This window comes from Stenotrophomonas sp. CFBP8980 (genome assembly GCF_034046095.1).
GTDB lineage: Bacteria > Pseudomonadota > Gammaproteobacteria > Xanthomonadales > Xanthomonadaceae > Stenotrophomonas > Stenotrophomonas lacuserhaii.
Window position 1 is genome coordinate 56580 of the sequence record NZ_JAXCXF010000001.1, and the last position, 56823, is coordinate 113402.

A 56823-nucleotide genomic window follows, 5' to 3' on the forward strand; every position below is an offset into this window, starting at 1 on the left:
GGAGCGCACTTCGACATCCCGCTCGGGCGCCTCGATGGCATCGCCACGGCGGGCCTTCACATACAGCGGCTCCCCACCCTGCTTGAGCGCGGAATAGATCGGGGCGCGCTGACGGATGTGGCCGGTCAGCGCCGCAAGCGCGGCCTGAAGGGCATCGGCACTGATCTCCGGCACCGGACGCTGCAGCAGCACCTGGCCTTCGGCATCATCGGTATCGGTGGTCTGGCCGAGCACGACTTCCGCGTCGTAGGCCTTGGCCGAGCCGAGCAGCAGCCCGGCGATCTTGGTGGCCTCGCCGAAGCACAGCGGCAGCAGGCCGGTGGCCAGCGGGTCCAGGCTACCGGTGTGGCCGCCCTTCTCGGCACGGAACAGGCGCCGGGCGACCTGCAGGGCCGCGTTGGAACTCATGCCGCTGGACTTGTCGAGCAGCAGGATGCCGTCCAGGCGACGGAATTGGATACGTGTCATGGATATTCATCGTAGCGCCGAGCAGTCCCCGGCGGGCAGGATCCGTGATGCAGGCAATCGCCGGGCTTCATCCGGCGCCAGCGGATCCTTACTCTTCGTTGCCTTCGCGCTTCTTCTCCGCCGCGACGGTGTCGGGCAGTTCACGCAGCAGGTTGTCGATGCGCTCACCGCGATCGACCGAATCGTCGTAATGGAAATGCAGCTCGGGCACGTGGCGCAGCTTCATCGCACGCGCCAGTTCCATGCGCAGGTGCCAGGCCAGTTCCTTCAGGCCCTTCATCGCTTCTTCGGAGCGCTCGGCCATAAGCGCGGTCACGAAGATCTTGGCATGGGACATGTCGCGGGTGATTTCCACATCGGACACGCTGACCGAGGGCAGCCCGTGTTCGCGCACGGCGTTATGCACCAGGGTGCCAAGTTCGCGGCGGATCTGGGCGGAAACACGGTCGGTTCGATGGAAAGTCTTGGGCACGCGGCAGGGCTCTTTTATTTGGGGGGTGACACGGTGAACGGTGATGCCTTGAAGCAGGACCGGGCCTTTCGGCCCGGTCCCTTGCAGCATTACAGGGTGCGCGGCACTTCGATACGCTCGAAGCACTCGATCTGGTCACCCGGCTTGACGTCGTTGTACGCCTTCACGCCGATACCGCACTCGGTACCATTGCGGACTTCGTCGACGTTTTCCTTGAAGCGACGCAGCGATTCCAGCTCGCCCTCGAACACCACGACACTGTCGCGGAGCACGCGGATCGGCTTGTTCCGCTTTACGATGCCTTCCACGATCATGCAGCCGGCGACAGCGCCGAACTTCGAGCTGCGGAAGACGTCGCGCACATCGGCGATACCGATGATCTCTTCGCGGATCTCCACACCCAGCAGACCGGAAGCCACCTGCTTCACCTGGTCGATCACGTCATAGATGATCGAGAAGTAACGCAGGTCGACGCCGTTGGATTCAATGATGCGACGGGCCGAAGCATCCGCACGCACGTTGAAGCCGATCACGGTAGCCTTCGAAGCCACCGCCGAGTTGGCGTCCGATTCGGTGATGCCGCCCACGCCGGAGTGGATCACGTTGATGCGGATGTCGTCGTTGGACAGACCCACCAGCGCCTGGCTGAGTGCCTGCACCGAACCCTGCACGTCGGCCTTGATGACCAGGTTGAGCACCTGCTGGCCCTCGCCCTTGCCGAGCGTGGCCATGATGTCTTCCATGCGGCTGCCGGCGGACTGCACCAGGCGCGATTCACGGCGCTTGGTTTCGCGCTGCTGCGCCACGTCCTTGGCCAGACGCTCGTCTTCGACCACCACGAAATCATCGCCCGCTTCCGGCACGCCGGACAGACCCAGCACCTGCACCGGGATCGACGGACCGGCCTGGTCAGGCTGCTTGCCGGTTTCGTCGAACAGGGCACGCACGCGGCCGTACTGGATGCCGCACACCAGGTAGTCGCCCTTCTTCAGCGAACCCTGCTGCACCAGCACCGTCGCGACCGGGCCACGGCCCTTGTCCAGCGAGGATTCGATGACCACGCCGCTGGCGCGGCCGTCGGCCACGGCCTTCAGTTCCAGCAGTTCGGCCTGCACGGAAATGGCTTCCAGCAGGTCGTCGATGCCCAGACCGGCCTTGGCCGAGATCTCCACCATCTGGATGTCACCACCGAAGTCTTCGGAGACGACCTGCTCGGTGAGCAGTTCGTTCTTCACCCGCATCGGGTCGGCGCCAGACTTGTCGATCTTGTTGATCGCCACGATCAGCGGCACGTTCGCCGAACGCGCGTGCTGGATCGCTTCCTTGGTCTGCGGCATGACGCCGTCATCGGCAGCCACCACCAGCACCACGATATCGGTCAGCTTGGCGCCGCGGGCACGCATCGAGGTGAAGGCAGCATGGCCCGGGGTATCCAGGAAGCTGATCACGCCCTTCGGCGTTTCCACGTGGTACGCACCGATGTGCTGGGTGATGCCACCCGCTTCGCCGGTGGCGACCTTGGTGCGGCGGATGTAATCCAGCAGCGAGGTCTTGCCGTGGTCGACGTGGCCCATGATGGTGACCACCGGCGGACGCGATACGGCTTCGCCGCGCTCTTCACCGGTAGCGGCCAGCAGCGCCTCTTCGACGTCGTCATTGCCAGCGCGGACCACGACGTGGCCGAGCTCTTCGGTCACCAGTGCCGCGGTGTCGTGGTCGATGCTCATGGTGATGGTCGCCATGACGCCCATCTTGAACAGGGCCTTGACCACTTCGCCGCCCTTCAGGGCCAGCTTCTGCGCCAGGTCGGCGACGGTGATGCTGTCGCCGATCGCCACTTCACGCACGACCGGCGCCGTCGGCCGCTCGAAGGCGTGCGGACCACTGTTCTGGCTGCCGCGCATGTCGCGACGACCCGGCTGCGGACGGCTGCCCGGACGGCCACGGTTGTTGTTGTTGTTGCTGTTGCCACGGCGCGCACGGTCGGCGGCGGACAGATGCATCTGGCCGGCGAAACGATCGCCACCGGGGCGATCGGTACGTGCCGGACCGCGGTTGTTGCGGTCGTCCGAACGCGGCGGTGCAGCGCCACGCGGCGGCGCGGACGGGCCACCGGCCGGCGGACGTGCCGCACGCGGGGCGGCCGGGGCGGCATCGGCCGGACGCGCAGCAGCCGGACGGCTGGCGGCAGCGGCTTCGGCGGCCTTGGCGGCGATGGCGGCTTCTTCAGCAGCCTTCTTCTCGGCTTCAGCCCGTTCCTTGGCGGCAACTTCTTCCTCGCGCTTGCGCACGATGGCTTCATCACGCAGGCGGTCCTTCTCCGCCAGCGCTGCCTGTTCATCAAGATTGCGCTGGCGGGATTCCTCCAGCTTGCGCAGGATGTCGGCGCGCTCCTCATCCGGGGTCATGCGCGCGGCCGCCTTGTCGTAGGTGCGCTTCTGGCGCACTTCCACGTTCACGGTGGTCTTGCTGCGACCCGCGTTCACCGTCACTTCCTGGTGCTTGCGGCGGTTCAGGGTGATCTTCTTGGAAGCCTCGGTGGCCTCTTCGACGGCCTGCTCGGGCTTGCCGTGGGCACGACGAAGGAAGCCCAGGAGCTTCACCTTCTCGGTGCTGGTCACGACCTGTTCGGGACCGCTGAACTTCATGCCGGCACCCGCCAGCTGTTCCAGCAGTTTTTCAACCGGTGTATTGACCAGTTCGGCAAGCTTGCGGATGGTGGTTTGCTGCGACATTCGGATCCTATGATCTTGAGGGCGCCCCCCCGTTTGTGGAGGTAGCGCGGATTCTACGCCCTGATCGGCTCAGGGCCCTGTTCATTGCCGGCTCATTCGCCGCGTTCCAGTCGGGCGATCTCCTCGGCGCGGGCAGACAGGATCAGCGCCGCGGCGCGCTCCTGGTCCAGCCCCTCGATGCCGAATTCAACCACCTCGTCGGCAGCCAGGTCCGACAGGTCCTCACCGGTGCGCACGCCATGGCTGGCCAGGGCGTAGGCGGTAACCTCGTCCATGCCTTCCAGGGCGAGCAGGTCGTCGGCAGGAACGCCGTCTTCCAGGCCTTCTTCAACGGCCAGCGCCTCGTTGAGCAGCGCGTCACGGGCACGTGCGCGCAGTTCTTCGACGATGTCCTCGTCGAAGCCTTCCACCGCCAGCAGTTCGCCGACGGGTACATAAGCGATTTCTTCCACGGTACCGAAGCCCTCGCTGACCAGGATGCCAGCGATTTCCTCGTCCACTTCCAGCTTGTCCATGAACAGCTGGCGGGCCGAGGTCTGCTCGGCTTCGGACTTTGCGGTGACCTGGTCCTGGGTCATCACGTTCAACTGCCAACCGGTCAGGCGGCTGGCCAGGCGCACGTTCTGCCCGCCCTTGCCGATCGCCTGGGCCAGGCGGTCTTCGGCGACAGCCAGGTCCATCGAGTGCTTGTCTTCATCGACGATGATCGACTGCACTTCGGCCGGCGCCATCGCATTGATGACGAAGTTGGCCGGGTTTTCGTTCCACAGCACGATGTCCACGCGCTCACCATTGAGCTCGTTGGACACCGCCTGCACGCGCGAACCGCGCATGCCGATGCACGCACCGATCGGATCGGTACGGGTATCGTGGGCCAGCACGGCGATCTTGGCGCGGTCGCCCGGATCGCGGGCGCAGGCCATGATTTCCACCAGGCCCTGGCCGACTTCCGGCACTTCCAGCTTGAACAGCTCGATCATGAACTCCGGCGCGGCGCGGCTGATGAACAGCTGCGGGCCACGCGGTTCGGAGCGCACTTCAGCCAGGTAGCCGCGCACGCGGTCACCGGCACGCAGCACGTCGCGCGGAATGCCCTTGTCCTTCGGAATGAAGCCCTCGGCGTTGCCGCCCAGGTCGACGAAGATGTTGCCGCGCTCGGCGCGCTTGACCACACCGGTGATCAGCTCGCCGACGCGATCCTTCCAGGCATCGACGACCTGCTGCCGCTCGGCTTCGCGCACACGCTGCACGATGACCTGCTTGGCGGCCTGGGCGGCGATGCGACCGAAGTCCGGGTTTTCGATCTGTTCTTCGACGTAGTCACCAACGTCGACGCCTTCGGCTTCGTCGATGGCGTCCATCAGGCGGATCTGGCGGTCCGGGGACTCCATGACCACGTCGTCTGCCACCACTTCCCAGCGGCGGAAGGTCTGGTAGGTGCCGTCCTTGTGGTCGATGACCACGCGCGCCAGCACTTCCTCGTCGGGGTAGCGCTTCTTCGCCGCCGAAGCCAGGGCGGCCTCGATCGCGTCGAAGATCACTTCACGCGGCACGCCTTTTTCATTGGCGACCGCGTCAACTACCAGCAGAAGTTCCTTGCTCATTGGCTCACTCCGCGCGCGGCTTCTTGGCCGCAGGCTCGTTGGATGGATTTTTGGTCGGCTTCGGACGCTTGGCCGGACCGGTCGGCTTGCTCGGGGCCAGCCCCAGCGCCACCCAGTCGGGCATGATGCGTGCCTTGTCGATGTTGTCGGCCGACACCACCAGGGTGGTTTTGTCGACGGTGAAGCTGATCGTGCCCTGCTCGGCATCGACCGAATCGATCCGGCCCTGCAGGCGGCGACGGTTGTCCTGCGGCAGCTTCAGCTGCACCTTGGCGTTCTGCCCCAGGTGCTGGCCGAACTGCGCCAGGTTGAACAGCGGGCGGTCCACGCCCGGCGAAGACACTTCCAGCGTGTAATTGCCGCTGATCGGGTCTTCGACGTCCATCTGCGCGGACACTTCGCGACTGACGCGCTCGCAGTCCTCGACGTTGATGGTGCGCTCGTCCTGCTCGGCGATCAGCACGTCGATGTACAGACGCAGCGTAGCGCCGCCGGGTGCGGGCAGATACTCGACGCCCAGCAGTTCCAGGCCCAGCGCATCGACGGTGGGGCCGAGCAGATTCGCGATTTCGGTTGCCTTGTCGCTCACAGCCTGCCTTGTTGTTGAATGTGGAAGAGATCCGGACCGCGGCGGGCCCGTTCCGGAAATGCAAAAGGGCCCACTGGGCCCTTTGTCCGGTGAAATCCGGTCATTGGATTCCGGCCGCAGGGCGCGCTGACGCGATCCCCTGCGAAGCCCAGCTTCTGGTCGAAGCCGGTGGCGGGATGATCGCGCTCCATGCAGAGCCAACCATCAGATATACCGCCAGCCCGCTGATGATAGACCTTGCACCGGGTTGGTGCAAGCTGCGCGCGCCTTTGAAGCCCCTGAAACGAGAAAAGCGACCCCGTTTCCGGAATCGCTCTCGTCTGATGCCTAGTTGGTAGCGGGGGCAGGATTTGAACCTGCGACCTTCGGGTTATGAGCCCGACGAGCTGCCAGACTGCTCCACCCCGCACCAGAAGCGGAATTATGCAGCATTCTGCTGCGCTGCGCAACCCTGCTCCACTTTTCCGTTGTCGGGTTGGTTGGTCGAACGGGTGAGACCCCCCCCGCGGCTGGTGGCTTACAGCAGGCTACATGCTTGGGGCCGGGTAATGGGGCTGGCCGGGGGACGGCAAAAGCTGCATCCATGCGGGCCTCGTTTCGCGCCATCCATGGCGTTCAACGCCCCCGCCCAGCCCCACCGCCCGGCCCCTGACAGGTTCCGTGGCCGCCCGCCGCGTATGAAAAAAGAAAAAAGCGGTAGCGCCGACCCATGGTCGGCGAGCGCAGCGGGCCGTTGGCGGAAACCATCCGCCGACCATGGGTCGGCGCTACCCGGGCCCCCAGGGACCTGTCGGAGGTGGGACGGGGTGGGTTGGCGGGAACGCTCATCCGCATGGATGCGGATGGCGAGCCTACACGGACGTATTCACGGCGGTTCCCGCCAACCCACCCCGTCCCGCCCAACCAGCAGCCCTGCAGCTTTCGCCGTTGCCGTTGCCGTTGCCGTTGTCTGGCTTCTGCCTGCGCGGCCAGCGCATCCAATCCCCATAACGAAAAAAGCGACCCCGTTTCCGGAGTCGCTTGTTCGTCTTGGTAGCGGGGGCAGGATTTGAACCTGCGACCTTCGGGTTATGAGCCCGACGAGCTGCCAGACTGCTCCACCCCGCATCAGAAGTGGTCGAATTGCTGCCCCGCGAGGGAGGCGTCTTGCAACGATGTTCTGGCAGAACCGCTGCAGTCACAACTCAGGAAACGAATATTACACTAATTGCGCAGCTTTGTATCGTTTTTCATGAAATATGTGCAAATGCCTGCTGGCACCACACCATGATGGGGTTCCAGGCCAGACCCAGGGCCAGCAGCGCCAGCGCGTTCACGCCCAGCACCACGCCCAGCACGCGGTCGTTGTTGCGCGGCAGCGGCTCGCCCACCGGCTCATCGAAGTACATGACCTTGATCACGCGCAGGTAGTAGAACGCACCGATCACCGCGCAGATCACACCCAGCAGCGCCAGCCACAGCATGCCGCCGTTGACCGCCGCGCCCAGCACGGCCAGCTTCGTCCAGAAGCCCAGGAACGGGGGGATGCCCGCCATCGAGGCCATGATGCACAGGATCAGCGCGGCCATCCACGGGTTGCGGGCGTTCAGGCCCTTGTAGTCGTTGATGTTCTCGGCTTCGAAGCCGTTGCGCGACATCGCGATGATCGCGCCGAAGCCGGCGGTCGACATGATCGCGTAGCTCACCGCATAGAACAGCGCGGCGGCATAGCCCTGCGAACCACCCCCGGCGATGCCCATCAGCAGGAAGCCGATGTGCGACACGGTGGAGAAGGCCAGCATGCGCTTCAGGTTGTGCTGGGCGATCGCCATCAGGTTGCCGATCACCAGCGACAGCGCCGCCAGGCCACCGATCAGGAGCTTCCACTCATCCGACAGCGGACCCACGCCGACTTCCAGCAGGCGGTAGGCCATGCCGAACGCAGCCAGCTTCGGGGCCGAGCTGATGAACAGCGCGACCGGCGCCGGGGCACCCTGGTAGACGTCGGGCAGCCACATGTGGAACGGCGCCGCACCCAGCTTGAAGGCCACGCCGGCAATCATGAACACCGCGCCGGTCAGCAGCAGCATGCGCTCGTCCGACTGCGGGATGGCCGCGTTGATGGCGTCCAGGTGCAGCGAACCGGTAGCGCCGTAGATCAGCGACATGCCGTACAGCAGCAGGCCGGAGGCCAGCGAACCGAGCACGATGTACTTCATCGCTGCTTCCGAGGCCAGGCCGTTGTCACGGTTGCTGGCGACCAGCGCGTAGGAGCACAGCGCCAGCAGTTCCAGGCCCAGATAGACCATCAGCAGGCTGCCGGCGGAGACCAGGATCATCATGCCGGCGGTGGCGAACAGCACCAGCACCGGAATCTCGCCCTGGAACAGGTCGCGCTCGCGCAGGTAGCTCCAGCCGTACACCAGGCTCAGCCCGCTGCACAGCACGATCACCACCTTCATCACGTCGGCAGCGGTGTCACGCACGAACATGCCGTGGAAGACCTCCCCCTGCCCGCCCGTGCCGGTGGCCAGCATGACCAGCACCACCGCCAATGCGGCGAGCGAGAACAGATGGGTGATCAGCTTGTTCTGCTTGCTGATGAACAGATCGAGGATCATCAGGGCGAAGGCGCTCGCGACCAGCACCAGCTCGGGAGCGAGCGGGGGCAGGTCAGCAGCGGTCAGTGGCAGCAACGGCGAGGTGGTCATTATCAAATCCTGGAATCAGTTCGCTCGGCAGGCCGATCAGAGCAATTTGCTGGAAGCAATCTGCATCGCCAGCTTGGCGATCGACGGCTCCATCAGGTCGGTCAGCGGCTTGGGGTAGATGCCCAGGGCCAGTACGCCAATGGCGAACACGCCCAGCACCAGCCACTCGCGGCCGTTGATGTCCTTCAGTTCGGCGACGTGGGCGTTGGCCACCTCACCGAAGAAGATGCGCTTGTACAGCCACAGCGTGTAGGCGGCGCCGATGATCAGGGTGGTGGCAGCGCCCAGTGCGATCCACGGATTACGCTGGAAGGCCGCCATGATGACCATGAACTCGCCTGCGAAACCGGAGGTACCCGGCAGGCCGGCATTGGCCATGAAGAACAGCATCGCGAAGGTGGCGAACCACGGCATCACGTTGACCACGCCGCCGTAATCGGCGATGCGGCGGCTGTGCATGCGGTCATACAGCACGCCCACGCAGGAGAACATCGCACCGGACACGAAGCCGTGCGAGATCATCTGCACCATCGCACCCTGCAGGCCCAGGCGGGCGGCGTCGGCATTGCCGGCTTCCCGCACCAGCCACAGGGCGATGAACGTACCCAGGGTGACGAAGCCCATGTGCGCGATCGAGGAATAGGCGATCAGCTTCTTCATGTCGTCCTGCACCAGGGCGACCAGGCCGACGTAGATCACTGCGATCAGCGACAGCGCGATCACCAGCCACGCCCATTCCATCGAGGCGTCCGGGACGATCGGCAGGTTGAAGCGCAGGAAGCCGTAGCCACCGATCTTCAGTGCGATGGCGGCCAGGATCACCGAACCGGCGGTCGGGGCTTCCACGTGGGCGTCCGGCAGCCAGGTGTGCACCGGGAACATCGGCACCTTGACCGCGAAGGCGATCAGGAAAGCGAAGAATATCCAGGTCTGCTCGGTGGCGGTCAGCTGCAGCGCATACAGGTCGGCCAGCTGGAAGCTGCCGCCCTTCAGGTACAGGTAGACCAGGGCCACCAGCATCAGCACCGAGCCGAGGAAGGTGTAAAGGAAGAACTTCAGCGCGGCGTAGATGCGGCGCGGGCCGCCCCAGACACCGATGATCAGGAACATCGGGATCAGCATCGCTTCGAAGAACACGTAGAACAGCATCGCGTCGGTGGCAGCGAAGATGCCGACGGTGACGCCTTCCAGGATGAGGAAGGCCGCCACGTACTGGTTCACGCGCTTGTCGATGGCACTCCAGGCGCCGATCAGCGCGAGAACGCTGACCAGCGTGGTCAGCGCGATCAGCGCGATGGCGATGCCGTCCACGCCCAGGTTGTAGCCGATGTCGTAGGCCGGGATCCAGGCGCGGGTTTCGACGAACTGCAGCGCGTCGATGCCCGGGTCGTAACCGGTGAGCAGCGGGATGCTCAGGGCGAAGGTCAGCAGCGCGACACCCAGCGACGCCCAGCGGGCGGTCTGCGCATCACGGATGGCAAGGACCAGGGCGCCACCGATGATCGGCAGCCAGATGAGGACACTAAGTAGGGGCCAGTTCGACACGTTTTCTTATTCCGTACAGGTCATCAACGCAGGTAATGCATCAGCAGGCCCAGGAGGGCAATCAGGCCGATGATCATCGCGAAGGCGTAGTGATAGAGGAAACCGGATTGGGTACGACGCAGCACATTGGCTGCCACGTCCGCCCCACGTGCGACCAGGTTGACGGTGCCGTCGACGATGTTCGTGTCGAGCCAGCGTGCCACCCTGCCCAGCTTGACGCTGCCGCCGGCAAAGCCGTCGATCCACAGCGTGTCCATGCCGTACTTGTTTTCCAGCACCGACACGATCGGCGCGAAGGTCCTGCGCGCCCGGCCCGACAGGTCCGGCTTCCACAGGTAGAAGATCACGGCGAGCAGGAAGCCTGCCACGGTCAGGAAGAACGGCCAGGCGGTCATGCCATGCAGCGCGAACGCCACCGGACCATGGAAGTGCTCGCCGAGGAAGCCCACGGTGTTCTTGGCCGGGTCGTAGAAGTCCACGATGCCGGTGAAGAAGTTGGTGGCCTGGCCCTTGATGCCTTCATGGGCGTGGTGTCCGGCCCAGTCGGTGCCATGCAACATCGGGCCGATGCTGAAGAAGCCGATGATGATGGAGGGGATCGCCAGCAGGATCAGCGGCAGCGTCACCACCCACGGGGTCTCGTGCGGCTCATGCGGGCCATGGCCGTGACCATGGTCGTCATGACCGTGGTCGGCATGCGCATCGGCTGCATGTGCGTCGACGGCATGGGCATGGTCATCGTGCGCATGCGCAGCGTGGCCATGGCCGTGGTCGTCGTGGGCCACGTCGCGGAAGCGTTCCTTGCCATGGAAGGTCAGGAACAACAGGCGGAAGCTGTAGAAGCTGGTCACCAGCACACCGCCCAGCACCGCCCAGTAGGCATAGGTCGCGACCCAGCTGCTGGACATGTGCGCGTGGATCTCGGCCGCCTCGATGATGGTGTCCTTCGAGTAGAAGCCGGAGAAGAACGGCGTGCCGACCAGGGCCAGCGTACCGATCCACATGGTGATGAAGGTGATCGGCATGTACTTGCGCAGGCCGCCCATCCTGCGCATGTCCTGCTCGTGGTGCATGGCGATGATCACCGAACCCGCACCGAGGAACAGCAGCGCCTTGAAGAAGGCGTGGGTCATCAGGTGGAACACCGCGGCCGAGTACGCCGAGACGCCCAGCGCCACGGTCATGTAGCCCAGCTGGGAGAGCGTGGAGTACGCGACGACGCGCTTGATGTCGTTCTGCACGATGCCGATCAGGCCGGTGAAGAACGCAGTGGTGGCACCGATGAACAGCACGAAGTTCAGTGCGGTCGGCGACAGCTCGAACAGCGGCGACATGCGGGTGACCATGAAGATGCCGGCGGTGACCATGGTCGCGGCGTGGATCAGCGCCGAGATCGGGGTCGGGCCTTCCATCGAGTCAGGCAGCCAGACGTGCAGCGGCACCTGGGCGGACTTGCCCATCGCACCGATGAACAGGCAGATGCAGATCACCGTGGCGCTGGCCCAGACAACCGGCTGTTCCAGTACCTGGATGGTGTGCAGGCCGAACAGGTCGATCGAACCGGACCACACCTGGATGGCCCCGTTGGCCAGTTCCGGATCCATGATCTTGGCGAACACGGTGGCGTAGTCGAGGGTACCGAACACCCACAACACGCCGCCGATGCCGAGCAGGAAGCCGAAGTCACCGACACGGTTGACCAGGAAGGCCTTCATGTTGGCGAAGATCGCAGTCGGGCGCTTGAACCAGAAACCGATCAGCAGGTAGGACACCAGGCCCACCGCTTCCCAGCCGAAGAACAGCTGCAGGAAGTTGTTGCTCATCACCAGCGTCAGCATGGAGAAGGTGAACAACGAGATGTAGCTGAAGAAGCGCTGGTAACCCGGGTCTTCTTCCATGTAGCCGATGGTGTAGATGTGCACCAGCAGCGACACGAAGGTCACCACCACCATCATCATGGCGGTGAGCTTGTCGACCATGAAACCGACATGCGCCGAGTACTGGCCGACTTCGAAGAAGGTGTACAGGTTCTCGTTGAACGGCTGCGCGCCGCCCCACAACAGCTGGTAGAACACGTACATCGACAGGGCGCAGCTGACCGCCACGCCGAGGATGGTGATGGTCTGCGCGCCGAGGCGCCCGACCTGACGACCGAACAGGCCGGCGATGATGCTGCCGAACAGCGGTGCAAGCACCACTGCGATCAACAGACTCTTGGCGAGTGTGATTTCCATCTGTTAATCAGCCCTTCAACGAATCGACTTCGCCGACATTGATCGTTCGACGTGTACGGAACAGGGTCACCAGGATTGCCAGGCCGATGGCGGCCTCGGCGGCTGCGACGGTGAGGATGAAGAACACGAACAGCTGGCCGGCCGTGTCACCCAGTTCGCGCGAGAACCCGACGAAATTGATGTTCACCGACAGCAGCATCAGTTCGATGGACATCAGCAGGACGATGACGTTCTTCCGGTTGAGGAAGATGCCGGCCAGGCTGATGCAGAACAGCACCGCACCCAGCGCCAGGATATGGCCCAACGTGATCATGGCTTGGTCTCCTCGCCAGCGGCCGGCATATCGACGGCGGCCTTGGTGTTGCTGTGCACGAACGGCTGGTCGACGTCCATCTTGACCACGGTGAGGCGGTCACGCGACTTGACCATGGTCTGCTCGCCCGGGTTCTGCGTCTTGATGCCGGTGCGATGGCGCAGGGTCAGCATCACGGCGGCGACCACCGCGACGGTCAGGATGACCGCAGCGAACTCGAACGGCAGCAGGTATTCGGTGAACAGGCTGCGCGCCAGCCAGGTGATGTTGGACGTGTCAGCGGCCAGCGCAGCGGCGTTGTCGGCCGGGAACGGGTTGACCGCCCTGCCCCGCACGCCGATCAGGGTGACGATCTGCACCAGCATCACCACCGCGACCACCAGCCCGACCGGCAGGTAACGTACCCAGCCTTCGCGCAGGTTGTCGGTGTCGATGTCCAGCATCATCACCACGAACAGGAACAGCACCATCACCGCGCCGACATACACCAGCACCAGGGCCACGCCGAGGAACTCAGCGCCGACCAGGATCCAGATGCAGGCCACGGAGAAGAAGGTCAGCACCAGGCAGAGCACGGCGTTGACCGGGCTGCGCGCACTGATCACCGCCGCGGCCGAGACACCGGCTGCGATGGCGAAAACCCAGAAAGCGATATTTACCCAATCCATGTCTCGACCTCAGCGGTAAGCGGCATCGGCGGCACGGCGCTCGGCGATTTCGGTTTCAAGCCGATCACCCAGGGCCAGCAGCTGCGGCTTGGTAACGATGTTTTCGCCACGATTCTCGAAGTGGTACTCGAGGATGTGGGTCTCCACGATCGAGTCCACCGGGCAGCTTTCTTCGCAGAAGCCACAGAAGATGCACTTGAACAGATCGATGTCGTAACGCGTGGTGCGGCGGGTGCCGTCCTCGCGCTTGGCCGAATCGATGGTGATGGCCAGTGCCGGGCAGACCGCTTCGCACAGCTTGCAGGCGATGCAGCGCTCTTCACCGTTGGGATAACGGCGCAGGGCGTGCAGGCCGCGGAAGCGCGGGGACTGCGGGAACTTCTCCATCGGGTACATCATGGTGTACTTCGGCTTGAAGCTGTACTTCAGCGTCAGCCACAGACCGGCCAACAGCTCCAGCAGCAGCAGGCTCTTGAAGTAATGGGTAATCCTGTTCATTACGTTAGACACCCTTTTGAATCACGCCGAAGAACACCATCAAGGCGGTGACCGCGATCCAGAAAATGGTCAGCGGGATGAAGACCTTCCAGCCCAGCCGCATGATCTGGTCATAGCGGAAACGCGGGAAGCTGGCACGGAACCAGATGTAGGCGCTGGCGAAGAAGAACACCTTGATGAACAGCCACGGCCAGCCACCGGTCCAGATCCAGTCGATGAACGGCGAGATCGCACCCGGATTCACCCAGCCCTGGATCGGGCTCAACCAGCCACCGAGGAAGAAGATCGCGATCAGGAAGCTGATCAGGATCATGTTCGCGTATTCGGCCAGGAAGAACAGCGCGAAGGCACCGCCGGAGTATTCCACCATGTGGCCGGCGACGATTTCCGATTCGCCTTCCACCACGTCGAACGGCGCGCGGTTGGTTTCGGCCACGCCGGACACCCAGTACACGACGAACAGCGGGAACAGCGGCAGCAGGAACCAGTCCAGGAAGCCGGAGTTGCCGGCCTGCGCCATCACGATGCCGGTCAGGTTCAGGCTGCCCGAAGCGATCATCACGCCGACCAGGGCAAAGCCCATGGCGATCTCGTAGCTGATCATCTGCGCCGAGGCGCGCATTGCACCCAGGAACGCGTACTTCGAATTGGATGCCCAACCGGCCAGGATGATGCCGTACACGCCCAGCGAGGTCATCGCCAGCAGGTACAGCAGGCCGGCGTTGGCATTGGACAGCACCAGCTGCGCATCGAAGGGCACCACCGACCAGGCCGCGAAGGCCGGTGCCAGGGTGATCAACGGCGCCAGCAGGAACAACACCTTGTGGGCGTTGGCCGGCTGCAGCACTTCCTTGAACAGCAGCTTGAAGACGTCGGCGAAGGCCTGGAAGATGCCCATGCCCACGTACATCGGGCCGTGGCGGACGTGCATCCAGCCGATCAGCTTGCGTTCCCAGACCACGTAGAAGGCCACCGAGATGATCACCGGCATGGTGATCACCAGGATCTTCAGGATGATCCACAGCAGGGCGCCGATCTCACCAAGGCCAAGCAGCCACTGGTGCAGCGGGTCCACTGCGTTCAACAGCAATTCGTTCATGCAGCCACCACCGTTACGCGTGCGGCACCCAGCGGTGCGGTTGCACCGTGGCCCGATTCAATCCAGACCGAACCCACGGCGACGCGGGCGTCGACCACCACCGGCAGCGTGGCGCGGCCGGCATCGGTGCCGACCTTGGCCATCTGGCCTTCCTGCAGCTGCAGGCGGGCGGCATCGGTGGCATTGAGCACGATGCGCGGGGCGGTGTTGAGCGGATGCGACTGCAGCGCCGGTGCGCGACGGACGACCGCGTCGCTGCGGTAGATCGCCGCGGTCGAAGCCACTTCCAGGCCTTCGCTGGCCACGGGAGCGGCCGACGAAGCGGCGACGGTCACGCTCACCGGCGCCAGGCTGGCGCGCAGGCCGGCCAGGTCGATGAACTCGAAACCGGCCAGTGCCATTTCGCCACCCAGGGCGCGCAGCACGCGCCAGCCCTCGCGGGCCTCACCCGGCAGCTTGCCGCCGGCGCGTGCCGACTGCGAGCGACCATCGAGATTGGTCAGCGTGGCGTCGATTTCCGGCAGTGCGCCGATCGGCAGGATCACGTCGGCGACGTCGCGGGTCGAGGCGCAGGCGAACTGGCTGAAGGCCACCACCTGGGCACCGGCCAGCGCCTTGCGGGCGGCGGGGGCGTCGGCGAAATCCAGGCCCGGCTCCAGGCCATAGACCACGTAGGCCTGGCGCGGCTGGGACAGCATGCCCGCCACATCCTTGCCGGCCGGCAGCACGCCGGCGCGGGTCAGGCCGATGGCATTGGCGCCCTGCGGAATACGGCACAGCTTGGCACCGGTTGCTGCAGCGAAATCACGCGCAGCGGCGCGGATCGCGGCGGCCTGCGGGTGGTTTTCGGCGATGCCACCGACGATCAGCACGGTGTTGCGACCGCCCTGCACCGCCGAACGCAGGTCAGCGTTTTCCAGTGCGCCGGCGAAGGTCGACGGTGCGACGATCTGCTTGCTGGCGATGCTGAAGGCGAAGTCGAAATCGACCGGGTTGACCACGTGGATCTTCGCGCCATTGCTGGTCTGCGCCTTGCGCAGGCGGGCATGCAGCAGCGGAAGCTCATGGCGGATGTTGCTGCCCAGCACCACGATCTGGTCGGCGCCTTCGATTTCGGCCAGCGGCAGCCCGAACACTTCGGCGGTGGACGCGTCGGAGAAGTCGCGGTTGTTGATGCGGTGGTCGATGTTGGTCGAACCCAGGCCTGATGCCAGGCGGGCCAGCAGCGCGCCCTCCTCGTTCGAGGTCGACGGGTGTACCAGCACGCCCAGGGCGTCGCCCTGGTTGGCCTTCAGGATGTCGGCGGCAGCAGCCAGGCCTTCGGCCCAGCTCACTTCCTTCCACTCGCCATTGATCTTGCGCAGCGGCTTGACCGCACGGTCTTCGCTGTACAGGCCCTGGTGCGAGTAGCGGTCACGATCGGACAGCCAGCATTCGTTGACCAGCTCGTTGTCGCGCGGCACGGTGCGCAGCACTTCGCCGCGACGCACGTGCAGGAACAGGTTCGAGCCCATCGCATCGTGGTAGCCCAGCGATTCGCGCGCGGTCAGTTCCCACGGACGTGCGCGGAACTGGAACACCTTGTTGGTCAGCGCGCCCACCGGGCACACATCCACCACGTTGCCGGACAGTTCGGTGGTCAACGGCTTGCCGTCGTAGGTACCGATCTGCAGGTTCTCACCGCGGTACATGCCACCCAGTTCATAGGTACCTGCAACGTCGGCGGTGAAGCGGACGCAACGGGTGCACTGGATGCAACGGGTCATTTCGGTGGCCACCAGCGGCCCCATGTCCTCGTCCACCACCACGCGCTTGCGCTCGTTGAAGCGGCTGACCGAACGGCCATAGCCCAGCGATACGTCCTGCAGCTCGCACTCACCGCCCTGGTCGCAGACCGGGCAGTCCAGCGGATGGTTGATGAGCAGGAACTCCATCACCGAACGCTGGAACTTCAGCGCTTTTTCGCTGCGGGTGGCAACCTTCATGCCATCCATCACCGGCGTGGCGCAGGCAGGCGCCGGCTTCGGCGACTTCTCCACGTCCACCAGGCACATGCGGCAGTTGGCGGCGATCGGCAGCTTCTCGTGGTAGCAGAAGCGCGGGATCGGGATGCCGGCCTTGTCGGCGGCCTGGATGATCATCGAACCCTTGGGCACCACCAGCGACTGGCCGTCGATTTCGACGGTGACGTGGTCCGGTGGCACGTTGGGCGTTACGGGTTGCGCGCTCATGCGGCAGCAGCCTCCACCTTCTTGCCGTCAACCATCGAATGACCGTTGACGATGTAATACTCGAATTCGTCCCAGAACTGGCGCAGGAAACCCTGGATGGGCCATGCCGCCGCTTCACCGAACGCACAGATGGTGTGGCCTTCGATCTGGCCGGCCACGGCCTTCAACTGGTGCAGGTCTTCCATCGTGGCCTTGCCGGCGACGATGCGCTCCAGCACCCGGTGCATCCAGCCGGTGCCTTCACGGCACGGGGTGCACTGGCCACAGGATTCCTTGTGGAAGAACTGGCTGATGCGGCAGGCGAACTTGACGCAGCACACGCTGTCGTCCAGCACCACGATGGCGCCCGACCCCAGCCCGGTGCCGAGGGCACGCAGGGTGTCGTAGTCCATCTGCAGGCCCTTCAGCTCTTCGGCCTTCAGCACCGGCATCGACACGCCGCCCGGAACCGCGCCCTTCAGCGTGCGGCCCGGCTTCAGGCCTCCGGCCATTTCCAGCAGCTCGTCGAAGGTGGTGCCCAGCGGCACCTCGAAGTTGCCCCCCTTCTGCACGCAGCCGGACACCGAGAAGATCTTCGGCCCGCCGTTCTTGGTCAGCGACAGGCCCTGGAACCATTCCGGCCCGTTTCGGATGATCGCCGGCACCGAAGCATAGGTCTCGGTGTTGTTGATGGTGCTGGGCTTGCCGTACAGGCCGAAGTTCGCCGGGAACGGTGGCTTGTAGCGCGGCTGGCCCTTCTTGCCCTCCAGCGATTCCATCAGCGCGGTTTCTTCGCCGCAGATGTAGGCGCCGGCGCCCAGCGCACCGTAGATGTCGATGTCCACGCCGCTGCCGAGGATGTCCTTGCCCAGCCAGCCGTTCGCGTACGCGTCGGCCAGGGCCTGCTCGAAGTTCTCGAACGGCTCGTGGTGGAACTCGCCACGCAGGTAGTTGTAGCCCACGGTGCTGCCGGTGGCGTAGCAGGCGATCGCCATGCCTTCCACCACCGAATGCGGGTTGTAACGCAGGATGTCGCGATCCTTGCAGGTACCCGGCTCGGATTCATCCGAATTGCACAGGATGTACTTCTGCATCGTGCCCTTGGGCATGAAGGACCACTTCAGGCCGGTCGGGAAACCGGCGCCGCCACGGCCGCGCAGGTTGGACTGCTTGACCATCTCGATGACCTGCTCCGGCGAGATCTTCTCTTCGAGGATCTTGCGCAGGGCGGCGTAGCCACCGGTCTTGAGGTAGCTTTCGTACGACCACGGAGTGTCGTAATGCAGGGTGGTGTAGACCACCTGGTGCGGCAGCGGTGCGGGACCGACCGGACCACTGGGTGCGTGATGATGTGCCATGGCTTACTCCAACCCGTCCAGCAGCTCGTCGACTTTCTCGACGGTCAGGCGCTCGTGGTAATGGCCGTTGATGACCATCATCGGTGCACCGGCACAACCGGCCAGGCACTCTTCTTCGCGCTTGAGATAGATACGTCCGTCAGCGGTGGACTGACCGGTGCGGCAACCGAGTTTCTTCTCGGCGTGCGCGACCAGGTCTTCGGCACCGTTCAACCAGCAGCTGATGTTGGTGCAGAACGCCACGTTGTGGCGGCCGACCTTCTCCAGCTCGAACATCGAGTAGAAGCTGGCGACCTCGTAGGCCCACACCGGCGGCAGGTCCAGGTACTTGGCCACGCCGGCGATCAGCTCGTCGGTCAGCCAACCGGCGTTCTGTTCCTGCGCAGCGTGCAGCCCCTGCAGCACGGCCGAGCGCTTGCGGTCCGGCGGGAACTTGGACAGCCAGTGATCGATGTGAGCACGGGTCTTGTCGCTCAGCACCACCATCGGATCGACGTCGCGCGCCGCCTCGAAATTACCTGTCGCCTTCATCGGCCGACCTCAGCGAAATGCATGTCTTGGAATTCCATATGCTGCGGCGCCGGCTTGCGCCGGCTGCCTGCAGGAAAGAGGGTCAGGTCAGCCGGATTCACCGGTCGACCTCGCCGAACACCAGGTCGTAGGTGCCGATCATCGCCACCACGTCGGCCAGCATGTGGCCGCGCACTATCGAATCGATCGAGGACAGGTGGGCGAAGCCCGGCGCACGCAGGTGCACGCGGAACGGCTTGTTGGCACCGTCGGACATCAGGTAGCAGCCAAACTCACCCTTCGGCGCTTCGACGGCGGCATAGGTTTCGCCGGCCGGCACGCAGTAGCCTTCACTGAACAGCTTGAAGTGGTGGATCAGCGCTTCCATGTCGTCCTTCATCGCCTCGCGGGACGGCGGCGCGACCTTGAAGTTGTTGACGATCACCGGACCCGGGTTGGCCTTCAGCCACGCCACGCACTGCTTGATGATGCGGTTGGACTCGCGCATTTCAGCCACGCGGCACAGGTAGCGGTCGTAGCAGTCGCCTTCCTTGCCCAGCGGGATGTCGAAATCGACGGCATCGTACTTGGCGTACGGACGCTTCTTGCGCAGGTCCCACGCAACGCCCGAACCACGCAGCATCACGCCGGTCATGCCCCACTGGTGGGCCAGTTCCGGGGTGACCACGCCGATGCCGACCGTACGCTGCTTCCAGATGCGGTTGTCGGTGAGCAGGGTTTCGTACTCGTCGACGCGGCCCGGGAACTCGTTGGTGAAGTTTTCGATGAAATCGAGCAGCGAGCCTTCGCGCGATGCGTTCAGCTGCTTCAGGGCGTTGCCCTTGTGCCAGCGCGATTCCTTGTACTTCGGCATGTGGTCCGGCAGGTCGCGGTAGACGCCGCCCGGACGGTAGTACGCCGCGTGCATGCGGGCGCCGGACACGGCCTCGTAGCAGTCCATCAGCTCTTCGCGCTCACGGAAGGCGTACAGCATCACCGCCATCGCGCCCAGGTCGAGCGCGTTGGAACCCAGCCACATCAGGTGGTTCAGGATGCGGGTGATTTCGTCGAACATGGTACGGATGTACTGCGCACGCTCCGGCGCTTCGATCCCCATCAGGGTCTCGATGGCACGCACGTAAGCGTGCTCGTTGCACATCATCGACACGTAATCCAGGCGGTCCATGTAACCGATGGACTGGTTGAACGGCTTGGATTCGGCGAGCTTTTCGGTGCCACGGTGCAGCAGGCCGACGTGCGGGTCGGCACGCATGATGGTTTCGCCGTCCATTTCCAGGATCAGGCGCAGCACACCGTGCGCGGCCGGATGCTGCGGGCCGAAATTCATCGTGTAATTGCGGATTTCCTGCCGGTTCTCGGCAGCATTGCTGGCGAAGGCGCCGTGCGCCTGTTCGACCGGCTTGATCACCTGTGCACTCACTTCATTGCCTCCTGCGAACGCTCGCCGGCTGCGGTCTGCAGGCGGGCGTCGTCACGGATCACGCGCGGCACGCCGACGCGCGGCTCCACCGAGGTGACCGGCTCATAGACCACGCGCTTCTTCTCTTCGTCGTAACGCACTTCGACGTTGCCGATCAGCGGGAAGTCCTTGCGGAACGGATGGCCGACGAATCCGTAGTCGGTCAGGATGCGGCGCAGGTCCGGGTGGCCTTCGAAGATCATGCCGAACAGATCGAACGCTTCGCGCTCGAACCAGTTCAGGCCCGGCCACACGTCGGTCAGCGAACGCACGACCGGCAGCCCCTCGTTCGGGGCGAAGCAGCGCAGGTGCAGCATCAGGTTGTGCTGGTACGAACGCAGCTGCGCGACCACGGCAAAGCGCTGGGTCGGCATGTGCTGCGGCTGTGCGCCGCCGGCATCTTCTTCGCTGGGGAATTCACCCCAGGCAAAACGGCCGGCGCCCTTGCCCTCGACGCCGCGGCTGAAGCCCTGCGAGGACACGTCAGCGGTGTCCCATTCGTCAGAACCGTAACCGAGGTAATCGACGCCGCACAGGTCGACGGCCTGCTCGAAACCAAATTCGTCACGCAACGCGAGCGCGGTGGCGTGCCAATCCGAGGCAGGCACTTCCAGCGTCACTTCGCCGCGGGGTTCGACCACGATGACCTTGCCGCCGGTGAAGCGGGCGGAAAGTCGGTCGATGAAGGATGCTTGCTCTGCCATGGGGGCTTGGCGCGCTCTTGTAGTGTGGAAGGGTCAGCGGGCGATGGTCTGCGTACGCCAGATCTTCTTCTGCAGCTGCAGGATCCCGTACACCAGCGCTTCGGCGGTTGGCGGGCAGCCCGGGACGTAGATGTCCACCGGCACCACGCGATCGCAACCGCGAACAACCGAATAGGAATAATGGTAGTAGCCGCCACCGTTGGCGCAGCTCCCCATCGAGATGACCCACTTCGGGTCCGGCATCTGGTCGTAGACCTTGCGCAGCGCCGGGGCCATCTTGTTGACCAGCGTACCGGCCACGATCATCACGTCGGACTGGCGCGGCGACGGGCGGAACACCACGCCGTAACGGTCCAGGTCCAGGCGCGCGGCACCGGCATGCATCATTTCAACGGCACAGCAGGCCAGGCCGAAGGTCATCGGCCACATAGAACCGGTACGGGCCCAGTTCAACAGGGCATCGACACTGGTGGTGACATAGCCCTTTTCCAGCAGCGGGTTATCGCCAGCCGGTCGCAGGATGTCGTCAACCCGCCCTTCCGGGGTGGGGTTGTTCATCAGGCCGTCGAGAGTTTGGATCACTCCCATTCCAGCGCTCCCTTCTTCCAGACGTAAATGAAGCCGAGGAACAGCATGCCCACGAACAGGCCCATGGTGACCAGCGAACGCGCGCCGAGCTCCATGAAGACCTGGGTCCAGGGCACGATGAAGATGATTTCCAGATCGAAGACGATGAACTGGATCGCGATCAGGTAATAACGCACGTCGAACTTCATGCGTGCGTCTTCAAAAGCCTCGAAGCCGCATTCGTACGGCGAGAGCTTCTGCAGATCGGGACGGCGTGGGCCGAGGAATCGTCCAATCAGCATCAGCGTGATGCCGATACCGGTAGCGACGATCAGAAACAGCAGAGACGGCAAATATTCGGCCAGCACAGCGATTCTCTCTTGCCTCTGCCGCCGCGCCTGCAGGCGCTTTGGCATGGGGGAGTGGACGGGGACAACGCTACCCGGCGCAGAGCGCGCCGGACGTACCCGCTTTACTTACTAAATGGTGCCCAAGAGGGGACTCGAACCCCTACGACCTAAGTCGCTACCACCTCAAGGTAGTGCGTCTACCAATTCCGCCACCTGGGCTTACGATCACGCTGGACTATCTATCCAGTGCGCGGCGTATTGTAACCGTCTTCAGTCTTTCTGGGAGCCTTCCGGCTGCTTTTCTTCGCCAGAATTTGAAGATTCCGCCTGAGCCGGCACAGTCGCGGCCGGAACCGGCTGCTGGGCAGGCTGCTGCACCGGGACCGGAGCGGCCGCCGGCACGCTGGCCGGACGCTCACCCGCCGGTGCAGCCGGGACGCTGGCGGCTGGCGCGGCCATCAGGCCGAGGCCCTGCTGCTCGGCCGGGCGGCTGCCATGGCCGGCATACCACGCCATGAACAGGCTGATGCCAAAAAACACCACGGCCAGCCACTTGGTGGACTTGGACATGAAGTTGGACGCACCACGTGCGCCGAACACCGTGCCCGAGGCGCCGGCACCAAAGCCCGAGCCAGCGGCGGCACCGGAACCACGCTGCATCAGGATCAGCGCGATCATGGCCACTGCGACCAGCACGTAAACGACATTGAGGATCAACATCAGCATCTGGAATCCGTCCTCGGACTACTTCTAATCAGGTTGCAGCCGCCGCCTGGGCGATGGCCAGAAAATCGGCGGCCACCAACGAGGCGCCACCCACCAGCCCGCCATCGACGTCGGGCTGTGCGAACAGCTCGGCGGCATTGTCAGGCTTCACGCTGCCACCGTAAAGGATGGTCAGGGAATCGGCGATTCTAGCATCCACCTTGGCCACTTCGCCACGGATGAAGGCATGCACCTGCTGGGCCTGCTCCTTGCTGGCGGTGCGCCCGGTGCCGATCGCCCAGACCGGCTCGTAGGCCACCACGGCGTTTTCAAAGCCCTGCCCGCCCACCAGCGCCAGCACCGGGGCCAGTTGGCTGGCGATCACCACCTCGGTCTGGCCGGCTTCACGCTGCTCCAGGGTCTCGCCCACGCACAGCACCGGCACCAGGCCGGCGTGCAGCGCGGCGGCGAACTTGCGCGCGACCAGCTCACTGCTCTCGTGATGGTACTGGCGGCGTTCGGAATGCCCGACCAGGCCGTAACGGGCGCCCACTTCGTGCAGCATGCTGGCCGAGACTTCGCCGGTGTAGGCGCCCTTCTCGTTGCTGCTGACGTCCTGGGCACCAAAGGCAACGGCGGTATCGGCGAAATCATCGGCGAGTTCGCCGAGGTACGGCAGCGGCGGCAGGATCACCAGCTCGACCCCCTGCTCCGGCGCCCCGTTGGCGATGTCGGTGACCAGGGTGGTGGCGAACTCACGGGTTCCGTGCAGTTTCCAGTTTCCGGCGACGATCTTGCGGCGCATGGGCGGTGGCTCCGTTTCGTATCAGCCGGACATGATAACGAATGAAATTATCCGCCGTTGGGCCGTAACCGGTTACATCTTGTTTGCGGGGAGTCGAACGGGTGAGACCCCCCTCGCGGCTGGCTGCTGTTGCTGGCTACGTGGCGGGGGCCGGGCGGTGGGGCTGGTCGGGGGACGGCAAAAACTGCATCCATGCGGGCCTCGTTTCGCGCCATCCATGGCGCTCAACGCCCCCGCCCAGCCCCACCACCCGACCCATGACAGGTTCCGGGTGCCGCCAGCCGCGTATGAAAAGAAAGAAAAAGCGGTAGCGCCGACCCATGGTCGGCGAGCGCAGCGGGCCGTTGGCGGGAACATTCCGCCGACCATGGGTCGGCGCTACCGGGGCCACCGGGGACCTGTCGAGGGCGGGGCGGGGTGGTTGTGCAGGACCGTCTTTTCGCATGGATGCGAAAAGCGAGCCTACACGGACGTACTTGCGGCGTGTCCTGCACAGCCACCCCGCCCCGCCAACAACCAGCCCTGCAGCCGTTGACGTTGCCGTTGCTTCAACTTGAAAAGCGGGTGCCGGGCCGCAGGCCCGGCAAACCAGAACACAATCAGCGCGGCCCGAACATCAGTTCCAGGTCGTTGCCCTGCGGCAGGCCCGAACGACGCTGCACGTGCCCTTCAGCATCCTTGAACAGAATCCCCGGCGTGCCCTGGAAACCCATCTCGACCATCAACGCCTGGTTCGCATCCAGCTTGCGCGACGCATCGGCGCTGATCGCCACCGGCTTGATGCCACCGCGGTCAAAGGCGTGCTCGTTCTCCAGCAGCGCAGCGCTCGGATTGGCCGCCTGCAGGATCGCCGCCGCTTTGCCCGGACTGTCTTCGCGGATCACGCCCACCATGATGTGGCGCAGTTGCACCTTGCCGGCATCCACCCACGGCCGCGCCGCATCCCAGAATTTGTGGCAGTAAGGGCAGTTGGCATCGCTGAAGGTGTATACCACGCGCGGCGCGCTGGCCTTGCCGTCGGCGACCCAGGCACTCGATTCAAGCTGCGACCAGATCTTCTCGGTCATCGGCCCCGCCACCTTTTCGGTCAGCAGATCGCGCGCCACGTCATTGCCCTGCGCATCGAACAGGCTGCCCACCACCACATGCTTGCCATCGGGAGTGAGGTAAGCGGCGGCAGGTTGCTGACCATTGACCACACCGGCAAACCCGCGCAGGCCGCCCGGCGCTTCGAACTCGGAAACCACTTCGAAACCGAGCTTCTGCAGGCCCTTGATCGGGGCCGGGACACCGCTTGCGTCCTCACTGGCACCCGCCGTGGCAGGCGTTGCCTGAGCCGCGTTTTTCGGCGCCTGCGCCTGGCCACAGCCGGACACCGCCAGCAGGATCGGCAACACCAGCGCCGCTGGTGCGGCGCGCAGATACGTGGAAAGCATGACAACTCCTGATTGAATGCCCGCGCAGGCTACCGCAGCCGGCGCAGTTTGTGCTCGAGGCCTGCAGCGGTCAGTTCGCCCAGGTGCAGTTCGCGAAGCTGGCCTTCGCGGTCGAAGAACAGGGTACTCGGATAGGCCTGCACGCCCATCGCCTCACCCGTGCGGGCCGGCTCATCCAGCAGCACGCCCTGCAGGCCAGGCGCATGCACGCGCAGGAATTCCTGAACCGTCTCCGCATCCTCGCCCTGGTTCACGAACAGGAAACGCACGTGCGGGTGCGCGCGCTGCGCCGCTGCCAATACCGGCATCTCGCGGATGCACGGCCCGCACCAGCTGGCCCACAGGTTCACCACAACCGGGCTGCCCTGCCCTGCGGCCAATGCAACCGGTTGGCCGCCCAAGTCGTGCAGCACCATCGCCGGCAGGCTGACCTGCCCTGCCTGCCAATGCTGCAGGCCAGCGGCGGCACCCCACCAACCCGCCGTGGCGAACAGCGCGGCAGCAACGACGGCCGGGCGCAGCGCAGGGTGCCGACGCAGCTTCCACGCGCCCCAGCCAGCGGCACAGGCGAAGAATCCGATGGGGTCAAAGCCGCCATCACCGATGCGCAGGATCGACCCGGGATCGGCCAGATACAACGGTGCGGCGCGCAGTACGAACAACACCCGTGCGGCCAGCAGCCCCAGCAGGAACATGTCCACCAGCAAGGCGGTGGCGGGCCGCCATGCCACGCCGGGCGGGCGTGGCCACAGGCGCGCGACCAGCAGCGCCAGCAGCAGGAAAGAGATGGCCAGTGCCACCGGCAGTGGCACTGGTCCCAGGCTCATCATCACAGGTGTGTCATCAACGGATCCCGTCCGGCAGGCTCAACAGGAACGAGGGTCGTTCACCATCGCGGCCGCAGCAAGCCACAGGACAGGTGTCCATTCAGGCAGCGTGTCGGTCGACCGGTCGGAACGGACTACCCATCGGCGACGGGCCTGACTGCGCGGCGCGCTGCTTGCCTGCCACCATCCGCCGGTACGTTGCCGGGGTCATGCCGACGATGCGCAGGAACAGGCGGCGGAATGCGCTCTGGTCCGCATAGCCGACGCCCCAGGCCACTTCATCGATGGCCCCGCCCAGTTGCAGCAGCAGCTGCGCCTTGGCGATGCGCAGCCGCTGGCAATACTCGATCGGGCGCAACCCGGTTGCCTTCAGGAAGCGACGCTGCAGCGTGCGCGGCTCCAGTCCCGAGGCCTGGCAGATGGCCCCCAGGGTGGCCCCGCGTGCGGCCGTGGTATGCAGCCAGCGCTGCGCCTTCAGCACGTCGCGATCGCCATGGGCGAAGTTGGCACTGAAGCGCTCCAGATCCTGCTGGATGCCGGCAGGCACCACGATGCCCTGCTGGTGAGCCACCGCCGCCATCACGCCCTGGCCATGCACCCGGTAAAGCAGGCGCAGGGCAAGGAAGCGCCAGGCCTGGGATCCGGTAACGGTCAGCAGGTCGCCGTCGTCTACCAGCAACCGTTCGCTGGGAACCCAGCTTCCACTCTGCGATGACAGCCCCGGGAAGCGGGTGGCGTCCACGCTGGCAACCGTCCGGCCAGCCAGCAATCCGGCGCGTGACAACACGCCGATTCCGTCATTTACCGCCGCCATCAGGCTTCCGCCGTCATAGTGGGCGCTCAACCAGTCCAGCAGCACGGCCTCGTCACGGATCTGTCCGTTCTGGCTGACCTGCCCAGGCAGGGCGATGATCGCAGGCACGGTCGCATCCAGCATCTCCGCACCGGCGACCCGCTGTGGCCCGCCGCCATCGCTGGCCATGATCCAGCGCGACACCAGAATGCGTGCCGTATGCCGGCCCTGTTGCTGCGCCAGCCGGTTTCCGACATGCGCCATCTCGGCCAGCATCGACGCAGCGGAGGGGTCAGCACCCGGGTATTCCACTACTGCGATTTCAGTCAGCTCGTTCTTGTTTGCGTCCATCAGCTCCTCCTCTTGCCTCCCGCGAACAGAGCCGCCGCCATTGACGGCGTGGCCCTTCGGTGGCTGCAGGTTAGGAATCGCGTACAGGCCGAGGCTATGAAGAAAGCTGCAAACTGCGTCAGAAGCCTTGCTTTTCAGCGGCTAGTGACTCTAGACCTCACTCAAGGGTTGATCGTGGTCACACTCGGTGGGCGCCATGAACAGGGGTCAACCCGCACGCCATGCCGGGGTGCCTATCGATGCCGTTCGCTATGAGGAGCGGCAACAGCTGTTACCGACCGACCGCCGCTCGGCTGCCGGCTGTTGGCTATCGGCTATTTGACGAAGACACGTGCAGCGGCTGCGTTTCATCCGCCGCGACAAGGCGCTGGGCTTTCGCCTGGAAAAAACAGGCGAGCTGCTGATGCTTTCGGCCGGACGCGGCGGTGGCGATGGGCCTGGGTTCGGTATCGGTGATCAGCAACGCACTTGGGGCGCGTTCACAGCCGCTTCCGGGTGTCTGGCTCGGCATGCAGAAAACTGCAATAAATGCTTGCCAACCCCAGTACCCATCGCTATGATTTCGCACCTCAGCGACGTGGGGCCATAGCTCAGCTGGGAGAGCGCCTGCATGGCATGCAGGAGGTCAGCGGTTCGATCCCGCTTGGCTCCACCAAACTTTCGGCATTAGGCCGTCGGAAGGTCGCGAATAAATTGATGAGCAATGCGTCCCCATCGTCTAGAGGCCTAGGACATCACCCTTTCACGGTGGCGACCGGGGTTCGAATCCCCGTGGGGACGCCACTCATCTGAACAACCGGGACCCGGCCGAAACCGGGTATTTTTTGTTCATCGCCTTCGGCCTTCACGGGCGTGGCGCTTGTCGGGTCTTCACTTCGGTGGGTGTATCCTTCAATTGCCGGGAAGCTTCAAAAAAGCTTCCACAAACGTGAATAAGCCGGTATGATAGGCGGCTCGGTTACACGGGGCCATAGCTCAGCTGGGAGAGCGCCTGCATGGCATGCAGGAGGTCAGCGGTTCGATCCCGCTTGGCTCCACCACTTTCGACAATAGGCCGTCGAAGGTTCTACAACTTGAAGTTTTTCGTGCGTCCCCATCGTCTAGAGGCCTAGGACATCACCCTTTCACGGTGGCGACCGGGGTTCGAATCCCCGTGGGGACGCCAGTATCAAAACGGAAGCCTGACCCATCAGGCAACCGGGTTTCAATGGGGCCATAGCTCAGCTGGGAGAGCGCCTGCATGGCATGCAGGAGGTCAGCGGTTCGATCCCGCTTGGCTCCACCACTCCAGGCATTAGGCCGTCTGGATAGCAGTACAACTCAGGTTTTCGTGCGTCCCCATCGTCTAGAGGCCTAGGACATCACCCTTTCACGGTGGCGACCGGGGTTCGAATCCCCGTGGGGACGCCAATTCTGCAAAAACCCGGCTTCGGCCGGGTTTTTCTTTTCCTGCGTTAAGCTGGCCCCATGTGCTATTCCGCCCAGATCCGCGCCGACTACGCCAAGCTGGTCCGCCATTACGGCGCGACGATGTCGCTGGAGGAATTCTCCCGCCTGTACACCTTCGACCCGGCCAAGAAGCGGCCGAAAACGCCGAAGGCGATGGACGACGGATTCCGCGGCGCACGCACCGACGCTGGCCGCGATATCGTGGCGATGATCCAGCAATGGCATGCGCAGGAACAGTCCGAACTGGAAGGTGAACTGCGCCGTCAGCACGAGCGTCGCACCCTCGCCCAGGCCGCCGTGGCGAGCAAGCCCACGCAGAAGGCGCGCAATGAACTGCGTATCGCCGGCAACCGCATCGAACGCGCCCAGACGCGCCTGGATGACCTGCAGCGCAGCCAGCAGCTGCCGCGCGACAATCGCATTTTCCCCGGCACGTACGCCCCGGTGATCGTGGCCGAAGACGGCCGGCGGGTGATCAAGCCGATGCGCTACCAGTGCCGCCTGCCGGACAAGCCAGCGCGCAACGACGTGCTGTATCCGGGCACCTACAATGCGCGCCGCGACAGCCTGGAAAGCTACTGGCGCGGCGCCTTCGGCCATCGCCACGGCGTGGTGGTGGTGCAGTCGTTCTACGAACACGTGCCGCGCAAGGGACTGCCGCTGCAGGCCGCCGACGACGACAGCGACGTGGTGCTGGAGTTCCAGCCGCAGCCACGCCGCGACCTGCTGATCGCATGCCTGTGGGCCGAATGGGAAGGTCCCGAAGGCCGCCTGCTGTCGTTTGCGGCGGTCACCGACGAGCCGCCGCGCGATGTCGCCGCCACCGGCCACGACCGCGGCATCGTGCCGATCCGCGAAGCCCACCTGGATGCGTGGCTGAACCCGGACCCGAGCGACCTGGCCGCGCAGTACCGGATCCTGGATGACCGCGAAGATATCGAATATGCCTGGAGCGAAGCGGCTTGAGGCCTACCCGTGGTGCGCGGTTTTGTTTACACTACGCGGCCACCCTGCCGGTGTGGCGGAATGGTATACGCAGCTGACTCAAAATCAGCCGGGGGTGACCCCATGAAGGTTCGAGTCCTTTCACCGGCACCAGAAATACAGAAAGCCAGGCCACGTGCCTGGCTTTTTTTTCGTCACGCTCTCCGCCACAACCGCCAGCTCACCCAGCCGCCATGTGCCAGCGTGGCCCCGAGCAGCGCCACCACTGCCCAGCGCAGCACGCTGGCCAGTTCCACGTGCAGCGCCGCGCCCTGCACCTGCTCAAGCAACAGCCAACCCAGCACCGCGGCCATCCACGCCGCTGCCGCCGGCCCATACGCACGAAGCACTTCCCGATCCCAACCTGCCATGCCGTTCCCCGGTGTGTGTGAAGGTGCGTGCAGTGTCCCCTGCCCCGCTCTCACCGGCTGAGACCTTCACGCACCGATCAGTCACCTTCCGCTGGCGAAGCCAGGCCCATCGGCTCTGACTGCACGTTGTTGCGTCCGGCCGCCTTGGCCCGATAGCACTGCACATCGGCGGCGGCCACTGCCTCGTCCACGCTCATCCCGGTGTTGATCGAGGCGATGCCGATGCTCACCCCGACCTTGATGCGGTGCTGCTCCCAGGGGATGGACAGCCCGCCGATGGTGTGCAGCAGCTCGCCGGCGATCCGTCGCGCCCGGCGCAGCGAACAACCCGCCAGGATCACCGCGAATTCGTCGCCACCCAGCCGGGCCACCACGTCCGAATCACGTACGCCATGGCGCAGCACGTTGGCCACCGCCCACAGCACGGCGTCGCCGGCCAAGTGCCCCCAGGTATCGTTGACCGGCTTGAACTGGTCCAGGTCGATGAACATCAGCGAGGCGGCCTGCCCGGTGCGGTCCACATGGGCGATGGCCTGCTGCAGGTGCGCCTCGAAACCGCGCCGGTTGACCAGGTCGGTCAGCGGATCCATCTCGGCCAGCTGCCGCGCCTCGCGTTGCCGCGCGCGCAGCTGGGTCACATCGCGTATCACCCACACCGCACCGCGCAGCGCGCCGGCATCATCATGCAGCCAGGCCTGGGAGACATCCACCGGCATGTTCTCCCCGTCCTGCACCAGCAGCAGGTCCGAATGCAGGTCCACTGCGTTGCTTTCCGGATCCAGCAGCACGGAGATGTCCAACGGGGAAAGCGGTGCATATTCGGTGGTCAGCTGCATCATCTCCCCCACGTGGCGGCCGTGCAGCGGGGCGCCATCCGGCCCGCCCAGCGCTCGTACCGCAGCGGCGTTGGCATGTTCGATGCGCCCGTCCAGGTCCACGCTGAGCACCAGGTCGGTCACCGCATCCAGGGTGATCCGGCTGCGTTGCTCGGCCTGCAGCAGGCGCTGCTCACTGGCGTGCTGGGCGGTGACATCCTGGATCTGCGACACGAAATGCAGCGGATCGCCCTGTTCGCTGCGCACCAGCGAAACCGAAAGACGCGTCCAGATGACGTTGCCCTCCCGGCCGATGTAGCGCTTTTCCAGATGATAATGCGCGCGTTCGCCGCGCAGCAGCCCCTCCACCATCGCCAGATCCGCGCCAAGGTCGTCGGGGTGGGTCAGGCGCTGGAAATCGACCTGCAGCAGTTCATTGCGCGAATAGCCCATGATCCGGCACAGCGCATCGTTGACGTCCAGCCAGCGCCCTTCCAGCGACACCAGTGCCATGCCCAGCGCCGCGCTGGTGAACGCACCGGCGAATTTCTCTTCCGCCAGGCGTGCCTCGGCGCGGGCCTGCAACACTTCGGTGATGTCGGTGGCCATGCCGACGAAGCCGGTGACCTCCCCTCGTGCGTCGGCCAGCGCACTGATCGACAGCCGCACCTGGCGGGGCTGGCCATCCTTGCGCAGGAAGGTCCACTGCCGTGAAAAGGTGTGCTCGCGTGCCCGCGCGCTGAGTATCGTAAACAGGTCCCCTCCTCTCGCTTCGTCGGCCGGCAGGGTCAGCAGGAACGCGTCTACTTCTTCGCCCTGGTGGAACAGCGCCGGGCTGGCGACGCCCACCACTTCATCGGCACGGTAGCCCAGCAGGCGTTCGGCACCGGAATTGAACAGCGTGATCGAGCCCTGCTCATCGGTGACGATCACCGCAACTTCATCGGATGAATCGACGATCGACTGCAGCCGCTGGCGCGCAGCCGCCACGTCCTGGCGTGCCTGTTGCAGATCCGTCACATCGGCGTGCGCGCCGGCCATCCACAGCGGCGCGCCGTCCGCATCCCATTCGCAGACCCGGCCGCGGTCCTGCACCCATACCCAGTGGCCATTGCGGTGGCGCATCCGCACCAGGCACTCGTAGAACGGCGTCTTGCCGGCAAAATGCGCCTGCAGCTGGACATCGGAACGCTGCAGGTCATCGGGATGGACCAGACGCTCGAAGGTATCGGAGGAGATCGGCTGCAGCTCCTCCAGCGTGTAACCGACGATCTCGGCCCAGCGCGCATTGACCTGCATGTGGCCGGTCGGCGGATTCCACTCCCAGGTACCCGCCGCGCTGCCATCGATGATCATGCGCAGCCGGCGGACCTGCTCAAGCGCCTGCTCCAGCTGCGCCTGCAGATCAACGGGAGGACGGGCGGACAGGTCGTTCACCGGCGCACCGCGCGCACCCACGCGCAGGCCTGCCGCGTGCCTGCGCACGGGGACCTGGTCGATACGCCTGCAGAACTGACCTCCATGGCCCTCCCGGCATCTGGCCCGGGCCTCATCGGCCCCCTCATCCCCCAGTGTGCGCAATCACGGGGCGCTGCGTAAGCCCCCCCGTCTCAGGTTGCCGGAAAAGGCTCGGCCGGACGCTCCGGACCGGCCTGTCGGCCCTGCCTCAGCTGCGCTTGGCGCGGGCGAACGCGTCGGCCAGCGCGTTGTTGGCCGGGGCCGCCGTGCTGCCAGGACGCCCGCCGCCGCCATTGCCCCGCGCCTGGCCCGGACCGCGGCCGCCACCGTCGCGGCGCGCCGGGTTGCCCGCACCTGGACGCTCTTCGCGCGCGCCCGGACGGCTGGTGGATTGCCCCGGCGTATCGTCCAGGCGGCGGGTCAGAGCGATGCGCTTGCGCGCCACGTCCACCTCCAGCACCTTCACCTTGACGATGTCACCAGCCTTGACCACGTCGCGCGGATCCTTGACGAAGGTGTCCGACAGCGCCGAGATGTGCACCAGGCCGTCCTGGTGCACGCCGATGTCGACGAACGCGCCGAACGCTGCCACGTTGCTCACCACACCTTCCAGGATCATCCCTTCGCGCAGGTCCTTGATGTCCTCCACGCCGTCGGCGAAGCGCGCGGCCTTGAACTCCGGGCGCGGATCGCGGCCGGGCTTTTCCAGCTCCTTCAGGATGTCGCGCACGGTCGGCACGCCGAACGTTTCGTCGGTGAACTGCTCGGCCTTCAGCCCGCGCAGGAAGCTGCCATCGCCGATCAGCGCCTTGATCGGGCGCGCGGTGGCGGCCACGATGCGCTCCACCACTGGATAGGCTTCCGGATGCACCGAGGAAGCATCCAGCGGCTGGTCGCCATCGGCGATGCGCAGGAAGCCGGCGCATTGTTCAAAGGTCTTCTCGCCCAGTCGCGGCACCTTGAGCAGGTCCTTGCGGCGCTTGAACGGTCCGTTGTCGTCGCGGTGCCGCACGATGTTCTCGGCCACGGTGGGGGACAGCCCGGACACCCGCGCCAGCAGTGCGGCAGAGGCGGTGTTGACGTGCACGCCGACCGCGTTGACGCAGTCTTCCACGCGCGCTTCCAGTGCGCGCGCCAGGCGGTACTGGTCCACGTCATGCTGGTACTGTCCGACGCCGATGGCCTTCGGTTCGATCTTCACCAGCTCGGCCAGCGGGTCCTGCAGGCGGCGCGCGATGGACACCGCGCCACGGATCGACACGTCCAGGTCCGGAAACTCCCTGGCCGCGAATTCCGATGCCGAGTACACCGACGCGCCGGCTTCACTGACCACGATCTTCTGCAGCGTGGTGCTGCCCACGGCCGTGATCACCTCACCGGCCAGTTTGTCGGTTTCGCGGCTGGCGGTACCGTTTCCGATCGCGATCAGTTCCACGTTGTGCTTCAGGCAAAGGTGCTTGAGCGACTGCAGCGACTGCTCCCACTGCCGGCGCGGTTCGTGCGGATAGATGGTATCGGTGGCCACCAGCTTGCCGGTGGCATCCACCACCGCCACCTTGCAGCCGGTGCGGATGCCCGGATCCAGCCCGAGCACTGTTTTCGGCCCGGCTGGCGCGGCCAGCAGCAAGTCTTTCAGGTTGTCACCAAACACCGTGATCGCTTCGGCTTCGGCCTTTTCGCGGGCCTGGTTGAACAGGTCAAGCAGCAGGTGCATGTGCAGTTTGGCGCGCCAGGTCAGACGGCAGGCATCGAGCAGCCAGCGATCAGCCGCACGGCCCTTGTCGCTGATGCCGGCCCTGAACGCGACACGCCCTTCGCCGTACTGATGCCCGGCCTCGGCATCGGTGCCCGGATCCAGTTCAAGGTGCAGGATTTCCTCGCGGCGCGCGCGGAACAGCGCCAGCAGCCGGTGCGAGGGGATCTTCGCCAGCGCTTCGGCATGCTCGAAATAATCGCGGTACTTGGCGCCTTCGTTCTCCTTGCCCTCGGCCACGCGGGCGCGGATCACGCCGTTTTCAGACAGCCAGCTGCGCAGTTCCCCCACCAGCGCGGCATCTTCGCCCCAGCGCTCCATCAGGATCGCGCGTGCGCCTTCCAGCGCCGCCTTGACATCGGCAACGCCCTTTTCGGCATCGACGAAGGTTTCAGCGAACAGCTTGGGATCGCGTGTCGGGTCGGCCAGCAGGCCGTCGGCGAGCGGCTCCAGGCCGGCCTCCCGGGCAATCTGCGCACGCGTGCGGCGCTTGGTCTTGTACGGCAGGTACAGGTCTTCCAGCCGGCTCTTGGTATCAGCGGCCAGGATGTCACTGCGCAGTTCGTCGGTCAGCTTGCCCTGCTCGTCGATGCTGGACAGCACCGCGGCGCGGCGGTCTTCCAGTTCGCGCAGATAGGTCAGGCGCGATTCGAGGTTGCGCAGCTGGGTGTCGTCCAGCCCGCCGGTGACTTCCTTGCGGTAGCGCGCGATGAACGGAACGCTGGCACCCTCGTCCAACAGGGCGATGGCGGCACGCGCCTGGGCAGCCTGGGCACCGATTTCATCGGCGATGGTCTGGGCGATCTGCTGGGCAAGCTTGGTATCTGACATTGCGTCCGGCCGTGGCCTTGAAGCGGAAAGATCCCATTCTGGCCCCGCACGGCTGGCACGGGAAGGCGTTGACAGCGGCATGGGAGGCGGGGCAGGAATCCTGCCGGCGCCGACATCCTTGCGTGAGGCTGGGATGTCGGCGCGGACACGTCCTCGATGCGTGTCCAGGCCTGTCGATACGGTCAGCGGTAGTGGCGTGCGGCGTGCTGCATGACGATGTCGTCGCGCAGGCTCTCCAATGCCATCAACCGGACCTTGCCCACGCCCTGCAGTTCCATGAACCGCTCGGTATAGATCTCCGGCCCCAGCGCGGTATCGGCGCGGGATTTGCTGAAGCCATAGGGCATCACGCCCTTGTCGCCGTCCTTGCTACCACCGACATATAGAACAATTGCCATGTGATGTGTTCTCCAGGTTACGTACTGCGTCTTGAAACAGGTGGCCGCTGCAGTACTGCCTTCACGACCGCCTGAGTGCAGCTTAGCGCGCCGAAGCTGACTCGGATGTCATCAATGGTAATGACGACCGGTTGCACGGAAATGACGGAGGATCCGCGCGAAATCCTGACGTTTTTTTAACGCCGCGATAACTTGGTGATCACATATCCCGTCGTTCGCCCGACACTGACTCGACCGCCCGGCGGCGTTGCCGTCAGGGCCACCAGCCGTGGCCGAAGCGCGCGTAGTGGTCGGCGGCGCGCTCAAACGGATTGCGCACGCTCACTCCGCCGCACAGCAGGTACACCGGCAGATACAGCGGTCCCAGCACCAGGTACTGGTACACATGCGCGCGCTCATGGTCATCCAGCCGGATCGTCGGCTCCACCCCGCGCCCGGCACGGTGCGCGTAGGTATGGCAGGCCACTTGCAGGTCACCGCCGGTATGCAGGATGACATTACCCAGGGTGATCGCCCCGCCCGGCCCCCACGGCCACTGCTGGAACACCAGCGCGCAATCGCGGCCGCTCCAGCGCACCCGGGCGCCGGCCAGCAGGCCAAGCGCGCCGCCGACCAGGCCGATCAGCGTGTTGGGCGAGGTCCACAGCGCGCCGATCAGCTGCAGCAGGCGCAGCCAGGACGGGGTGGGGATCAGTTGGCTTCGTTGGGGATCAGCAGCCACAGGATCAGGTAGACCAGGATGCCCGGGAAGGCGGCCGAGGCGATGGAAACCACCACGAACAGGATGCGCAGCAGCGTCGGGCTCCAGCCGAAGCGGTGCGCGATGCCGCCGATCACCCCGGCGATCATGCGGTCACTGAGCGAGCGCGACAAGGTGCTGGTACGCGGGGTATTCATGGCATGGGCTCCGATGGTCTGGATACTACCCTAGCCAAGCCGGTGTCTACGCCATGCGTTGGCGTGGCAGGCTGCTCAGCCAGCGCGCGCCAGCAGCCAGTCGTGCAGCGTCGCCGGCACTTCGCGCTGGGCCCGGCCGGATACGTAGATACCGATATGCCCGCCGCGGAAACTCGATTCGGTGTAATCCGGGGTACCCAGCCGCCCACGCAGCGCACGCGAGGCATCCGGCGGCACCAGGTGGTCCTGCTCGGCGTAGAGGTTCAGCACCGGCAAGGTGATCTGCGACAGGTCCACGGCGTGCTCGCCGATGCGCACGGTCCCCTTGACCAGCCCGTTGGCCTGGTAGAACTGCTTGATGAACTCGCGGAAGGCTTCGCCGGCCAGGTCGGGCGAATCGAAAATCCACTTTTCCATGCGCAGGAAGTCTTCCAGCGCGGCCTTGTCATCGAGGATGTCGAGCAGGCCGACATACTTCTGCACGTTGAGCCGGAACGGCTTGAGCATCAGGTAACTGCTGTTCATCAGGTCGGCGGGGATGTTGCCCAGCGTGTCCACCAGAAGGTCCACGTCCACCTGCCGCGCCCAGTGCGACAGCATGTTGTCGGCGGTATGGAAATCCACCGGTGTGACCATGGTGACCAGGTTGGCCAGCTTGGCCTGGCGCAGCGCGGCGTAGCACAGCGCGAACACACCGCCCTGGCAGATGCCGAGCATGTCCACCGGCCCGCCGCTGCGCGCGTGCAGGGCGTCCACCGCGCCGTCGATGTAGCGCAGCAGGTAGTCTTCAAGGGTGAGGTAGCGCTCGGACCGGTCCGGGTAGCCCCAGTCCAGCACGTAGACATCGTGGCCCAGCGCCAGCAGCTTCTGCACCAGCGAACGGTCGGCCTGCAGGTCCACCATGTACGGCCGGTTGACCAGGGCGTAGACGATCAGCAATGGCCGCGCATGCACCGGCGGCTGGTCGCCCACGAACCGGTACAGCACCACCTTGCCGTCGCTCCAGACCGTCTCGCGCGCGGTGGCGCCGTAATCCACGTCCTCCACCGATGGCAGCAGCTGCAGGCCCTCCATCAGCTTGCGCTGCATGGCCAGGGTTTCCTGCATCAGGTCGTCGGCGTTGAATCCCAGCGGGCCTTTCATGCGCGCGGCTTCCGCACGCGCGGCTTGGCCGGCTTGGCCGCTTTCGCAGGCTTGGCCGTGGGGGCCACTGCGCTGGTTGCACGCGAAGCGCGCTTGCGTGCCCGCGGCACCACCTTGGCGACCGCAGGTTGCACCGCATCGGCCCAGTCGTCGCTTGCCGCAGGCGAGGCCGGAGTACGCAGCAGCGGCTCCACGCTGGCCTGCAGGCGGCGCAGCTGACGCTCCAGCTCGGCGATGCGCTTGTGCGCGGCATCCATTTCGGTCCGCGTCGGCAGCCCTACCCGCTCGCTCAACTGTTCCACTTCGTGCTGCACGGCCGAACGCAGGCGCATCTGCGCATTGCCGAGCGAGGCGAACACCTGCTGGAAGCGCTCCGACAGCGCCACCTTCGCGTAAGCCTCCTCTGCCACCTCGATCCACAGGTCGAACATCGCGCGTGCGCTGGTCAGCTGGCTGCCCGGTGACTCGTGTTCGGCGAGGCGCTGCTCGAACAGCGCAAACGCCGCGTCCAGCGCCTGCTGGATCTGCGCGACATACTCTTTGGAGTGGCCCTGGAACGCCTGCTGGGCCTGCAGCAGCTTCTGCCAGCGCGCCTGGTGTTCGCGCGCCGGGCCGAATGCCGGACTCTGGAGCCACGGCGCCAGGCGCTCCTGCCACTGCTCCAGCACGGCCACCACATCGTCCATGCCGCCGCCGGCGCCGGTGCTCCCCTGCGCGCCCTGCAGCATCCAGTTCAGCAGGCTTTCGCCCTTGCCCTGCCCCATCACCGCATCGCGCCAGGCCTGGGCAACGTCGGCACTGCTGGCATCGCGGCCGGCAAACTGCGAGGCCACCTGCTGCATCGTGCCGTACCAGCCGCCGGCCTGTTCGCGGAACCGATGCAGCGCATCGTCCGCCGGCCCCGGGCCGCGCTCGGGCAGCAGCTGCGCCCACCAGTCCAGGACCTGCTTCCACTCACCCGGATCGGTGCCACCGGCACCGCCTTGGCGCAGCGAATCCCCCCACGCGCCGTAGTACTGGCGCGCAAGGGCCTCGAAATCCATCCCGCCGGGCTGTTTGGTCGATCCGCTCATGCCGATGCCTGCGTCATGGCTTGGGGATGTGCAGGGTCTTGCTGATCATCAGCGACCCGGACAGCGCGAACAACAGCACCAGCGGGTGCAGCTGCCACGGACCCAGCTGCCACTGGCCCAGCCACAGGTTCGGGCCGATGCCGCCGGTGGCCGCGGCAATGGCCAGCACGATCACCAGCAGCAGGCTGCTCGGGATCGGCGTGCCTTCGAAATACGGCACCTTGTCACCGCCATCGGACAGCGCCTCGGCGGTCACGTTGTAGCGCGCCAGGCGGCTGACGCCGCAGCAGACGAAGTAGCTCAGCACCAGCCAGTCCCAACCGCCCTGCATGCCGCAGGCATACGCCAGCGCGGCCGGCGCCACGCCGAAGGAAATGACATCGGACAATGAATCCAGCTCACGGCCAAGGGTGGAGCTCGACTTGCGCCATCGTGCGATGCGCCCGTCCAGGGCATCGAAGATGAAAGCCAGCGGTATCAGCGCCATGCCGAACAGCAGGTAGCCGTGTGCCCCGTCCTGCAGGAAGCGCATCGCCGCGAACACCGCGCCGGTGCCGCAGAAGGCGTTGGCCAGGGTGAACCAGTCGGCCAGCTGGAACTCGCGCAGCATCGAGAAGTGTCGTTTCATGAAGGCTCACGGGCAGCAGTGGGCTACAGGGTACGCGAGGGCGCGCAAAGGCAACAGCGGCGCGGGAATGGCACATTCACCCGCCCATCACGGATCATCACATGCGGTGAATTTTTGGCCACCCATCTTGACAGCGTTGCCCGACGGGGGCGAACGGCGGTTATCCACAAAGTTGCTCACCAACAATCCACACCCCCTGTGGACAACCCGCGGCACTGGCGTGCCGCGGGTTGTCCGCGCATGCCGTACATCCCCCCGCCTTCGGCGCGCCCCCTTTGAAGGGGGCTTTCCATCTGACGGATTGCGGTATGACGGGGTCGACCACGCATGCCCTGCATCCCACCGCCTTCGGCGCGCTGGACGCGGTAGCGCCGAGCCATGCTCGGCGGTGCTGCCCGCGCCCTTCAGATCCGGCTGTAGCTCCAGGACTGCATCCGGCCATCGCGGTAGGGCATCACGCCGTGAAAGGCGCGCGGATCGGTGTCGAACACCAGCGGCAGGAAATGGCGATCGCCTTCCCACATCGGCAGGGTGTCCAGCTTGTCCACATCCACCCACTCCAGCGTGCCTTCGTGATTGCCGCCGTGCGGGGTGCCCTCGTAGGCATCGACGACGAACACGAACCCGAACCAGTCCTCGCCGTGTTTGCCGAAACCCGGCCAGCTGATGGTCCCGCGCAGCTGCATCGAGGTGCAGTCGATCCCCGCCTCTTCCTGGATCTCCCGGCGCATGCCGGTGGCGACGTCTTCGTCCGGCTCCACCTTGCCACCCAGTCCGTTGTACTTGCCCAGGTGATGGTCACCCGGTCGCGTGTTGCGGTGGATCATCAGCACCTGGCGACGATCAGGGGACAGCACGTAGCCCAGGGTGGCGACGATGGGGGTGTACGGCATGCGCGGGTCCAGCAACGGGTGAGCCGCTGATTATGTCCGATCAGGGCACGATCGACAGGCGCTTCTCGGCGCTGGCCGCCGGTTCCGTACCGTGGTCCCGGACCAGCGTGGCCACGCCGTGGCCGCGTTCGGCCAGGTAATCCAGCCACTTGCCCAGAAAGGTGTTCATGCGCATGCGGTGGCTGATCAGCTCGGCCGGCGGCGGGTACATGCCCACCACGTCCTGCCAGCGCCGGCCCACGTAGCAGTGCGTGGTTTCGGCCTGCCGGGCGTCGCGGTACAGCCGGATGTAAGCCGAAGGGTCCGGCTGCCCGGTGACCGGGTCGCACAGGTCGTAGGTCAGCCGCAGCTCCACCGTATAGGCGTGGCGGGCGATCACGTCCAGGCGGACATCCAGCCCATCCCCGACAGAGGAAACATAGCTGCCAACCTCCAGGTCACCGGGCGCGAACAAGCGCACCAGATGCCGGTGGTTTTCAGCGTACAGGCCCATCAACCAGCTGAGCCGGCTGAGACGGGGAATGCGTTCGGCGAGGGGACGGGCTTGGGCCATGCCTCGATCCTACACAAAGCCAGCGCGGCGCGGCAGCTTGTGCGGCGCCCATGTTCGGCGCACGATCAGGGTTCGCGCCGCTTCGGTGGGTGACGACCGTTGGTCGTCACGCTTCTCCCCTCAATACAACTCGCGCCGCAGTCCCAGCGTCGCCAGCACCTTGCTGGAAATCTCCTCGATCGAGGTATGCGTGGTGCTCAGGGTCGGCACCCGCTCCAGCTGGAACATCCGCTCGGCGATGGCCACTTCGCGGCGGCAGGTTTCGGCGGCCGCATAGCGCGAGTTCGGCCGGCGTTCCTGGCGGATCTGCTGCAGCCGCTCCGGATCGATGGTCAGCCCGAACAGCTTGCGGCGGTAATTGCGCAGGCGCGGCGGCAGCTGCTCGGTTTCCAGGTCCTCGTCGGTCAGCGGGTAATTGGCCGCGCTGACCCCGTAATGCAGCGCCAGATAGATGCAGGTCGGCGTCTTTCCCGCCCGCGAGACGGCCACCAGGATCACGTCGGCATCGTCGTAGTTCACCGCGATCCCGTCATCGTGGCTCAGCGCGAAGTTCATCGCGTTGATCCGGCGGTGATAGGTCTCGAAGTCGACCATGCCGTGCGCCTGGCCCACCCGCGACAACCGCGGCGAGGACAGCTCGGCCTCCAGCCGTTCGATGAAAGGCGCGAAAACGTCCAGCATCAGCGCCCCGCTGCTGGCCAGGATCACGCTCAGGCTCTGGTCCACGCAGGAGTTCACCACGATCGGCCGGACCTGGTAGCGCTCCCCGGCCGCCTGGATCCGGGCACAGGCCTCGGCGGCTTTTTCGGGGTCGTCGATGAACGACATCCGGTCGGTGATGAAGCTGAATCCGGAGAACTGGGTGAGCAGGCTATGCCCAATGGTTTCAGCGGTGATACCGGTTCCATCGGAGACATAGAACACCGGTCGGATGGTCGTCATATGCGCATTTTCCCAGTCCGAAACTTAAAACAGCTGCTGTCACAAGCTTGTGCCGACGGCAGTCCGACCGGCATCATAGCGGCTTCTTCCTACGGACGCGGCCATTCCCAGCCCGCCTCGGGCGATGGCCAAACGGAGCATCGCGCTTGAACGAGAATATCCTGTGGTTGCACGAACTGCGCTTGGCCGACCTGGCCCGCGTAGGTGGAAAAAATTCGTCGCTGGGCGAAATGATCGGCAACCTCGCCGGTCTCGGGGTGTCCGTGCCCGGGGGCTATGCCACGACCTCCGAAGCCTTCAAGGACTTCATCGCCCATAACGATCTGTCCAAGCGCATTTTCGACAAGCTGGCCACGCTGGATGTCGAAGACGTTGCCGCGCTGACCGCTGCCGGCAAGGAGATCCGTGGCTGGGTCATCGACGCGCCGCTGCAGCCGCAGCTGGACCAGGACATCCGCACCGCGTATGCGCAGCTGAGCGCTGAGAACGGCGGCGGCGACATCGCCGTGGCCGTGCGCTCCTCGGCCACCGCCGAGGACCTGCCCGATGCGTCCTTCGCCGGCCAGCAGGAAACCTTCCTCAACGTGACCGGCGCCGACGATGTCGTGCTGAAGGTCAAGGAAGTATTTGCCTCGCTGTACAACGACCGCGCCATCGCCTACCGCGTGCACCACGGCTTCAAGCACGAGGATGTGTTCCTGTCCGCCGGCGTACAGCTGATGGTGCGTTCGGGCGTCGGTTCGTCCGGCGTACTGTTCACCCTGGACACCGAATCCGGCTTCCGCGACGTGGTCTTCGTGACCTCCTCGTTCGGCCTTGGCGAGATGGTCGTGCAGGGTGCGGTCAACCCGGACGAGTTCTACGTCTACAAGCCCACCCTGAGTGCCGGAAAGCCGGCGATCCTGCGCCGTTCGCTGGGCAGCAAGGCGATCCGAATGGTGTATTCGGATGTCCCCGGTGAGCGCGTGCGCATCGAAGACACCCCGGCCGACCTGCGCAACACTTTCTCGATCAGCGATGAAGACGTGCAGGAACTGTCCAAGCAGGCGCTGGTCATCGAAAAGCATTACGGCCGCCCGATGGATATCGAGTGGGCCAAGGACGGTGTCAGCGGCAAGCTGTTCATCGTGCAGGCCCGTCCGGAGACGGTGAAGTCGCGCAGCCACGCCACGCAGATCGAGCGTTTCGCGTTGACCCAGAAGGACGGCAAGGTGCTGGCCGAAGGCCGCGCCGTGGGTGCCAAGATCGGCGCCGGTACCGCCCGCGTGGTCAAGACGCTGGACGACATGGCCCGCGTGCAGCCCGGCGACGTGCTGATCGCCGACATGACCGACCCCGATTGGGAGCCGGTGATGAAGCGTGCTTCGGCCATCGTCACCAACCGCGGTGGCCGCACCTGCCATGCCGCGATCATCGCGCGTGAACTCGGCGTGCCGGCCGTGGTCGGCTCGGGCAACGCCACCCAGCTGATCCAGGACGGCCAGCAGGTCACCGTCAGCTGCGCCGAGGGTGATACCGGCTTCATCTACGAAGGCATCCTCGACTTCGAACGCACCACCACCGATCTGGGCAACATGCCGCCGGCGCCGCTGAAGATCATGATGAACGTGGCCAATCCGGAACGTGCCTTCGACTTCGGACAGCTGCCGAACGCGGGCATCGGCCTGGCGCGCCTGGAAATGATCATCGCCAGCCATATCGGCATCCACCCGAATGCGCTGCTGGAATATGACCGCCAGGACATGGCGACGAAGAAAAAGATCGACGAGAACATTGCCGGTTACAAGGATCCGGTGAGCTTCTACGTGGATCGCCTGGCCGAAGGCATCGCCACGCTGACCGCGTCGGTGGCCCCGAACCCGGTGATCGTGCGCCTGTCGGACTTCAAGTCCAACGAGTACGCCAACCTGATCGGCGGCACCAACTACGAGCCGCACGAAGAAAACCCGATGATCGGCTTCCGCGGCGCCAGCCGTTATGTCGACCCGAGTTTCTCCGCTGCCTTCGCGCTGGAATGCAAGGCCGTGCTGCGCGTGCGCAACGAGATGGGCCTGGACAACCTGTGGGTCATGATTCCGTTCGTACGCACGCTGGAAGAAGGCCGCAAGGTCGTCGAAGTGCTGGAACAGAATGGCCTGAAGCAGGGCGAGAACGGCCTGAAGATCATCATGATGTGCGAGGTGCCATCCAACGCGCTGCTCGCCGATGAGTTCCTTGAGATCTTCGATGGCTTCTCCATCGGCTCCAACGACCTGACCCAGCTGACCCTGGGCCTGGATCGCGATTCGTCGATCGTCGCGCACCTGTTCGACGAGCGGAATCCGGCGGTGAAGAAGCTGCTGTCGATGGCGATCAAGGCCGCACGCGCCAAGGGCAAGTACGTCGGCATCTGCGGGCAGGGTCCGTCGGACCATCCGGACCTGGCCGAGTGGCTGATGCAGGAAGGCATCGAATCGGTATCGCTCAACCCTGATACCGTGGTCGATACCTGGCTGCGCTTGGCCAAGCTGAAGCAGGCCGGCTGACGGTAGTGACGGCCGCTGGGTGACGACCGTTGGTCGTCACGCTCTTCGCCTTGCCGCTGCGCTCGCCGAGCATGGCTCGGCGCTACCGATCGCTCCTGGTAGTGACGGTCGCTGACCGTCATGCTTCTACAGGATCTTTACCGCTTCACCGGCATACTCCTGTGATTACAAGCCCCGCCTATGCGGGGCTTGTTGTTTCCAGCGCCCACCCAGGAGACCGCATGTCAGCCGCCGCCCCCACGCCCGATCCCACGCCCGCCCTGCCCGCGTCGTCCTGGTGGCACAGCCTCAACTGGGAACGCATCTTCGAAACCTACGGCCTGCCGCTGATCGCCGCCATCGTGGTGCTGCTGGTCGGCATCTGGTTGGCCCGCCGTGTCTCCAACGTATTGCCACGCGCCACGGCGCGGGTCGGCATGGACCCGATGCTCGGCAGCTTCATGCGCAACGTGGTGTATGCCGCTGCGCTGGTGATCGTGGCCGTGTTGGCCATCGCCACGCTGGGCGTGCCGATCTCCCCGCTGCTGGCGGTGCTGGGGACCGCCGGCCTGGCGATCGGCCTGGCATTGAAGGATTCGTTGTCCAACATCGCCTCCGGGGTGATGCTGGTGACCCTGCGGCCGTTCCGCGTGGGCGACGTAGTCACCGTGGCCGGACAGACCGGCACCGTGCGCGACGTGCGCATCTTCCAGACCGTGATCACCGGCGCCGACAACCAGCACACCACCATTCCCAATACGCTGATCACCGCCGCCCCGATCATCAACCTCACCGCCGAGCCGACGCGCCGGGTTGAGCTGGTCATCGGCATTGGTTACGAGGACGACATCCAGCTGGCGCGTGACACCGCGCTGTCCATCATGAAGGCCGACAAGCGCGTGCTGGCCACCCCGGCGCCGGACGTGGTGGTCTACGAACTGGGGGCGCACTCGATCAACCTCGGCATACGCTGCTACGTCAACGCCGCCGACCACTTCGGCACCAAGGTCACCCTGCTGGAACAGCTGAAGCTGGGCTACGACAAGGCCGGCATCAACATCCCGTATCCGCAGCAGGACATGCACCTGTACCTGCACGGCAAGGATGGCAGCGTCACCCCCGCCGAGGCCCTGGTGCGCGATCCGCGCTGAGACCCGGTAGTGACGGCCGCTGGCCGTCATGCCCTGCTCCGGGTGGGTGACGACCGTTGGTCGTGGTGGGTGACGACCGTTGGTCGTCACGCTCCTGCCGTCCGCTGCGCTCGCCGAGCATGGCTCGGCGCTACCGATTCCTACGCTTCTGCGTCTTCCAGCACCGGGTAATCGGTGAATCCTTCCACCCCGCCACCAAAATAGGTCGCCCGGTCCGGTTCGTTCAACACCGCACCGGCCCGCAACCGCTGCGGCAGGTCCGGGTTGGCAATGAACGGGCGGCCGAAACCGATCAGATCGGCCCAGCCATTCGCCAGCGCCTCTTCGGCACGCGCCAAGGTGTACTTGCCCGCATAGATCAACGTGCCGCGGTAGGTGATCCGCAGCGCCTCCTTGAACGCCACCGGCATCACCGGTGCGTCCTCCCAGTCGGCCTCGGCAATATGCAGGTAGCCCACGCCCAGCTGGTCCAGCACGTGCGCTGCGGCCAGATACGTGGCCTGCGGCGTGTCATCCACCGCGCCCTGCAGCGTGGTCAGCGGCGCCAGGCGTACGCCTACCCGCTCGCCACCGGCCACGCCAACCACCGCCTCCACCACCTCGCGCAGGAAGCGCAGGCGGTTTGGTAATGAACCGCCATAACCATCGGTGCGCGTATTGGCCTGCGAATCGATGAACTGGTTGATCAGATAGCCGTTGGCCCCGTGCAGCTCCACCCCGTCAAAGCCGGCGGCCAGCGCATTTCGCGTGGCCTGCGCGTACTCGGCGACGATGCCCGGGATCTCTTTCTCCGAAAGCGCCCGCGGCATCGAGTGCTGGATCATCTCGCCCACCCCGGACTCCGGCCCGGCACCGGTGGGATCGACGAACACCTTCACTCCCTCGGCCTGCAGCGCGGACGACGAAACCGGTGCGGCATTACCCGGCTGCAGGGCCACGTGGGAGACCCGTCCCACGTGCCACAGCTGGGCGAAGATGCGCCCGCCCGCGGCATGCACCGCGTCAGTGACCACGCGCCAGCCTTCGATCTGCGCGGAGCTGTGGATGCCCGGCGTCCAGGCATAGCCCTGCCCCTGCGGACTGATCTGCGTGCCTTCGCTGACGATCAACCCGGCCGAGGCGCGTTGGGCGTAGTACTTCGCCATGTCAGCGGTGGCCACGTTGCCTGCGGCGGCCCGCGAGCGGGTCATCGGCGGCATCACGATACGGTTGGCCAGCTGCAGCGGCCCAAGGGAATACGGGGAGAACAACATGGAACGTCCTTGCACAATGAGCATGCAACAAGGATGGGGGCCGGCCGCCGCCGCTTACAGACCCGGCCGGGCAATACAGTTGTGCCTGTGGCGCAACGATCAGCGCGTCAGGGACGCAGCAGTGCCGCCCGTCAGCCTTGGGCGATGCGCTGGTAACACGCCTGCACCACGTCCTCGCCATACTTGCGCTCCAGCCGGCGCACGATGAAGTGGCCGCGCGCCACGTCCTGGTAGTAGTCGGTGAACATGGTGTTCAACGCCGCACCGGTGGCCGCGCCGACAATCGGCACCGCCTGCGCGGCGAACTTCTCGGTGATCACCACGCCGAACCGCGCGGCCACCTTTTCCACCAGCTTGGCCAGCAGTTTGCCGGCCTCCTTCGGTGCCACGCCCAGGGTCAGGTTGCGGCCGGTCACCACCCGCCCGGCCAGCTCGGCCGACAGGTGCCGCACCACGTCCGCGGTGAAGCCACGCGCGAGGTAGTAGCCGGTTTCACTGGCATCATCGCTCTTGGCGTTGCCGCCCAGCGCGAACACTTCCAGACAGGCCTGGCGGGTGGACATGTCGGCCAGGTCAAAGCCTTCGCTGCGGGCGACATCGGCCACCGCGCGCATCATGATGGTGGTGGACACCGGCAGTTCGATCAGCAGCGCGGCGAAACCAAACGCACCGCCCACCGCACCGGAGGTCGCCGCTGCCAGCTTGTGCCAACGCGTGGAGGCGGACTTGCCCGGCGTGTTGTCCATGCTCATCAACGCGCCCTGCACCGCCTTGTACAGCGCGGCCTGCACGGCACCATGGATGCGGCTGGACACCGCGTTGGGCAGCCGGCTCACCGCGAACTCCAGCGGCGTGCCGACCAGGTTGGCCATGCGCGCAGTGATGGTCGGCGCCTCCAGCAGGCTCACCGCCCGCTGCAGGTCGGCCCAGTCCTGTGGCTGGTGGGCGATGTCACGGGGAAGCAGGATCGGCTCGTTCATGGGCCGATCTTAGCGCTGCGCAGTTGAACGGCCGGGTGACGACAATCGGGTAGTGACGGCCGCTGGCCGTCAGTGGGTCGCGGTCGATGACAGTGATGACGGCCAGCGGCCGTCACTACCCATCAGCCCGGCAGGCCAGCCAGCGTGCCCATGAACTGCCGGTAGTGCTTCAGTTCGTTGATCGAATCATGCACGTCGCTCAGCGCGGTGTGGTTGCTGTTCTTGCCCACCCCGGCGGCCACCGCGGGGGCCCAGCGCTTGGCCAGCTCCTTGATGGTGGACACATCCAGGTTGCGATAGTGGAAGTACTTCTCCAGCCGCGGCATTTCACGGTGCAGGAAACGCCGGTCCTGGCAGATCGAATTGCCGCACATCGGCGAGGCGCCCGCGCCGATCCATTCGGCCAGGAAATTCACCGTGGCCGCTTCGGCCTGGCCCAGGCTGACCTGGCTGTCCACCACGCGCTGCCACAGGCCTGAGCGGCGGTGCTGGTTGCGGTTCCACTCGTCCATCGCGTCCAGCCGCTCCACCGCGTGGTGGATGGCGAACTCCGGGCCTTCGGCAAGCACGTTGAGCTGGGCATCGGTGACCACCGTGGCGATCTCGATGATGGAATCGTTGTCGGTGTCCAACCCGGTCATTTCCAGGTCGATCCAGATCAATCGGTCATTGCCCGCGCCGGTGTCGGCCATCGTGTTGCCTCGCTGTGGGCGGGCCGCAGGCTCGCCATGAATGGATGCGCCATGATAGCGCGCCGTTCAGCCTTCGTCGGCACCCGGCGCATCCAGCGACAGCAGCGGGCGGCCGCGCTTGGCGCGGAAATAATTGGTCAGCCGGGTGCTTGCCTCGCGTGCCAGCACACCGCCGTGGATCTCTACCCGGTGGTTGTGCCGCGCATCGCCGAGCAGGTCGAACACGCTGCCACAGGCGCCGGTCTTCGGGTCGGTCGCCGCATACACCAGCCGGCCCACGCGCGCGTGCACGATCGCCATCGCGCACATCGCACAGGGCTCCAGGGTGACGTACAGCGTGCTGCCCATCAGCCGGTGGTTCTGCAGCGCCCTGCCCGCCCGTCGCATCGCCACGATCTCGGCATGCGCGCTGGGGTCGTGCTCGGCGATGTTGAGGTTCCAGCCTTCGCCCAGCACCTCGCCGTCGGCACTGACCAGCACCGCGCCGACCGGAATCTCGTTGAATTCGCGCTGCGCGCGCTCTGCCAGCGCCAACGCATGGCGCATCCAGCGTTCGTCGGCATCGTGGACCGGCAGCGCGTCAGACACGCGGCGCCGCCTTGGCCAGGAAAGCCTCGAAGGCAGCCAGGGTCGCCTCGCTGACGTGGTGTTCGATGCCTTCGGCATCGCGCCGCGCGGAATCGGCATCCACGCCGAGGGCCAGCAGGAAGCGCTCCACAGTCTGGTGGCGCACGCGCACATCACGCGCCAGCTGCTCCCCGGCCGGGGTCAGGAACACGCCGCGGTACGGGCGCTGGATCGCCCAGCCTTCCTTGACCAGGCGCTTGAGCGCCTTGGCGACCGTCGGCTGGGCCACCCCGAGGCGGCTGGCGATGTCCACCTGGCGCGCCTCGCGGCCATCGGCGATCAGGTCGGCGATAAGCTCCACGTAGTCCTCCACCAGCTCGGACCGGCGCGCTTCACGCACCTGCGCGAAGCCCTCCACGTGGACCTGGGTGGCGGGCAGGACGGACTTCGGGCGGGCGCTGTCGGGCATGCGGGTATTGTACGCGGGCGCCTGCAGGGCCGCCGAGCATGACGGCCAGCGGCCGTCACTACGCTGCCGCCCTGGTAGCGCCGAGCCATGCTCGGCGAGCGCAGCGGAAGGCACAATCGTGACGACCAACGGTCGTCACCCACCACGGCGCAAGCATGACGACCAGCGGCCGTCACTACCCTGCCGCCTTGGTAGCGCCGAGCCATGCTCGGCGAGCGTAGCGGAAGGCACAAGCGTGACGACCAACGGTCGTCACCCACCACGGCAGCAGCATGACGGCCAGCGGCCGTCACTACCGGGTGCGGTTCATCGCTTGTCCAGCAGGTACAGGAACTCGGTCACATGGGTGTCCCGGGCGCCCAGGTTGCGGCTGCCGCGGAAGGTGTTGTAACGCGTGTCCATCACGCTCAACGCGCCCATTGCTTCCAGCGCGGCAACGAAGCGCTCGTGGCTGATGAAGCCCTCCGAGTTGTACGAGATCAATACAAAACGGGCGCGCACCTGCTCCACCGCGTCGAACAGCGCGCTCTCGGCCAACCGGGCCTTGTTGTAATCCGACCGGTTCCAGTCGGTCGGAATGCCCGAGACCCGGCTGACCTGCGACGGCCGCTGGTAATCACACAGCAGGTTCAACATGAAGTAATTCGAACCATACGGATGCTCGTTGTAGGGCGGATCGAAGTACGCCACGTCCACCATATCCAGCTCACGCACCAGCGCATTGGCATCGCAGCGGTGCAACTGCACCTCGCATGCGAAGCGGCTGAACACCGGCGCCTGCACCTCGATCGGGCGCAGGATGCGCGACAGCGCGTTGCGTGCCGTGCCACCGAACTGGCCCACGCCTTCGCGGTTCTTGTGGAATCCTTTGAACACGCCGGAGGTGTTGGTGTACATGGACGCCTGCGCCAGCACCGGCGCCAGCAGGAATGGCCGCAACGCCGACGGCGTATCCACCAGCACCTGGCAGAAGGTATCCAGGAACATCGCGTTGCGCCGCGTATAGAAAACCCGCTCGCCGGGCTGGATGTCATCGTCGTCCAACGGCGCATACAGGTCGCACAGGAAGCCCGGCGCCAGTTGGCGCTGCACCCTGTGCGCAACGCGGGCAATCTCTTCCTCCAGCGCTGCCGCATCCACATCCGCCACGTTGGCCTGGTAGCAGCGGTTGCCGACCTCGCTGTAGCGCTCCAGGTCGTTGCACTGCAGGGTGGCGGCATGCCGGCGAGCCAACCGCGCCACCACGCCGGAGCCGGAAAACAGGTCCAGGAAATCGATCCGCGTCTTGCCCAGGCAGTCCTTGGCATGCGCGATGCCGGCATCCACGAAGGGCAGCAGGGCGCGCTTGTTGCCGATATAGGTGATCAGCTGGCTGCGCAGGTAGGCCGCGTGCTCGGCAGGCACGGAGTCGGTGGAATCTTCCTGCGGATTCAAACGGTTCCCCTGATCACATGATGGCTTTCGAAATTCCCCGCCATGGTAGCGCCGAGCCACGCCCGGCGGGGTGTACGGCGCGGTCAATCACGTCTGGGATCGGGCATATCCGACGAGCATGGATCGGCGCTACCGATGCGATCCCGTTACCGGTGCGCCAACGTTTTGACGCAAACGAAACATGAAACTGGTAAAAAGGACGATCTATTCGTCACGAATCGAGCACATGTCGCCAAGGAACGGAGACAACATCGCAGCCCCGCACACCGGTTCGAGCCCCAGGCTCCCGCGCGTGCGCCCTGCCCTGCGCCCGCTACCGGCGCGCGCGATCGCTTCCGTGGCCACCGAATGACCGCATCGACTTCCCCCTTCCCACCCGCAGCCAGGAGGCCCCCCGTGCGCCGAACGTTTCTGCCGTGCGCTGCCCTGCTCCTCCTCACCGCCTGCCACCCGGAGAACGCCATGAACCAGGAAATCACCACCGCCGAACAGGACGTCGAAAATGGCGGCCGCGGCCTGGCCAAGCTCAATCCCAGCCCACGCCAGGCGTTCGAGCTGGTGCTGAGCCTCGCCGATGCCCCCGGCACATTCGCCGTGGTGGAAGGCGTGGCCCAGTACGACGTCACCAACGAGCAGGAATGCGGCCGCATCGTTCCGGCCACCGGCATGGCCGCGCGCATCACCAGCCAGGAGCCGGTGCAGCTGAAGAAGGTGTCCGATACCGAGTACCGTGGCACGGTCTACCTGGACCGCATGCTGGATGAGGATTACTACGGACGCGGTGTCTGCAAGTGGACCTTCAGCGGTGCCGGCGCGATGCTGAAGGCCACCGGCGCTGACGGCGAAACGCGCTTTACCTCGTTCATCGAAGCCGATCAGTTCATCGCCGGCAAGGCGCTCACCCGCCATTACCCGGACCGCGATTACCCGCGCGTGGCGTCGGTGCCGGACTTCGGCCAGGCCGGCCACGAAGATCCGTCCCGGTTCCGCCCGGAGCTGCAGGATGCGCTGTTCACCGCCACCCTCACCGCCCATGAGGTGCGCTGATGCCGCTCACCCACCGCGACTACGCCGCACTTGCCGCCGATGCCTATGAAGACCACAAGGTCGGCCGGCACGCCCCTGGCCAGGAAGAAGTGGTGCCGCTCAACGGGCACAACTACAAGGTGCTGGAGCACGTAAACAACCGGCAGAATGGCTACCAGGGCACGATCTACCAGCGCGAGGACACCGGCGAGATCATCGTCTCCCACCGCGGCACCGAGGAGATCCTGCAGGACGCCGTGCTTGCCGATGGCGGGATGGTGCTTGCGCGCTACAACCTGCAAGCCAACGATGCCATCGCGCTGACCCAGCGTGCGGTCGCGTTGTCCAAGCACATCGGCGAGAACGAAGGCCGGGCCCCGGAAGTCAGTGTCACCGGGCATTCGCTGGGCGGCGCGCTGGCCCAGGTCACCGCCCACCATTTCGACCTGAAGGGCGAAACCTTCAACGCCTACGGCGCGGCCAGCCTGGGCCTGCGAATCCCCGAAGGTGGCACCAGCGTGCTCAACCATGCCATGGCATCGGATCCGGTCAGCGCCGCCTCCGGCCATTACGGCGAGGTGCGCCTGTACGCCAGGCCCGATGAGATCAGTACGCTGGACAACGCCGGCTTCAGCAACAAGTGGTACAACGGCGTGATTCCGGATTCGGCGCTGGTCGCCGCCGCCGGTTCGCTGGGCGCGCACAAGCTCGGCAATTTCGCTGATACCGGTTCGGTGCTGGATGATCCCGCGACGCAGGCGCTGGCCAAGCAGAACGCGCGGATGATCGACGAATACCGCGACAAGATGGAGCTGCTGCGTGGGGCGGTCACCACCGGCGCGCGCGGCATGCCGGGCGTGGCCGTGGACCTGTACGACCGGATCCGCGGCCCGCTGGATCCGGGCGAGCCGGCCCGCAAGGCGGCCGAAGACGCGCACAAGCGCGAAGGCGCCATGCGCATGGACAGTCCCGGCCACCCCGGCAACCTGCTGTTCCAGGACGCATTGCGCGGCGTGGAGGCGCAGGACCTGCGCGTAGGCCGCACGCCAGACCAGCACACCGGCCAGTTGGCCGGCAGCCTGGCAGCGGAGATGCACGCCAACGGCGGCACCCGCATCGACAGCGTGCTGATGAGCAGCGATGCCTCACGCACCTTCGGCGTGCAGGGCCAGGCCAACGATCCGGCGCACCTGCGGGTTTCGGTGGCGACCACCGAGGCGATGAACATTCCGCTGGAACAGAGCAGCGAGCGCGTGCAGCAGGCAGCCAGCCAGCGCACCGGACAGGAGCAGGAGCGGCAGCTTGCGCAGCAGCAAGACAGCGCCAGGCAGATGCATGCTTGAGTCGCACGCTTCTGCAGAAAGGCTTCGGCCGAGGTGGCAGGCCGTGCTGCCCTGCCTCGCCATTGTTGCGCTTGCAGCCTGCCATCCGCACGGTGCGGAACAGGACGCTGGGCAGAACGAACGCGGCCTCGCCAAACTCAATCCCACCCCGCGGCAGGCCCATGAGCTGGTATTGAAGATCGTCGATGCACCCGGCCCTTTCGCGGTGGTGGAAGGCAGCGCGCAGTACGACGTCATCAACGAACAGGAATGCGGGCGCATCGTGCCTGCCACCGGCCGCGCGGGCCGCATCACCAGCAAGGAAGAGGTGAAGCTGCAGAAAGTCAGCGACAACGAATACCGTGGCACGGTGTATCTCGACCTGATGCAGGACGAGGACTATTACGGACGCGGCGTCTGCCAGTGGAAGTTCAGCGGCGCTGGCGCCCTGCTGAAAGCCACGGGTGCCGATGGAGAGACACGTTTCCTGTCCTTCATCCAGGCCGACCGTTTCGTCAAGGGTGACACCGAAACCCAGCATTACGCCGATATGGGTTATCCGCGCGACGCCATGGACAACTACGCCGATTACGGCGAAGACGCACCCGAGGGCTTCAAACCGGAGCTGCGTGGGTCGTTGTTCAGCGTCACCCTCGTCAGCCCACCTCCACCATCGCACTGACTTCGTTCCGAGAAGGCACCCCATGCGTAGAACGATCCTTCCCTGCCTCGCCCTGCTGCTCATCACCGCCTGCCATTCCGAGACTGCCATGAACCAAGAAATCACCACCGCAGAAAAAGACGTCGAACAGGGCGGCCGTGGCCTCGCCAAGCTCAATCCCACGCCCCGTCACGCATATGAGTTCGTGCTGAAGATCAACGACGCCCCCGGCCCGATCAAGGTGGTGGAGGCCGTGGCGCAGTACGACGTGACCAACGAAGAACAGTGCGGCCGCATACAGCCGGAAACCGGCACCGCTGGCCGGATCACCAGCCAGGAGCCTGTCGAGCTGAGAAAGGTGGCCGATGGCGAATACCGCGGCATCGTCTACCTGGACCGCATGCTCGACGAGGACTACTACGGTCGCGGCGTGTGCCGCTGGGAGTTCAGCGGTGCCAGTGCGATGCTCAAGGCCACCGGGGCCGAAGGCGAAACCCGCTTCACCTCGTTCCTCGAATCCCCGGCCTTTGCAAAGAGTGAGCCGCTGACGCGCTACTACGCCAACGCCGTATACCCGCGTGCCGAGGCGCTGCCCGACTACCGTGCCGGCGGTGAAGCCGCGCCCACCGACTACAAGCCTGAACTGCAGGATTCGATCTTCTCCGTCCAGCTCTCCGCGCGGCAGGTCCAGCCATGAGCCTGACCAGCCAGGATTACGCCGCGCTTTCCGATGATGCGTACAAGGACTACGCCGTTGGCCGCCGTGACAATGGCAAGGACGAACTCGTCACGCTCAATGGTCACTCGTACAAGATCATCGAACATGTAAACAACAAGAACAACGGCTATCAGGGCACGATCTACGAGCGTGCCGACACCGGCGAAGTCATCGTTGCCCATCGTGGCACCGAACAGATACTGCTGGATGGCGTAGTGACGGATGCCGGCATGGTCCTCACACGTGCCAACCTGCAGGCGCCCGATGCCATCGCGCTGACGCAGCGTGCGGTGGCCCAGGCCGAGGTCAACGCCTCGTTGAACGGGCGTGCGGCCGAGGTCAGCGTCACCGGACATTCATTGGGCGGTGCCCTGGCACAAGTGAGCGCGCACCACCACGGCCTGAAGGGCGAGACCTTCAATGCCTATGGTGCAGCCAGTCTGGGTTACCGCATCCGCGAAGGCGGCGATGCGATGGTCAACCATGTGATGGCCGCCGATCCGGTCAGCGCGGCGTCCGGCCACTACGGCCAGGTGAAGGTCTATGCGAACGAAACCGAGATCAAAAACCTGTACGGATCCGGCTTCCGCAACGGCGCGGTTGCTGGCTTCCTGATGCCCGATTCGGCGTTGCTGGCCGCCGGCCGCTCGCTGGATTCGCACAAGATGGGCAACTTCCTCGGCGCGGGCTCGGTGCTGGACAACCCGGCCTCGCAGGCGTTGGCCAAGCAGAACGAAGGCATGATCAGCGAGTATCGCGACAAGCTGGAATTCCTGCGCGGTGGAGTAACGACCGCCACCCGCGGGGGAATCGGAAACGCGGTGGATATCATCGACCGCATCCGCGGCCCGCTGGATCCGGGCGAGCCCGCGCGCAAGGCAGCGGAGGAAGACGCCCACAAGCGCGACGGCGCGATGCGCATGGACAGCCCGGGCCACCCCGGCAACCTGCTGTTCCAGGACGCACTGCGCGGCGTGGAAGCACAGGACCTGCGCGTGGGCCGCACGCCGGACCAGCACAGCGGCCAGCTCGCCGGCAGCCTGGCGGCGGAAATGCATGCCAACGGCGGCACCCGCATCGACAATGTGCTGATGAGCAACGATGCCTCGCGCACGTTCGGCGTGCAGGGTGAAGTCAACGATCCTGCGCACCTGCGCGTGTCGGTGGCGACCACCGAGGCGATGAACACGCCACTGGATCAGTCCAGCGAACGGGTGGCATCACAGCAGTCCGCGCAGCAGGTGGCCTCGCAGGATCGTGACCTGCAGATCGAGCAGACCCAGGTGGCTGCGCGCAGCATGAATGCCTGAGCCGTTCCCCGGCGCCTTGGTTGGGCCGGGCCTACGGTACGCGTCCGTGGCTCTCTCAAGCCGATCTCACGCACTGCTTTCGGGGTGGGATCGGCTCAAGACCCGGCCCGATGGACGCTCAGCGCGGCCACTGGGAAACAGGTTGAACGAACAGGTTCATCGCTCAGGGAAACTGCAGGCCTCATAACTGGCTGTACACCCGGACCCGGCAGGATCGATGCAATTTTTCTGAGCGTCTTGCCGGGCCAGTTCAGGCGTCACGCCAGTCCCTATTCCGCCCTTGGCTCCTGCAGGCCATGCGCCCGGGACCAGAAGCGCGATGCATTGATTGCTGTACCGCGAGATCACGGCGCAGTCCCGGGCGCCTTCACGCTGACAATCCTTCATCGCCACCGCCGCCGCGGCTTCGCTGCTTGTCTGTTCCGCGGCAACACCCGCTGCGGAAGTGGAGGGCGACATCGCGATGGCTCCATAGCGCGTGTGCAGCCAGACCGGCGGCGGCGGCGGGGCCTGCTGCTGGGCAGGCTGAGCAGTTCCCCTACCCGGAATAGGCGCGCACCCTCCTACTCCTTGACCGCCCACAGGATATTGACCCGGTGGGCAGCGGCCTTCCGCACTTGCTTCGAAGGCGAGCGACAACCACAGAACGGAAGCCGCCAACGCCACGTTGACCAGAATGCCGACTCGACAGATGTTCATCCCGCCATTCCCTTCTTCATGAATTCATGCTCGAAACTTACTCAGGCAACGCTGAGTGGCACTACAACGGCGCATTCCCGCGGCTGCCTGCCGGTGCCGTCGGGGACTCTGCAGGGTGTCCCGAAAGACGCGGCGAAGTGTTGACGTTGTTGGTGCCCGAAGTCTCCGGACGTTCCTGCGCGCTTCCCTGCTGCGGCGCATAAGAACCCGGCGGCTGACCCTGCGGGCCCGGTGCAGCAGCACCCGGCGAACCGCCGATCTGCGAGTACGCCATGAACGCACCCAGCGTGCCCTGGAAGAACATCGCCGCCATGGGCGGTGCGGTCAGGATCAACGTGGTCAGGATCAACCCCATGCCGCCCTGCTGCAGCGCCATGCTGGTCATGCCTTCGGTGAAGTTGGAACCCATCAGCGCGCCGGCCGCGGCGGTGCCCCAGAACGCAAAGGCCACCTTGGACACCATGCTCATCGCGATCCCGGTCATGGCCGCCAGCACCGCCATCGAGAACATCGTGCCGATGCCATAGAACAGCCATCGCTGGAATAGCGATTTGGTCTGTTCGAACAGCAGGCACAATATGAACAAGGGTGCGAAGCCAATGAACAGCGCCATCGCGACTTCATACAGCAGCAGCATCGCACCTGCGGTTACGGCGGGCCCGCCCGTACCCAGGCCGATGAACCACATGGCGCGGGTCTTTGCGTTGTCCAGCGTCACGTCACCGGCGACATCGAGCACATCCACCGCCGACAGCGCCACCTGCATGTACGCCAGGTTTTCATCGATCAGGTCCTTGGCCGTGTCTTCCTCACCGGTGACCACGTAGGTGATCTCGTC

Annotated in this window: 53 protein-coding genes and 10 tRNA genes (2 of these 63 running past the window's edge); 16 read left to right on the plus strand and 47 right to left on the minus strand. The window is 65.4% G+C overall.

Annotation, left to right across the window (positions count from 1 at the left end):
- The 27 genes from truB to SOM47_RS00395 all read right to left on the minus strand — a co-directional run.
- Nucleotides 1-468: the 5' portion of a tRNA pseudouridine(55) synthase TruB gene (truB, locus tag SOM47_RS00265; protein WP_192083293.1), read on the minus strand. The gene continues 441 nt to the left of window position 1, outside the view; only the first 468 of its 909 coding nucleotides appear in the window; its start codon is at nt 466-468; the stop codon falls past the left edge of the window.
- Between the two features lie 88 nt (nt 469-556).
- Complete coding sequence (rbfA, locus tag SOM47_RS00270; protein ID WP_042613000.1) at nt 557-940, minus strand: 30S ribosome-binding factor RbfA; 384 nt, start codon at nt 938-940, stop codon at nt 557-559.
- Nucleotides 941-1029: 89 nt separating this feature from the next.
- Nucleotides 1030-3675 carry a translation initiation factor IF-2 gene (infB, locus tag SOM47_RS00275; protein ID WP_042613001.1) on the minus strand — a complete coding sequence of 882 codons (2646 nt, stop codon included), beginning with the start codon at nt 3673-3675 and terminating at the stop codon, nt 1030-1032.
- 92 nt (nt 3676-3767) lie between these two features.
- Nucleotides 3768-5279 carry a transcription termination factor NusA gene (gene nusA, locus SOM47_RS00280; protein WP_042613002.1) on the minus strand — a complete coding sequence of 504 codons (1512 nt, stop codon included), beginning with the start codon at nt 5277-5279 and terminating at the stop codon, nt 3768-3770.
- A 4-nt stretch (nt 5280-5283) separates the two neighbouring features.
- Nucleotides 5284-5868: a ribosome maturation factor RimP gene (rimP, locus tag SOM47_RS00285; protein WP_042613003.1), complete on the minus strand. Its 585-nt coding sequence runs from the start codon at nt 5866-5868 to the stop codon at nt 5284-5286.
- Nucleotides 5869-6200: 332 nt separating this feature from the next.
- Nucleotides 6201-6277: transfer RNA gene (locus SOM47_RS00290), tRNA-Met, on the minus strand.
- Nucleotides 6278-6898: 621 nt separating this feature from the next.
- Nucleotides 6899-6975, minus strand: a tRNA-Met gene (locus SOM47_RS00295).
- 122 nt (nt 6976-7097) lie between these two features.
- Entirely contained in the window at nt 7098-8558 is a 1461-nt protein-coding gene (gene nuoN, locus SOM47_RS00300) for an NADH-quinone oxidoreductase subunit NuoN (protein WP_192083292.1), read from the minus strand.
- 36 nt (nt 8559-8594) lie between these two features.
- Nucleotides 8595-10103: an NADH-quinone oxidoreductase subunit M gene (locus SOM47_RS00305; protein WP_042614971.1), complete on the minus strand. Its 1509-nt coding sequence runs from the start codon at nt 10101-10103 to the stop codon at nt 8595-8597.
- Nucleotides 10104-10126: 23 nt separating this feature from the next.
- Nucleotides 10127-12337 (minus strand): NADH-quinone oxidoreductase subunit L, encoded by a 2211-nt coding sequence (gene nuoL / locus SOM47_RS00310; RefSeq protein ID WP_320504455.1) that lies wholly within the window; start codon nt 12335-12337, stop codon nt 10127-10129.
- Nucleotides 12338-12344: 7 nt separating this feature from the next.
- Nucleotides 12345-12650 carry an NADH-quinone oxidoreductase subunit NuoK gene (nuoK, locus tag SOM47_RS00315; RefSeq protein ID WP_042614969.1) on the minus strand — a complete coding sequence of 102 codons (306 nt, stop codon included), beginning with the start codon at nt 12648-12650 and terminating at the stop codon, nt 12345-12347.
- Nucleotides 12647-13318: an NADH-quinone oxidoreductase subunit J gene (locus tag SOM47_RS00320; protein WP_182657186.1), complete on the minus strand. Its 672-nt coding sequence runs from the start codon at nt 13316-13318 to the stop codon at nt 12647-12649. The genes nuoK and SOM47_RS00320 overlap by 4 nt, the downstream gene beginning before the upstream one ends.
- 9 nt (nt 13319-13327) lie before the next feature.
- On the minus strand, nt 13328-13816 hold the full coding sequence (gene nuoI, locus SOM47_RS00325) for an NADH-quinone oxidoreductase subunit NuoI (RefSeq protein WP_042614967.1): 489 nt from the start codon (nt 13814-13816) through the stop codon (nt 13328-13330).
- Nucleotides 13817-13820: 4 nt separating this feature from the next.
- Nucleotides 13821-14915: an NADH-quinone oxidoreductase subunit NuoH gene (nuoH, locus tag SOM47_RS00330; protein ID WP_042614966.1), complete on the minus strand. Its 1095-nt coding sequence runs from the start codon at nt 14913-14915 to the stop codon at nt 13821-13823.
- Nucleotides 14912-17146, minus strand: a complete 2235-nt coding sequence (gene nuoG / locus SOM47_RS00335) for an NADH-quinone oxidoreductase subunit NuoG (RefSeq protein WP_320504456.1) — start codon at nt 17144-17146, stop codon at nt 14912-14914. The genes nuoH and nuoG overlap by 4 nt, the downstream gene beginning before the upstream one ends.
- Nucleotides 17143-18483, minus strand: coding sequence for an NADH-quinone oxidoreductase subunit NuoF (nuoF, locus tag SOM47_RS00340; RefSeq protein ID WP_042614964.1), 1341 nt, complete (start codon nt 18481-18483; stop codon nt 17143-17145). The genes nuoG and nuoF overlap by 4 nt, the downstream gene beginning before the upstream one ends.
- Nucleotides 18484-18486: 3 nt before the next feature.
- On the minus strand, nt 18487-19014 hold the full coding sequence (gene nuoE, locus SOM47_RS00345) for an NADH-quinone oxidoreductase subunit NuoE (RefSeq protein ID WP_042614963.1): 528 nt from the start codon (nt 19012-19014) through the stop codon (nt 18487-18489).
- A gap of 97 nt (nt 19015-19111) precedes the next feature.
- Nucleotides 19112-20419 (minus strand): NADH-quinone oxidoreductase subunit D, encoded by a 1308-nt coding sequence (locus SOM47_RS00350; RefSeq protein WP_042614973.1) that lies wholly within the window; start codon nt 20417-20419, stop codon nt 19112-19114.
- An 11-nt stretch (nt 20420-20430) separates the two neighbouring features.
- Nucleotides 20431-21177: an NADH-quinone oxidoreductase subunit C gene (locus SOM47_RS00355; RefSeq protein WP_320504457.1), complete on the minus strand. Its 747-nt coding sequence runs from the start codon at nt 21175-21177 to the stop codon at nt 20431-20433.
- Between the two features lie 33 nt (nt 21178-21210).
- The gene (locus SOM47_RS00360; RefSeq protein WP_042614961.1) at nt 21211-21765 is read right to left on the minus strand and encodes a NuoB/complex I 20 kDa subunit family protein; all 555 of its coding nucleotides are present in this window, start codon (nt 21763-21765) and stop codon (nt 21211-21213) included.
- Entirely contained in the window at nt 21756-22112 is a 357-nt protein-coding gene (locus tag SOM47_RS00365; protein WP_042614960.1) for an NADH-quinone oxidoreductase subunit A, read from the minus strand. The genes SOM47_RS00360 and SOM47_RS00365 overlap by 10 nt, the downstream gene beginning before the upstream one ends.
- Before the next feature lie 116 nt (nt 22113-22228).
- Nucleotides 22229-22313, minus strand: a tRNA-Leu gene (locus SOM47_RS00370).
- A 51-nt stretch (nt 22314-22364) separates the two neighbouring features.
- Complete coding sequence (gene secG / locus SOM47_RS00375; protein WP_042614959.1) at nt 22365-22820, minus strand: preprotein translocase subunit SecG; 456 nt, start codon at nt 22818-22820, stop codon at nt 22365-22367.
- A 28-nt stretch (nt 22821-22848) separates the two neighbouring features.
- Nucleotides 22849-23604, minus strand: coding sequence for a triose-phosphate isomerase (gene tpiA / locus SOM47_RS00380; RefSeq protein ID WP_192083289.1), 756 nt, complete (start codon nt 23602-23604; stop codon nt 22849-22851).
- 599 nt (nt 23605-24203) lie between these two features.
- Nucleotides 24204-25040: a thiol:disulfide interchange protein DsbG gene (gene dsbG / locus SOM47_RS00385; protein WP_042613931.1), complete on the minus strand. Its 837-nt coding sequence runs from the start codon at nt 25038-25040 to the stop codon at nt 24204-24206.
- A 29-nt stretch (nt 25041-25069) separates the two neighbouring features.
- On the minus strand, nt 25070-25867 hold the full coding sequence (locus tag SOM47_RS00390; RefSeq protein WP_320504458.1) for a redoxin family protein: 798 nt from the start codon (nt 25865-25867) through the stop codon (nt 25070-25072).
- 100 nt (nt 25868-25967) lie between these two features.
- Nucleotides 25968-27011, minus strand: coding sequence for a GlxA family transcriptional regulator (locus SOM47_RS00395; RefSeq protein ID WP_042613929.1), 1044 nt, complete (start codon nt 27009-27011; stop codon nt 25968-25970).
- Nucleotides 27012-27342: 331 nt separating this feature from the next.
- Between SOM47_RS00395 and SOM47_RS17675 the strand changes: the two genes are divergently transcribed.
- The 9 genes from SOM47_RS17675 (at nt 27343) to SOM47_RS00440 (ending at nt 29558) form a co-directional block, all read left to right on the plus strand.
- Nucleotides 27343-27600 (plus strand): hypothetical protein, encoded by a 258-nt coding sequence (locus SOM47_RS17675; RefSeq protein ID WP_524539291.1) that lies wholly within the window; start codon nt 27343-27345, stop codon nt 27598-27600.
- Nucleotides 27591-27666, plus strand: a tRNA-Ala gene (locus tag SOM47_RS00405). The genes SOM47_RS17675 and SOM47_RS00405 overlap by 10 nt, the downstream gene beginning before the upstream one ends.
- Nucleotides 27667-27718: 52 nt before the next feature.
- Nucleotides 27719-27794 (plus strand) — tRNA-Glu (locus SOM47_RS00410).
- 181 nt (nt 27795-27975) lie between these two features.
- Nucleotides 27976-28051, plus strand: a tRNA-Ala gene (locus tag SOM47_RS00415).
- A gap of 49 nt (nt 28052-28100) precedes the next feature.
- Nucleotides 28101-28176, plus strand: a tRNA-Glu gene (locus tag SOM47_RS00420).
- A gap of 44 nt (nt 28177-28220) precedes the next feature.
- A tRNA-Ala gene (locus SOM47_RS00425) sits at nt 28221-28296 on the plus strand.
- Between the two features lie 49 nt (nt 28297-28345).
- A tRNA-Glu gene (locus SOM47_RS00430) sits at nt 28346-28421 on the plus strand.
- A gap of 57 nt (nt 28422-28478) precedes the next feature.
- The gene (locus SOM47_RS00435) at nt 28479-29426 is read left to right on the plus strand and encodes an SOS response-associated peptidase family protein (RefSeq protein ID WP_042613928.1); all 948 of its coding nucleotides are present in this window, start codon (nt 28479-28481) and stop codon (nt 29424-29426) included.
- A 46-nt stretch (nt 29427-29472) separates the two neighbouring features.
- Nucleotides 29473-29558, plus strand: a tRNA-Leu gene (locus SOM47_RS00440).
- Between the two features lie 41 nt (nt 29559-29599).
- On the opposite strand, the gene SOM47_RS00445 is transcribed toward SOM47_RS00440, so the two are convergent.
- The 12 genes from SOM47_RS00445 to ppsR form a co-directional block, all read right to left on the minus strand.
- Nucleotides 29600-29794, minus strand: coding sequence for a hypothetical protein (locus SOM47_RS00445; protein WP_152620645.1), 195 nt, complete (start codon nt 29792-29794; stop codon nt 29600-29602).
- 98 nt (nt 29795-29892) lie between these two features.
- On the minus strand, nt 29893-32067 hold the full coding sequence (locus SOM47_RS00450) for a PAS domain S-box protein (protein ID WP_320505039.1): 2175 nt from the start codon (nt 32065-32067) through the stop codon (nt 29893-29895).
- 229 nt (nt 32068-32296) lie between these two features.
- Entirely contained in the window at nt 32297-34672 is a 2376-nt protein-coding gene (locus tag SOM47_RS00455; protein ID WP_320504459.1) for a Tex family protein, read from the minus strand.
- Between the two features lie 182 nt (nt 34673-34854).
- On the minus strand, nt 34855-35070 hold the full coding sequence (locus SOM47_RS00460) for a hypothetical protein (protein ID WP_042613926.1): 216 nt from the start codon (nt 35068-35070) through the stop codon (nt 34855-34857).
- 253 nt (nt 35071-35323) lie between these two features.
- A complete protein-coding gene (locus SOM47_RS00465; RefSeq protein ID WP_042613925.1) occupies nt 35324-35791 on the minus strand; it encodes a hypothetical protein in 468 nt (155 codons plus the stop codon).
- Entirely contained in the window at nt 35761-35967 is a 207-nt protein-coding gene (locus SOM47_RS00470; protein WP_042613924.1) for a PspC domain-containing protein, read from the minus strand. The genes SOM47_RS00465 and SOM47_RS00470 overlap by 31 nt, the downstream gene beginning before the upstream one ends.
- A gap of 75 nt (nt 35968-36042) precedes the next feature.
- Nucleotides 36043-37110 carry a class III poly(R)-hydroxyalkanoic acid synthase subunit PhaC gene (locus tag SOM47_RS00475; RefSeq protein ID WP_320504460.1) on the minus strand — a complete coding sequence of 356 codons (1068 nt, stop codon included), beginning with the start codon at nt 37108-37110 and terminating at the stop codon, nt 36043-36045.
- Entirely contained in the window at nt 37107-38183 is a 1077-nt protein-coding gene (gene phaE / locus SOM47_RS00480; protein ID WP_320504461.1) for a class III poly(R)-hydroxyalkanoic acid synthase subunit PhaE, read from the minus strand. The genes SOM47_RS00475 and phaE overlap by 4 nt, the downstream gene beginning before the upstream one ends.
- 13 nt (nt 38184-38196) lie before the next feature.
- Complete coding sequence (locus SOM47_RS00485) at nt 38197-38811, minus strand: CDP-alcohol phosphatidyltransferase family protein (protein WP_042613921.1); 615 nt, start codon at nt 38809-38811, stop codon at nt 38197-38199.
- A gap of 404 nt (nt 38812-39215) precedes the next feature.
- Nucleotides 39216-39704 (minus strand): NUDIX hydrolase, encoded by a 489-nt coding sequence (locus tag SOM47_RS00490; RefSeq protein ID WP_320504462.1) that lies wholly within the window; start codon nt 39702-39704, stop codon nt 39216-39218.
- Between the two features lie 40 nt (nt 39705-39744).
- Nucleotides 39745-40257, minus strand: a complete 513-nt coding sequence (locus tag SOM47_RS00495; RefSeq protein ID WP_042613920.1) for a DUF1249 domain-containing protein — start codon at nt 40255-40257, stop codon at nt 39745-39747.
- Between the two features lie 120 nt (nt 40258-40377).
- On the minus strand, nt 40378-41199 hold the full coding sequence (gene ppsR / locus SOM47_RS00500) for a phosphoenolpyruvate synthetase regulatory kinase/phosphorylase PpsR (protein ID WP_042613919.1): 822 nt from the start codon (nt 41197-41199) through the stop codon (nt 40378-40380).
- Nucleotides 41200-41345: 146 nt separating this feature from the next.
- On the opposite strand from ppsR, the gene ppsA reads away from it, so the two are divergent.
- Together ppsA and SOM47_RS00510 are read left to right on the plus strand one after the other, a co-directional pair.
- Nucleotides 41346-43724, plus strand: a complete 2379-nt coding sequence (gene ppsA, locus SOM47_RS00505; protein ID WP_320504463.1) for a phosphoenolpyruvate synthase — start codon at nt 41346-41348, stop codon at nt 43722-43724.
- 221 nt (nt 43725-43945) lie between these two features.
- Nucleotides 43946-44854 (plus strand): mechanosensitive ion channel family protein, encoded by a 909-nt coding sequence (locus tag SOM47_RS00510; protein ID WP_192083646.1) that lies wholly within the window; start codon nt 43946-43948, stop codon nt 44852-44854.
- A gap of 140 nt (nt 44855-44994) precedes the next feature.
- On the opposite strand, the gene SOM47_RS00515 is transcribed toward SOM47_RS00510, so the two are convergent.
- The 6 genes from SOM47_RS00515 to SOM47_RS00540 form a co-directional block, all read right to left on the minus strand.
- The gene (locus tag SOM47_RS00515; RefSeq protein WP_192083647.1) at nt 44995-46107 is read right to left on the minus strand and encodes an alkene reductase; all 1113 of its coding nucleotides are present in this window, start codon (nt 46105-46107) and stop codon (nt 44995-44997) included.
- A gap of 131 nt (nt 46108-46238) precedes the next feature.
- On the minus strand, nt 46239-47087 hold the full coding sequence (locus SOM47_RS00520) for an EcsC family protein (protein ID WP_191768333.1): 849 nt from the start codon (nt 47085-47087) through the stop codon (nt 46239-46241).
- Nucleotides 47088-47209: 122 nt separating this feature from the next.
- Nucleotides 47210-47779, minus strand: coding sequence for an oligoribonuclease (gene orn, locus SOM47_RS00525; RefSeq protein ID WP_101099185.1), 570 nt, complete (start codon nt 47777-47779; stop codon nt 47210-47212).
- Between the two features lie 66 nt (nt 47780-47845).
- On the minus strand, nt 47846-48367 hold the full coding sequence (gene tadA / locus SOM47_RS00530; RefSeq protein WP_042613913.1) for a tRNA adenosine(34) deaminase TadA: 522 nt from the start codon (nt 48365-48367) through the stop codon (nt 47846-47848).
- Nucleotides 48360-48815 (minus strand): manganese-binding transcriptional regulator MntR, encoded by a 456-nt coding sequence (mntR, locus tag SOM47_RS00535; protein WP_042613942.1) that lies wholly within the window; start codon nt 48813-48815, stop codon nt 48360-48362. Before mntR ends, tadA begins: the two co-directional genes overlap by 8 nt.
- 306 nt (nt 48816-49121) lie before the next feature.
- Complete coding sequence (locus SOM47_RS00540; RefSeq protein ID WP_042612604.1) at nt 49122-50249, minus strand: DNA adenine methylase; 1128 nt, start codon at nt 50247-50249, stop codon at nt 49122-49124.
- Nucleotides 50250-50645: 396 nt separating this feature from the next.
- Here SOM47_RS00540 and SOM47_RS00545 point away from each other — a divergent pair, with 396 nt between their 5' ends.
- From SOM47_RS00545 to SOM47_RS00565, 5 genes are read left to right on the plus strand one after another with little or no spacing between them, the layout of a single operon-like run.
- Nucleotides 50646-51296, plus strand: coding sequence for a hypothetical protein (locus tag SOM47_RS00545; RefSeq protein WP_320504464.1), 651 nt, complete (start codon nt 50646-50648; stop codon nt 51294-51296).
- Nucleotides 51296-52618, plus strand: a complete 1323-nt coding sequence (locus tag SOM47_RS00550) for an XVIPCD domain-containing protein (protein WP_320504465.1) — start codon at nt 51296-51298, stop codon at nt 52616-52618. Before SOM47_RS00545 ends, SOM47_RS00550 begins: the two co-directional genes overlap by 1 nt.
- Complete coding sequence (locus SOM47_RS00555; protein ID WP_320504466.1) at nt 52611-53279, plus strand: hypothetical protein; 669 nt, start codon at nt 52611-52613, stop codon at nt 53277-53279. The genes SOM47_RS00550 and SOM47_RS00555 overlap by 8 nt, the downstream gene beginning before the upstream one ends.
- A gap of 22 nt (nt 53280-53301) precedes the next feature.
- Entirely contained in the window at nt 53302-53955 is a 654-nt protein-coding gene (locus SOM47_RS00560) for a hypothetical protein (RefSeq protein ID WP_080335040.1), read from the plus strand.
- Nucleotides 53952-55286 (plus strand): XVIPCD domain-containing protein, encoded by a 1335-nt coding sequence (locus SOM47_RS00565; protein ID WP_042612600.1) that lies wholly within the window; start codon nt 53952-53954, stop codon nt 55284-55286. The genes SOM47_RS00560 and SOM47_RS00565 overlap by 4 nt, the downstream gene beginning before the upstream one ends.
- A gap of 156 nt (nt 55287-55442) precedes the next feature.
- Here the strand turns inward: SOM47_RS00565 and SOM47_RS17625 are convergent, their stop codons facing one another.
- Together SOM47_RS17625 and SOM47_RS00570 are read right to left on the minus strand one after the other, a co-directional pair.
- Complete coding sequence (locus tag SOM47_RS17625) at nt 55443-55985, minus strand: DUF4189 domain-containing protein (RefSeq protein WP_414715738.1); 543 nt, start codon at nt 55983-55985, stop codon at nt 55443-55445.
- Between the two features lie 61 nt (nt 55986-56046).
- On the minus strand, nt 56047-56823 hold the 3' portion of the coding sequence (locus SOM47_RS00570; protein WP_249404424.1) for a TrbL/VirB6 family protein. It continues 345 nt past the right edge of the window; 777 of the gene's 1122 nt are visible here — the last part of the coding sequence; its start codon lies off the right edge, out of view; it ends in the stop codon at nt 56047-56049.

What these genes read in the sequence shown, in the direction of transcription:
- infB (WP_042613001.1), bottom strand. Translation starts at nt 3,675, where the DNA reads ATGTCGCAGCAAACCACCATCCGCAAGCTTGCCGAACTGGTCAATACA.
- SOM47_RS00520 (WP_191768333.1), bottom strand. Translation starts at nt 47,087, where the DNA reads ATGAACGAGCCGATCCTGCTTCCCCGTGACATCGCCCACCAGCCACAG.
- nuoI (WP_042614967.1), bottom strand. Translation starts at nt 13,816, where the DNA reads ATGAACAGGATTACCCATTACTTCAAGAGCCTGCTGCTGCTGGAGCTG.
- SOM47_RS00560 (WP_080335040.1), top strand. Translation starts at nt 53,302, where the DNA reads ATGCGTAGAACGATCCTTCCCTGCCTCGCCCTGCTGCTCATCACCGCC.
- SOM47_RS00510 (WP_192083646.1), top strand. Translation starts at nt 43,946, where the DNA reads ATGTCAGCCGCCGCCCCCACGCCCGATCCCACGCCCGCCCTGCCCGCG.
- nuoG (WP_320504456.1), bottom strand. Translation starts at nt 17,146, where the DNA reads ATGAGCGCGCAACCCGTAACGCCCAACGTGCCACCGGACCACGTCACC.
- ppsR (WP_042613919.1), bottom strand. Translation starts at nt 41,199, where the DNA reads ATGACGACCATCCGACCGGTGTTCTATGTCTCCGATGGAACCGGTATC.
- secG (WP_042614959.1), bottom strand. Translation starts at nt 22,820, where the DNA reads ATGCTGATGTTGATCCTCAATGTCGTTTACGTGCTGGTCGCAGTGGCC.
- dsbG (WP_042613931.1), bottom strand. Translation starts at nt 25,040, where the DNA reads ATGCTTTCCACGTATCTGCGCGCCGCACCAGCGGCGCTGGTGTTGCCG.
- SOM47_RS00495 (WP_042613920.1), bottom strand. Translation starts at nt 40,257, where the DNA reads ATGGCCCAAGCCCGTCCCCTCGCCGAACGCATTCCCCGTCTCAGCCGG.
- SOM47_RS00515 (WP_192083647.1), bottom strand. Translation starts at nt 46,107, where the DNA reads ATGTTGTTCTCCCCGTATTCCCTTGGGCCGCTGCAGCTGGCCAACCGT.
- SOM47_RS00550 (WP_320504465.1), top strand. Translation starts at nt 51,296, where the DNA reads ATGCCGCTCACCCACCGCGACTACGCCGCACTTGCCGCCGATGCCTAT.
- nuoE (WP_042614963.1), bottom strand. Translation starts at nt 19,014, where the DNA reads ATGAAGGCGACAGGTAATTTCGAGGCGGCGCGCGACGTCGATCCGATG.
- SOM47_RS00435 (WP_042613928.1), top strand. Translation starts at nt 28,479, where the DNA reads ATGTGCTATTCCGCCCAGATCCGCGCCGACTACGCCAAGCTGGTCCGC.
- SOM47_RS00490 (WP_320504462.1), bottom strand. Translation starts at nt 39,704, where the DNA reads ATGCCGTACACCCCCATCGTCGCCACCCTGGGCTACGTGCTGTCCCCT.
- SOM47_RS00455 (WP_320504459.1), bottom strand. Translation starts at nt 34,672, where the DNA reads ATGTCAGATACCAAGCTTGCCCAGCAGATCGCCCAGACCATCGCCGAT.
- nusA (WP_042613002.1), bottom strand. Translation starts at nt 5,279, where the DNA reads ATGAGCAAGGAACTTCTGCTGGTAGTTGACGCGGTCGCCAATGAAAAA.
- nuoF (WP_042614964.1), bottom strand. Translation starts at nt 18,483, where the DNA reads ATGGCACATCATCACGCACCCAGTGGTCCGGTCGGTCCCGCACCGCTG.
- SOM47_RS00460 (WP_042613926.1), bottom strand. Translation starts at nt 35,070, where the DNA reads ATGGCAATTGTTCTATATGTCGGTGGTAGCAAGGACGGCGACAAGGGC.
- nuoN (WP_192083292.1), bottom strand. Translation starts at nt 8,558, where the DNA reads ATGACCACCTCGCCGTTGCTGCCACTGACCGCTGCTGACCTGCCCCCG.
- SOM47_RS00320 (WP_182657186.1), bottom strand. Translation starts at nt 13,318, where the DNA reads ATGGATTGGGTAAATATCGCTTTCTGGGTTTTCGCCATCGCAGCCGGT.
- nuoH (WP_042614966.1), bottom strand. Translation starts at nt 14,915, where the DNA reads ATGAACGAATTGCTGTTGAACGCAGTGGACCCGCTGCACCAGTGGCTG.
- SOM47_RS00475 (WP_320504460.1), bottom strand. Translation starts at nt 37,110, where the DNA reads ATGAAAGGCCCGCTGGGATTCAACGCCGACGACCTGATGCAGGAAACC.
- SOM47_RS00470 (WP_042613924.1), bottom strand. Translation starts at nt 35,967, where the DNA reads ATGAATACCCCGCGTACCAGCACCTTGTCGCGCTCGCTCAGTGACCGC.
- SOM47_RS00555 (WP_320504466.1), top strand. Translation starts at nt 52,611, where the DNA reads ATGCTTGAGTCGCACGCTTCTGCAGAAAGGCTTCGGCCGAGGTGGCAG.
- phaE (WP_320504461.1), bottom strand. Translation starts at nt 38,183, where the DNA reads ATGAGCGGATCGACCAAACAGCCCGGCGGGATGGATTTCGAGGCCCTT.
- SOM47_RS00565 (WP_042612600.1), top strand. Translation starts at nt 53,952, where the DNA reads ATGAGCCTGACCAGCCAGGATTACGCCGCGCTTTCCGATGATGCGTAC.
- tpiA (WP_192083289.1), bottom strand. Translation starts at nt 23,604, where the DNA reads ATGCGCCGCAAGATCGTCGCCGGAAACTGGAAACTGCACGGAACCCGT.
- nuoL (WP_320504455.1), bottom strand. Translation starts at nt 12,337, where the DNA reads ATGGAAATCACACTCGCCAAGAGTCTGTTGATCGCAGTGGTGCTTGCA.
- SOM47_RS00390 (WP_320504458.1), bottom strand. Translation starts at nt 25,867, where the DNA reads ATGAGCCTGGGACCAGTGCCACTGCCGGTGGCACTGGCCATCTCTTTC.
- mntR (WP_042613942.1), bottom strand. Translation starts at nt 48,815, where the DNA reads ATGCCCGACAGCGCCCGCCCGAAGTCCGTCCTGCCCGCCACCCAGGTC.
- SOM47_RS17625 (WP_414715738.1), bottom strand. Translation starts at nt 55,985, where the DNA reads ATGAACATCTGTCGAGTCGGCATTCTGGTCAACGTGGCGTTGGCGGCT.
- SOM47_RS00395 (WP_042613929.1), bottom strand. Translation starts at nt 27,011, where the DNA reads ATGGACGCAAACAAGAACGAGCTGACTGAAATCGCAGTAGTGGAATAC.
- SOM47_RS00355 (WP_320504457.1), bottom strand. Translation starts at nt 21,177, where the DNA reads ATGGCAGAGCAAGCATCCTTCATCGACCGACTTTCCGCCCGCTTCACC.
- SOM47_RS00360 (WP_042614961.1), bottom strand. Translation starts at nt 21,765, where the DNA reads ATGGGAGTGATCCAAACTCTCGACGGCCTGATGAACAACCCCACCCCG.
- orn (WP_101099185.1), bottom strand. Translation starts at nt 47,779, where the DNA reads ATGGCCGACACCGGCGCGGGCAATGACCGATTGATCTGGATCGACCTG.
- nuoK (WP_042614969.1), bottom strand. Translation starts at nt 12,650, where the DNA reads ATGATCACGTTGGGCCATATCCTGGCGCTGGGTGCGGTGCTGTTCTGC.
- SOM47_RS00485 (WP_042613921.1), bottom strand. Translation starts at nt 38,811, where the DNA reads ATGAAACGACACTTCTCGATGCTGCGCGAGTTCCAGCTGGCCGACTGG.